This is a genomic window from Natronococcus sp. A-GB1, assembly GCF_029688845.1.
Classification (GTDB): Archaea; Halobacteriota; Halobacteria; order Halobacteriales; family Natrialbaceae; genus Natronococcus.
Genome location: NZ_JARUKW010000001.1, coordinates 57,368 through 113,272, shown reverse-complemented (window position 1 = coordinate 113,272; position 55,905 = coordinate 57,368). Strand labels below are relative to the sequence as shown.

54 protein-coding genes and 3 tRNA genes (1 of these 57 running past the window's edge) are annotated in these 55,905 nt (G+C 62.8%); 32 read left to right on the top strand and 25 right to left on the bottom strand.

The genetic code is table 11. The features are described from left to right. Nucleotides 1-554 precede the first annotated feature (554 nt). Nucleotides 555-627 (bottom strand) — tRNA-Pro (locus QA600_RS00535). Between the two features lie 83 nt (nt 628-710). Between QA600_RS00535 and QA600_RS00530 the strand changes: the two genes are divergently transcribed. Continuing rightward, nucleotides 711-968 carry a pro-sigmaK processing inhibitor BofA family protein gene (locus QA600_RS00530; RefSeq protein WP_278290028.1) on the top strand — a complete coding sequence of 86 codons (258 nt, stop codon included), beginning with the start codon at nt 711-713 and terminating at the stop codon, nt 966-968. Between the two features lie 58 nt (nt 969-1,026). Here the strand turns inward: QA600_RS00530 and QA600_RS00525 are convergent, their stop codons facing one another. From QA600_RS00525 to QA600_RS00515, 3 genes are all read right to left on the bottom strand, one after another. Beyond that, nucleotides 1,027-3,093 carry a DEAD/DEAH box helicase gene (locus QA600_RS00525; protein ID WP_278290027.1) on the bottom strand — a complete coding sequence of 689 codons (2,067 nt, stop codon included), beginning with the start codon at nt 3,091-3,093 and terminating at the stop codon, nt 1,027-1,029. A gap of 77 nt (nt 3,094-3,170) precedes the next feature. Beyond that, a complete protein-coding gene (locus QA600_RS00520; RefSeq protein WP_278290026.1) occupies nt 3,171-4,688 on the bottom strand; it encodes an NAD(P)H-dependent oxidoreductase in 1,518 nt (505 codons plus the stop codon). 48 nt (nt 4,689-4,736) lie between these two features. Continuing rightward, nucleotides 4,737-5,102, bottom strand: a complete 366-nt coding sequence (locus QA600_RS00515; RefSeq protein WP_278290025.1) for a cupin domain-containing protein — start codon at nt 5,100-5,102, stop codon at nt 4,737-4,739. Between the two features lie 316 nt (nt 5,103-5,418). Here QA600_RS00515 and QA600_RS00510 point away from each other — a divergent pair, with 316 nt between their 5' ends. Genes QA600_RS00510 through QA600_RS00495 form a run of 4 tightly spaced genes read left to right on the top strand, consistent with a single transcriptional unit; the run spans nt 5,419 to nt 8,965 of the window. Then, complete coding sequence (locus QA600_RS00510; protein WP_278290024.1) at nt 5,419-6,516, top strand: ABC transporter substrate-binding protein; 1,098 nt, start codon at nt 5,419-5,421, stop codon at nt 6,514-6,516. Next, on the top strand, nt 6,513-7,343 hold the full coding sequence (locus QA600_RS00505) for an ABC transporter permease (protein WP_278290023.1): 831 nt from the start codon (nt 6,513-6,515) through the stop codon (nt 7,341-7,343). Before QA600_RS00510 ends, QA600_RS00505 begins: the two co-directional genes overlap by 4 nt. An 18-nt stretch (nt 7,344-7,361) precedes the next feature. After that, nucleotides 7,362-8,210 carry an ABC transporter ATP-binding protein gene (locus QA600_RS00500; protein ID WP_278290022.1) on the top strand — a complete coding sequence of 283 codons (849 nt, stop codon included), beginning with the start codon at nt 7,362-7,364 and terminating at the stop codon, nt 8,208-8,210. Next, nucleotides 8,210-8,965 (top strand): ABC transporter permease, encoded by a 756-nt coding sequence (locus tag QA600_RS00495; protein WP_278290021.1) that lies wholly within the window; start codon nt 8,210-8,212, stop codon nt 8,963-8,965. The genes QA600_RS00500 and QA600_RS00495 overlap by 1 nt, the downstream gene beginning before the upstream one ends. Nucleotides 8,966-9,060: 95 nt before the next feature. Here QA600_RS00495 and QA600_RS00490 read toward each other — a convergent pair whose 3' ends face one another. Continuing rightward, nucleotides 9,061-9,255, bottom strand: a complete 195-nt coding sequence (locus tag QA600_RS00490; protein WP_005554588.1) for a cold-shock protein — start codon at nt 9,253-9,255, stop codon at nt 9,061-9,063. 234 nt (nt 9,256-9,489) lie between these two features. On the opposite strand from QA600_RS00490, the gene QA600_RS00485 reads away from it, so the two are divergent. The 3 genes from QA600_RS00485 to QA600_RS00475 all read left to right on the top strand — a co-directional run bounded on the left by QA600_RS00485 (nt 9,490) and on the right by QA600_RS00475 (nt 14,299). Next, a complete protein-coding gene (locus QA600_RS00485) occupies nt 9,490-9,954 on the top strand; it encodes a winged helix-turn-helix transcriptional regulator (protein ID WP_278290020.1) in 465 nt (154 codons plus the stop codon). Nucleotides 9,955-10,377: 423 nt separating this feature from the next. Then, a complete protein-coding gene (locus tag QA600_RS00480; protein ID WP_278290019.1) occupies nt 10,378-11,880 on the top strand; it encodes a proton-conducting transporter membrane subunit in 1,503 nt (500 codons plus the stop codon). Then, a complete protein-coding gene (locus tag QA600_RS00475; protein ID WP_278290018.1) occupies nt 11,870-14,299 on the top strand; it encodes a DUF2309 domain-containing protein in 2,430 nt (809 codons plus the stop codon). The genes QA600_RS00480 and QA600_RS00475 overlap by 11 nt, the downstream gene beginning before the upstream one ends. Before the next feature lie 61 nt (nt 14,300-14,360). Here the strand turns inward: QA600_RS00475 and QA600_RS00470 are convergent, their stop codons facing one another. Further along, nucleotides 14,361-14,579, bottom strand: coding sequence for a hypothetical protein (locus QA600_RS00470; RefSeq protein WP_278290017.1), 219 nt, complete (start codon nt 14,577-14,579; stop codon nt 14,361-14,363). A 78-nt stretch (nt 14,580-14,657) separates the two neighbouring features. After that, the gene (locus QA600_RS00465) at nt 14,658-15,359 is read right to left on the bottom strand and encodes a carbonic anhydrase (protein WP_278290016.1); all 702 of its coding nucleotides are present in this window, start codon (nt 15,357-15,359) and stop codon (nt 14,658-14,660) included. A gap of 157 nt (nt 15,360-15,516) precedes the next feature. Between QA600_RS00465 and QA600_RS00460 the strand changes: the two genes are divergently transcribed. Then, on the top strand, nt 15,517-16,533 hold the full coding sequence (locus tag QA600_RS00460) for an NADP-dependent oxidoreductase (RefSeq protein WP_278290015.1): 1,017 nt from the start codon (nt 15,517-15,519) through the stop codon (nt 16,531-16,533). Nucleotides 16,534-16,541: 8 nt separating this feature from the next. On the opposite strand, the gene QA600_RS00455 is transcribed toward QA600_RS00460, so the two are convergent. From QA600_RS00455 to QA600_RS00445, 3 genes are read right to left on the bottom strand one after another with little or no spacing between them, the layout of a single operon-like run. Further along, complete coding sequence (locus tag QA600_RS00455) at nt 16,542-17,339, bottom strand: ABC transporter permease (RefSeq protein ID WP_278290014.1); 798 nt, start codon at nt 17,337-17,339, stop codon at nt 16,542-16,544. Beyond that, entirely contained in the window at nt 17,339-18,349 is a 1,011-nt protein-coding gene (locus tag QA600_RS00450; protein ID WP_278290013.1) for an ABC transporter ATP-binding protein, read from the bottom strand. Before QA600_RS00450 ends, QA600_RS00455 begins: the two co-directional genes overlap by 1 nt. A gap of 58 nt (nt 18,350-18,407) precedes the next feature. Next, a complete protein-coding gene (locus QA600_RS00445; RefSeq protein ID WP_278290012.1) occupies nt 18,408-19,640 on the bottom strand; it encodes a CBS domain-containing protein in 1,233 nt (410 codons plus the stop codon). A gap of 436 nt (nt 19,641-20,076) precedes the next feature. Between QA600_RS00445 and QA600_RS00440 the strand changes: the two genes are divergently transcribed. From QA600_RS00440 to QA600_RS00430, 3 genes are all read left to right on the top strand, one after another. After that, nucleotides 20,077-20,307, top strand: coding sequence for a MarR family transcriptional regulator (locus QA600_RS00440; protein WP_278290011.1), 231 nt, complete (start codon nt 20,077-20,079; stop codon nt 20,305-20,307). Nucleotides 20,308-20,437: 130 nt separating this feature from the next. Beyond that, on the top strand, nt 20,438-20,968 hold the full coding sequence (locus QA600_RS00435; protein ID WP_278290010.1) for a 50S ribosomal protein L16: 531 nt from the start codon (nt 20,438-20,440) through the stop codon (nt 20,966-20,968). Nucleotides 20,969-21,277: 309 nt separating this feature from the next. Continuing rightward, the gene (locus tag QA600_RS00430; protein WP_278290009.1) at nt 21,278-22,162 is read left to right on the top strand and encodes a RimK family alpha-L-glutamate ligase; all 885 of its coding nucleotides are present in this window, start codon (nt 21,278-21,280) and stop codon (nt 22,160-22,162) included. A gap of 63 nt (nt 22,163-22,225) precedes the next feature. Here the strand turns inward: QA600_RS00430 and QA600_RS00425 are convergent, their stop codons facing one another. Both QA600_RS00425 and QA600_RS00420 read right to left on the bottom strand, forming a co-directional pair. Beyond that, nucleotides 22,226-22,621: an Hsp20/alpha crystallin family protein gene (locus QA600_RS00425; protein ID WP_005554564.1), complete on the bottom strand. Its 396-nt coding sequence runs from the start codon at nt 22,619-22,621 to the stop codon at nt 22,226-22,228. A gap of 44 nt (nt 22,622-22,665) precedes the next feature. Next, nucleotides 22,666-23,733 carry a type II glyceraldehyde-3-phosphate dehydrogenase gene (locus QA600_RS00420; protein WP_278290008.1) on the bottom strand — a complete coding sequence of 356 codons (1,068 nt, stop codon included), beginning with the start codon at nt 23,731-23,733 and terminating at the stop codon, nt 22,666-22,668. Between the two features lie 268 nt (nt 23,734-24,001). On the opposite strand from QA600_RS00420, the gene gap reads away from it, so the two are divergent. The 6 genes from gap (at nt 24,002) to QA600_RS00390 (ending at nt 29,833) form a co-directional block, all read left to right on the top strand. Beyond that, nucleotides 24,002-25,078 carry a type I glyceraldehyde-3-phosphate dehydrogenase gene (gap, locus tag QA600_RS00415; protein WP_278290007.1) on the top strand — a complete coding sequence of 359 codons (1,077 nt, stop codon included), beginning with the start codon at nt 24,002-24,004 and terminating at the stop codon, nt 25,076-25,078. 47 nt (nt 25,079-25,125) lie between these two features. Further along, nucleotides 25,126-26,334, top strand: a complete 1,209-nt coding sequence (locus QA600_RS00410) for a phosphoglycerate kinase (RefSeq protein WP_278290006.1) — start codon at nt 25,126-25,128, stop codon at nt 26,332-26,334. Nucleotides 26,335-26,387: 53 nt separating this feature from the next. Further along, on the top strand, nt 26,388-27,350 hold the full coding sequence (locus QA600_RS00405) for an aminopeptidase (RefSeq protein WP_278290005.1): 963 nt from the start codon (nt 26,388-26,390) through the stop codon (nt 27,348-27,350). A 249-nt stretch (nt 27,351-27,599) separates the two neighbouring features. Further along, nucleotides 27,600-28,253, top strand: coding sequence for an HVO_0476 family zinc finger protein (locus QA600_RS00400; RefSeq protein ID WP_278290004.1), 654 nt, complete (start codon nt 27,600-27,602; stop codon nt 28,251-28,253). 111 nt (nt 28,254-28,364) lie between these two features. Beyond that, entirely contained in the window at nt 28,365-29,033 is a 669-nt protein-coding gene (locus tag QA600_RS00395; RefSeq protein ID WP_278290003.1) for a protein-L-isoaspartate(D-aspartate) O-methyltransferase, read from the top strand. Between the two features lie 56 nt (nt 29,034-29,089). Next, nucleotides 29,090-29,833 (top strand): protein-L-isoaspartate O-methyltransferase, encoded by a 744-nt coding sequence (locus tag QA600_RS00390; protein WP_278290002.1) that lies wholly within the window; start codon nt 29,090-29,092, stop codon nt 29,831-29,833. Nucleotides 29,834-30,004: 171 nt separating this feature from the next. Here the strand turns inward: QA600_RS00390 and QA600_RS00385 are convergent, their stop codons facing one another. From QA600_RS00385 to QA600_RS00375, 3 genes are all read right to left on the bottom strand, one after another. Then, nucleotides 30,005-30,418, bottom strand: a complete 414-nt coding sequence (locus QA600_RS00385) for a group I intron-associated PD-(D/E)XK endonuclease (RefSeq protein ID WP_278290001.1) — start codon at nt 30,416-30,418, stop codon at nt 30,005-30,007. A 183-nt stretch (nt 30,419-30,601) separates the two neighbouring features. Continuing rightward, nucleotides 30,602-30,674: transfer RNA gene (locus tag QA600_RS00380), tRNA-Asp, on the bottom strand. 18 nt (nt 30,675-30,692) lie between these two features. After that, nucleotides 30,693-30,765, bottom strand: a tRNA-Asp gene (locus QA600_RS00375). A 305-nt stretch (nt 30,766-31,070) separates the two neighbouring features. Here QA600_RS00375 and QA600_RS00370 point away from each other — a divergent pair. The 8 genes from QA600_RS00370 (at nt 31,071) to QA600_RS00335 (ending at nt 40,446) form a co-directional block, all read left to right on the top strand. Continuing rightward, nucleotides 31,071-31,298, top strand: a complete 228-nt coding sequence (locus tag QA600_RS00370; RefSeq protein ID WP_278290000.1) for a DNA-directed RNA polymerase subunit H — start codon at nt 31,071-31,073, stop codon at nt 31,296-31,298. Continuing rightward, the gene (locus tag QA600_RS00365) at nt 31,299-32,873 is read left to right on the top strand and encodes a DNA-directed RNA polymerase subunit B'' (protein ID WP_278289999.1); all 1,575 of its coding nucleotides are present in this window, start codon (nt 31,299-31,301) and stop codon (nt 32,871-32,873) included. Between the two features lie 6 nt (nt 32,874-32,879). Continuing rightward, complete coding sequence (gene rpoB / locus QA600_RS00360) at nt 32,880-34,709, top strand: DNA-directed RNA polymerase subunit B (RefSeq protein ID WP_005554552.1); 1,830 nt, start codon at nt 32,880-32,882, stop codon at nt 34,707-34,709. 6 nt (nt 34,710-34,715) lie between these two features. After that, nucleotides 34,716-37,643 carry a DNA-directed RNA polymerase subunit A' gene (locus tag QA600_RS00355; protein ID WP_278289998.1) on the top strand — a complete coding sequence of 976 codons (2,928 nt, stop codon included), beginning with the start codon at nt 34,716-34,718 and terminating at the stop codon, nt 37,641-37,643. Further along, a complete protein-coding gene (gene rpoA2 / locus QA600_RS00350; RefSeq protein ID WP_278289997.1) occupies nt 37,636-38,835 on the top strand; it encodes a DNA-directed RNA polymerase subunit A'' in 1,200 nt (399 codons plus the stop codon). Before QA600_RS00355 ends, rpoA2 begins: the two co-directional genes overlap by 8 nt. Nucleotides 38,836-38,838: 3 nt before the next feature. Further along, entirely contained in the window at nt 38,839-39,270 is a 432-nt protein-coding gene (locus QA600_RS00345; protein ID WP_278289996.1) for a NusA-like transcription termination signal-binding factor, read from the top strand. 136 nt (nt 39,271-39,406) lie between these two features. Then, nucleotides 39,407-39,835: a 30S ribosomal protein S12 gene (locus tag QA600_RS00340; RefSeq protein WP_005554545.1), complete on the top strand. Its 429-nt coding sequence runs from the start codon at nt 39,407-39,409 to the stop codon at nt 39,833-39,835. Nucleotides 39,836-39,837: 2 nt separating this feature from the next. Then, nucleotides 39,838-40,446, top strand: coding sequence for a 30S ribosomal protein S7 (locus QA600_RS00335; protein WP_005554544.1), 609 nt, complete (start codon nt 39,838-39,840; stop codon nt 40,444-40,446). Nucleotides 40,447-40,492: 46 nt separating this feature from the next. Here the strand turns inward: QA600_RS00335 and QA600_RS00330 are convergent, their stop codons facing one another. Further along, on the bottom strand, nt 40,493-42,520 hold the full coding sequence (locus QA600_RS00330; protein WP_278289995.1) for a hypothetical protein: 2,028 nt from the start codon (nt 42,518-42,520) through the stop codon (nt 40,493-40,495). Nucleotides 42,521-42,720: 200 nt separating this feature from the next. On the opposite strand from QA600_RS00330, the gene QA600_RS00325 reads away from it, so the two are divergent. Beyond that, entirely contained in the window at nt 42,721-42,846 is a 126-nt protein-coding gene (locus QA600_RS00325; RefSeq protein ID WP_278289994.1) for a hypothetical protein, read from the top strand. Here QA600_RS00325 and QA600_RS00320 read toward each other — a convergent pair whose 3' ends face one another. The 3 genes from QA600_RS00320 to QA600_RS00310 all read right to left on the bottom strand — a co-directional run bounded on the left by QA600_RS00320 (nt 42,847) and on the right by QA600_RS00310 (nt 46,506). After that, nucleotides 42,847-44,907: a hypothetical protein gene (locus QA600_RS00320; RefSeq protein ID WP_278289993.1), complete on the bottom strand. Its 2,061-nt coding sequence runs from the start codon at nt 44,905-44,907 to the stop codon at nt 42,847-42,849. Nucleotides 44,908-44,982: 75 nt separating this feature from the next. Next, entirely contained in the window at nt 44,983-45,684 is a 702-nt protein-coding gene (locus QA600_RS00315; protein WP_278289992.1) for a hypothetical protein, read from the bottom strand. A 63-nt stretch (nt 45,685-45,747) separates the two neighbouring features. After that, a complete protein-coding gene (locus QA600_RS00310) occupies nt 45,748-46,506 on the bottom strand; it encodes a DUF5781 family protein (protein ID WP_278289991.1) in 759 nt (252 codons plus the stop codon). A 191-nt stretch (nt 46,507-46,697) separates the two neighbouring features. Between QA600_RS00310 and QA600_RS00305 the strand changes: the two genes are divergently transcribed. Continuing rightward, on the top strand, nt 46,698-48,884 hold the full coding sequence (locus QA600_RS00305; RefSeq protein WP_278289990.1) for an elongation factor EF-2: 2,187 nt from the start codon (nt 46,698-46,700) through the stop codon (nt 48,882-48,884). A gap of 260 nt (nt 48,885-49,144) precedes the next feature. Here QA600_RS00305 and serS read toward each other — a convergent pair whose 3' ends face one another. Next, nucleotides 49,145-50,524, bottom strand: coding sequence for a serine--tRNA ligase (gene serS / locus QA600_RS00300; RefSeq protein ID WP_278289989.1), 1,380 nt, complete (start codon nt 50,522-50,524; stop codon nt 49,145-49,147). Between the two features lie 111 nt (nt 50,525-50,635). On the opposite strand from serS, the gene QA600_RS00295 reads away from it, so the two are divergent. Next, nucleotides 50,636-51,850 carry a TrkA C-terminal domain-containing protein gene (locus QA600_RS00295; protein WP_278289988.1) on the top strand — a complete coding sequence of 405 codons (1,215 nt, stop codon included), beginning with the start codon at nt 50,636-50,638 and terminating at the stop codon, nt 51,848-51,850. A gap of 22 nt (nt 51,851-51,872) precedes the next feature. Here the strand turns inward: QA600_RS00295 and QA600_RS00290 are convergent, their stop codons facing one another. The 3 genes from QA600_RS00290 to QA600_RS00280 form a co-directional block, all read right to left on the bottom strand. Beyond that, entirely contained in the window at nt 51,873-52,013 is a 141-nt protein-coding gene (locus QA600_RS00290) for a hypothetical protein (protein WP_005554523.1), read from the bottom strand. Between the two features lie 205 nt (nt 52,014-52,218). Further along, nucleotides 52,219-52,797, bottom strand: coding sequence for a magnesium transporter (locus QA600_RS00285; protein WP_278289987.1), 579 nt, complete (start codon nt 52,795-52,797; stop codon nt 52,219-52,221). Then, nucleotides 52,797-53,366 (bottom strand): magnesium transporter, encoded by a 570-nt coding sequence (locus QA600_RS00280; RefSeq protein ID WP_278289986.1) that lies wholly within the window; start codon nt 53,364-53,366, stop codon nt 52,797-52,799. The genes QA600_RS00285 and QA600_RS00280 overlap by 1 nt, the downstream gene beginning before the upstream one ends. 204 nt (nt 53,367-53,570) lie before the next feature. Between QA600_RS00280 and QA600_RS00275 the strand changes: the two genes are divergently transcribed. Genes QA600_RS00275 through QA600_RS00265 form a run of 3 tightly spaced genes read left to right on the top strand, consistent with a single transcriptional unit; the run spans nt 53,571 to nt 55,271 of the window. After that, nucleotides 53,571-53,738 (top strand): hypothetical protein, encoded by a 168-nt coding sequence (locus tag QA600_RS00275; RefSeq protein ID WP_278289985.1) that lies wholly within the window; start codon nt 53,571-53,573, stop codon nt 53,736-53,738. Beyond that, entirely contained in the window at nt 53,725-54,780 is a 1,056-nt protein-coding gene (gene mgtE, locus QA600_RS00270) for a magnesium transporter (protein ID WP_278289984.1), read from the top strand. The genes QA600_RS00275 and mgtE overlap by 14 nt, the downstream gene beginning before the upstream one ends. Nucleotides 54,781-54,833: 53 nt before the next feature. After that, on the top strand, nt 54,834-55,271 hold the full coding sequence (locus tag QA600_RS00265; protein ID WP_278289983.1) for a universal stress protein: 438 nt from the start codon (nt 54,834-54,836) through the stop codon (nt 55,269-55,271). Here the strand turns inward: QA600_RS00265 and crcB are convergent. Both crcB and QA600_RS00255 read right to left on the bottom strand, forming a co-directional pair. Next, nucleotides 55,268-55,639: a fluoride efflux transporter CrcB gene (gene crcB / locus QA600_RS00260; protein WP_278290406.1), complete on the bottom strand. Its 372-nt coding sequence runs from the start codon at nt 55,637-55,639 to the stop codon at nt 55,268-55,270. The genes QA600_RS00265 and crcB overlap by 4 nt on opposite strands. 56 nt (nt 55,640-55,695) lie before the next feature. Then, on the bottom strand, nt 55,696-55,905 hold the 3' portion of the coding sequence (locus QA600_RS00255) for a CrcB family protein (RefSeq protein WP_278289982.1). 201 nt of this gene lie beyond the right edge of the window; 210 of the gene's 411 nt are visible here — the last part of the coding sequence; the start codon falls outside the window, past its right edge — the gene reads right to left on this strand; it ends in the stop codon at nt 55,696-55,698.

Sequence of the window (55,905 nt, the reverse complement as noted above, 5' to 3'; positions counted from 1 at the left end):
CAGCCGGCTCGCGTCCGAGTGAGAGACCGAAGTGTTCGGCGTCGAGGAGTGACGCGATTCGGCCGCCGGCGACCGATAGCGTCGGTCGCGCGTTTTTCCAAGATGTGTCGTCGAAGGGAATGCCTCGAGGAGTTCCTGGTGTGTGTCGGAATCGGGATCGTCCGAATCTGAACTATACTCGAGAACCTGCGTTCGCGCAGAACCTCGGCTCCTACAACCCCGATCGCTCGTCACGAGCTCGCCGCTCGCGACAACGGGGGCGCTGGGTTTAAACCACGGTCGGAGCAGGGCAGCTCCCTGATTCGAATCTCCGCTCTTCGTATCATGCCACTCACAAGCTCGTTCGCACCGGGAGTATGGGATCGCCCGGATTCTGAACCACGCGAACGGCTCGCGATGCTCGCCGTTCTCTATAGTAGCCACTGAAAGTCAGTGCGCATCCGATCGCACGACGGCTGTGCGATCGGTGTGCAAACAGTTTCAGTTGTTACTATAATTCAAATCCGCGCTCTGTCAGATTGCTGCTACTCGCGGAGTTGCTCGCAGCAGAAGTATGGGATCGCCCGGATTTGAACCGGGGTCACGGGCACCCAAGGCCCGAAGTATACCAAGCTAACCCACGATCCCGTATCATCCTTTCCGGGTGGATCGTTTAAAGGGTTTCGTTCCGTACCGAACGCCTTTCCTCGCTTCGCTCGCTACGCTCGAATATGGTCACAGGACTCGAGATTCTCCTACTGGTGCTCGTTCTCGCTGCCGTCCTCGGCGCAACGACGATCATCCAAACCGTCCGTCCGTTCATCGTCAACGCAGTCGTCGGCCTGCTCGTGTTGTTTCTGGCGCAGGCCGTCTTCGGTGTCTCGGTCGCGATCACGCCGATCGCGCTCCTGATCGTCGCCATCGGCGGGCTGCCCGGTTCGCTGTTGGTGTTGCTGCTCTCGCTGTTCGGCGTCGCCTTCGTCCCCTGACTCGAGAAGTAGTCCGTTTCGTCCACCGTCTCCGTTCTCACGTCTCTTCACCGAACTCCTACAGATCGTCGTCCCGAAGCTCGATATCGGCGATCAGGTCGTACGGGTGGGCCTCCTTCCGAATTCCGTCGACCAGCGAGAACGCCTCGCCGGGCGAGAGGAAGTGTTGGGTGACGACCTGACCGAGCGGTGTCGGCTCGAAGCCGTCGATGAAGCCGTACTCGAGGAGCTTTCCGATCGCGTGTTTGGTCGGCACCTCCCCGAGCATCCGACCGTTGAGGCGCTTGGCGGCCTTGCCGCCGACCACGATGTTCGCCAGCGTCTCCTCGACGGCGGCGTCTTCGTCGTAGTGGGTCATTACGGACTCCATCTCCCCCTTGAGGAGCTTGAACGCGACCTCGTCTTCGGTCATCTCCATCGAGCCGTGGTACGAGCAGTCGGGTTCGACCAGCACGTACACCTTCCCCTCGTCGTGGTAGTCGGGACGACCGGCTCGCCCGAGCATCTGGTGGAACTCCTGGACCGAGAGCCACTCGATACCCATCGCCAGCGAGTCGAAGATCACCTGCGAGGCGGGGAAGTCGACGCCAGCCGCGAGGGCGGCAGTCGTCACCACGGCGGACAGTTCTTGCTCGCCGAACTGGCGCTCGACCTGCTTGCGGCGGCCGTAGTCGAGCCCGGCGTGGTACGGCGCGGCGGAGTACTCGAGCTTGCGCGAGATCTCGTGACACCGCCTGCGGGAGTTGGTGAAGATGATCGTCTGGCCGCGGTACCCCTTCGAGGACTCGGTGTCGAACTCCCGCTTGACGAGTTTGTTCTCGATGCGAACCTTCTCCTGGCCGTCGGCGAAGGTGACGTGACGCTCGATCGGCACGGGTCGCTCCTCGAACTCGATCAGCGTCGACTCGAGGACCTCGGCGAGCTGTTCGGTGTTGCCGACGGTTGCCGAGAGGTAGACCCACTGAGCGCCCCCGTAGTCGTCCCGTCGGGCCGCGCGCTGCTCGGTGGTGTGTTTGAGCCGCGAGATCAGCCCGTCGAGTCGGTGGCCTCGCTCTTCCTCTTTGAGGGTGTGAACCTCGTCGATGACGACGGTCCCGATGTCGCCGAGGTCCTTGCCCGTCCGCAGCGCGTGGTCGATCCCCTCGTAGGTGCCGACGATGACGTCGGCGTTGGGGTCGAACCGGTTGCCGTTATCCGTGACCCGACTCGCACCCACCCGGAGGGAGACGTCGACGAGGTGGCCGTACTCGTCCTCGAAGTCCTCGTGTTTCTGGTTGGCGAGCGCGACGAGGGGGACGAGAAACAGCATCTTCCCCTTGCCGTTCAGAACCCGGTTGAGCCCGGCCATCTCGCCGACGAGCGTCTTCCCGGTCGCGGTCGCGGAGACGACGAGCTGGTCCTCTCCATCGAAAAGGCCGTTCTCGACGGAGAGGCTCTGGACCGGGAGCAGGGTCTCGAATCGGTCCTCGAGCAGTCCTTGCAGCCCGGGATGGAGGCTCAGCGAGTCGGTCCGGACGGGGTCGACCTCGTCGGTCGTCGCCGAAATGGTGTCGAACTGGGTGAGGTCTGGGTCGAGCTGTCCCTGCAGCAGGTTGACGATCCGCTGGAGGTCCTGGACCTCGAGCATCAACTCCTCGAGTCGTTCCTTCGCGGCCCCGGTGACCGCCCCGCCGCCGGAAAAGGAGAGCTGACGCTCGAGCTCCTGGCGGGCGCAGTCCCGGCAGATCCAGTCGGTGTCGTCTTTGACCGCGGTCTCGGTCGTCACCGGCGAGTACCGTCCCGCGGAGGCGCAGTAGCGACAGGTCCGGACGGCCTTGACCTTGTCCTCGAGCTGGTAGCCGGCGAACATCTCGGTGAGCTCGCGACGCTTCTCGGACGGAGTCTGCTCGGAGATGCGGATGCGCTTCGCTCGACGGGCGAGCTCGACGAACTCGTCGGGCTGTCGGGGTTCTTCACTCGAGCCGTCCTTCAACCGGAACTTCGCGGGCCGGGGACCCGCGGAGGTCTCGGAGAGTCCGAGCTTCGCCCGGAACAGCCGCTTGCCGTCCCGCTGGACGACGACGAGGTAGTCGCCGCCCGTCTCGTGACAAAAGATCGTTTCGACGTCCTGGACCTGCTGCGACACGGGATAGTATAGTCGGCTGGCGTACTTGAGCGGTTCGGACTCGTGCTCGTCTCGGTGTAATCGAATCCTTGCTCGAGTCACAGCAGCCCGACCAGCGGAACGACGCCGAACCAGGTGATGTAGCTCAGCGAGACCATCATCAGGAGGTCGATACGCTGGGCGCCCGCGTCGGGCTCGAGTCGGCTCCGAAGCAGCCAGCCGATCGCGGCTGCGTGGACGAGCCCGAGGTAGATCGCGGGACCGTAGCCGGGAACGAGATCCAGCAACTGCCAGAGCGCGCCCGTCAGGGCGGCGAGGACGGCCGTCGTCGCGGCGACCGCCGCGGCGGCGCCGACGCCGAACCGGGCCGCGATCGTCCGCTTGCCCGCGAGCCGGTCGGCGTCGACGTCGGGCACGCCCGCGAGGGTAATGGAGGGCAGCACCGACAGCAGGAAGGGCAGTCCCAGCAGCCACGGCAGCGGATCGTGCCACGCGCCGCCGAGGACGACGAACCCGAGTACCAGGACGCCGACGCTGTGGGTGACCGCGACATCCAGTTCGCCCAGCGTGCGGTAGGCGAGTTTCAGCGGCGAGAGCGTGTATCCGAGCGCCAGTGCCACGAGGGCCCCCATCGTCCCCGCGGTCGCCGCCGTCGATCCCGCTCCGGCGAGGAGCGTGGCCCCGGCGAACGCGGCAGTCACCGTCAGGAAAGTAGCGATCCCGGCTCGGATCTGCCCGAACGACAGTTCGCCGTCGACCAGCACCCGGGAGCCTCCGGTGAACGGCCCGGCGAAGGTGTTCCGTCGATCGGTCTCGTAGTCGGCGTACTCGTTGGAAAACACCGTCGCGGCCTCGAGGAAGAACAGAAATCCGAGTCCGAGCCAGTACGCCCCGGTCGAAAATGCGCCCGAGCCGACCGCCGCCAGCGCACCGATCGTGTAGGCGATCCAGGCCATCGGGTAGAACTGCAACCGGAGCGCCTTCAGCCAGCTCGTCGCCGCCCGTTTCGTCCGCCCCAGCCGCGACTCCGGCCCCGTCTCCAGGCTTCGACCCAGTTCCCGTACGTCCTCGAGCCAGCCCTCGCGCTCCTCGAGATCCGAGCTTTCGATCGGACCCAGGTTGGTCACCCGCGTCGTCCGAACGCCCGCGTAGCCGAGCGTCGCGCGCTTGAGGGCGTGGTTGCCGGGCTGGCGAAGGAGCCAACGGTAGATCCGCGGCGGGACGTCCATCGTGACGATCAGCTCGGCGGTCTTGTCGTCGAGCAGCTCCTCCTTACCTGCGCCCTCGCCCTCCTCATAAAAGGAGAAGGCGAAGCCGGGCCGAAAGAGGCGGTCGAAGAAGCCCTTGAGCCGGGCGGGCATCGTCCCCCACCAGTTTGGGTAGACGAAGACGAGGTGGTCGGCCCACTCGAGGTCCCGCTCGGCGGCCTGCAGGTCGGGCTCGAGGGACTGGTTCTCCGGTGACTCGACGCGAACGTCGGGATCGAACTCGAGATCGGCGACGGCGAGTTCGCGCACGTCGACGTCGGCCTCGCGGGCACCCTCGCAGTAGGCGTCGGCCAGTGCGCCACAGAAGCTATCCGTCCGAGGGTGACCCAGTACGAGAAGGACGTTCACGACTGTTCGGCCGGTTCGGCCGTCGGAAGTATATAACCGGGCGGTCGCTCACTCGAGCAGTTCGATCTCGTCGTCGCCGTTGGGCACTGCACAGAGGAACGCGCCGGGCTTGTCGCCTTCGTTGCGGTACCAGTGGACGGTGCCGGCGGGGATCAACAGCGAGTCGCCGGCCTCAACCTCGTACTCTTCGTCTCCGATGCCGACGACGTACCGTCCTTCGAGGACGTACTGCTCGTGTTCGACTTCGTTCGTGTGTTCGGGTACCTCGGCCCCCGCTGCGAGCGTAAACCGTCGGATCGCGAAGTTCGGCGCGCCGTGGCTCTCGTCGATCAGGACACCCTTCTCGAGGCCGTCGGCCGCGTCGACTGGCTCGTACTCGACGTCGTCGCTGCGACGGAGCAGTGGTTTGGACATGTCTACGGGTCGGCGTCGCACGTACAAAATCGTCCGGGTCTCCACGGTCGGAATCGGGCACCGACGTCCGTCTCGCTCGGCGTTGGGGACGGCGGCGATCGAATCGTGTTGCCACGTCGTGCACCGCTCGACAGGTCTAGTAGGGCTGCGTGTGCAGGCCGGCGGCTTCTCACTAATAACCTTTAATGATTGATACCGGAGTGACAGTATCCGTCGAATCCAGAACGAGATATCCTGCGGAAAATCGGAGTGATCCATGAATTCGAAACGTCGAGATACACACGGTCGGGCGAGGGAGACGAACGACGAAAGGGGAGTGAGCAGACGGCGGTTACTCCAGACCTCCAGTGTACTCGGCGCGAGCGCACTCGCCGGCTGCGCCGAGAGCGAAATCCTCGGCGGTGCGCTCGCAGGATTCGACGATCAGTCGTTCATCGTCGGCTATCAACCGTTTTACACCGAATCCTGGTCGGCGCTCGTGATCCGTCACGCCGACCTCGCCGAGAAACACCTGCCCGAGGGGTACTCGGTCGCGAGCTGGGAAGTCGCCCTGCAGGGCGCCGTGATCGGGAACAAGATGATCTCGGAACAGAACGATATCGGATACACGGGCGACATGCCGACGATCACGGCGATCGCGAACGAGGAGACGGCGATCGACATGGTCGGAATCGCCGGCTTCTCCGAAGGACAGCAGTGTAACCTCGGCTTCGTCGCCGAGGACAGCGGTATCGAGGACGCACAAGACCTCGACGGCCGCGAGGTTGGGGTTACGACCGGAACCTGCACCCACCGGTTCCTCCTCGAGGCGGTTCAGGAAGAGGGGATCGACATCGAGATTTCCGACATGGGGATGGAGACGATCGCGACGAACATCCGGGAAGGGAACCTCGATGCCGGGGCCGGTTTCGAACCCACAGTGTCGCGCTCGGTCGTACAGGCCGACGCGGCGGAGTTTCTGTTCTCGGGTGCCGACTACGGCATGCACGACGCCGCCGGCATCCTGATGCTCGACTCGCTGGTCGCGGAGCACCCGGAGGCCGCGGTCGGCTGGATGAAAGCCGAACTCGAGGCGAAACACATCATGGCGAACGATCCCGAGCGGACACTGGATCTCATCCAGGAGGAAGGCCAGCTGCGAGATTACGAGCGCGAGACGCTGCGCGCGACGCTGTACGAGACGCCGGATGCCAGCCCGGACGTCGAACGGATGCTGTTTTACACCGACTTCGAGGCGGTCGACGAGGCCGAGGAGCTGATGAAGCGGGAGGCCCCGGAGTTTCTCTACGAGGACCAGGAGGTCATCTCGCACGTGCCGCCGGAGGAACGGTACCAGACCGACCCCCTCCAGACCGCCGTCGACGACCTCGAGGACGACGCCGACTGGGACCCGCTTCGGGGGGCCGAACGATGAGCACGACCACCATCGAACGGATTCAGCGGCGGTTCGAGGGGGGAACGGTTCCGATGCTCACCAAGCGCGTTCGGCAGCTGCTGTCGATCGTCCTGTTTCTCGGCCTCTGGTCAGCGTTAGTCCGCTTCGGCGTGCTCGGGTTCGACACGTTCGTCGGCCCGGAGACGACGCTCGCGGCACTGCTCGAGGCACTTTCGGGCACGGCGATGACCGAAGGCGGAGAGACGATCTACGAACACGCGGCGTTCTCGGCGTTTCGCGTCCTCGTCGCGGTTACCATCGCGGTGCTCGTCGCCATCCCGCTCGGACTGACGATCGGGACGAGCCGCCGCTGGGAGGACGCGCTGTTCCCGGCGCTCGAGGTGTTCCGACCCGTTCCGCCGGTCGCCTGGGTCCCGATCGCACTGCTCCTGTTGCCGACGTTCCGCAGCGGCGTGATATTCGTGGTGTTCGTCGGCGCGTTCTTCCCGATCCTCATCAACACCATCGAGGGCGTCAAGACCGTCGAGGCAGAGTACGTCCAGGCGGCAGCGAGCCTGGGTGCCGGATCACGCGACATCTTCCGACACGTGATCGTCCCCGCGACGCTGCCGTCGATCGTCACCGGGGTCTCGCTGGGCGTCGGGCTGGCGTGGATCACGGTCGTCGCTGCCGAGATGATCGCCGGCGGCGTCGGCATCGGCTACATCATCTTCCAGGCCTACCGGCTGCTCCAGACCGAGGTCATCGCGGTCGGCATGATCGCGATCGGCTTTCTGGGGTACGTCTCGGCTGCGGCGGTCCACCGGACCGGCCACTACCTCACCCGCTGGCAGGAGACCAACTGACGACCGTTTCACCCAACTATGAGCAAACACGACGACCCCACCGACGATGCCTCGACCGCTGAACCGGCTCCAGATACGACGGGCAAGACCGGCGCAATTGCGCTCGATAACCTGAACAAGACGTACGATCCCGAGGGCGAACACGTCGTCGCCGTCGAGGATATGGACCTCGACGTGGCCGCCGAGGAGTTCGTCGCGTTACTCGGCCCGTCCGGCTGCGGAAAGAGTACCGTCCTCGAGTGCATCGCCGGCTACCTCGAGCCCACCGAGGGCGAGGTCGTCGTCGACGGCACGCCAGTCACGGACCCGGATCCGAAACGCGGCGTGGTCTTCCAGGAGAACCGGCTGTTCCCCTGGAAGACGATCAAGGAAAACGTCGAGTTCGGCCCGCGGATGCACGAGGGCGTCGAAGAGGGACGCGCGGAGTCGATACTCGACGAGATGGGTCTCGACGGCTTCGAGGATGCCTACCCCTCGGAACTCTCCGGTGGAATGCAACAGCGGGCCGAACTCGCCCGCCTGCTCGCGAACGACCCTGCGATTATGCTAATGGACGAGCCCTTCAGTGCGCTCGACGCGCTGACGAAAGAGATCATGCAGAAGAAGCTCCTCGAGGTGTGGGAACGCGACAACCGCACGGTGTTGTTCATCACTCACGACGTCGAGGAAGCGATCCTGTTGGCCGACCGCGTCGCGATCATGACCGCCCGTCCGGGCCAGATCAAAGACGTTATTGACGTCGATATCGACCGGCCGCGCGATCCCGAGGTCGTTACTACCGACCGGTTCACCGAACTACGCGAACGGGCGCTCTCGGTCATCCGCGAGGAAGCCGAGCGCGCGCTCGAACAGGAGGACGGTGCCTGATGGAGTCGCGTCGCCGACTCGTCCGGTTGGGGTCGATCCTCGCGGTGCCGGTGCTCTGGTTCGTCGCCAGCCGGTTCGGGCTGATCGCCGGACTGCCGACCCCCGTCGAGGTAGCCGACGCGTACGTGGCCGAGCTGTACCGGGACGACTTCTGGATCTCGACGATACAGAGCACGATCCGCGTGCTCGCCTCGTTCGTCGTCGCAGCGGCGGTTGCGGTCCCGCTGGGGCTGCTGATCGGACGGTACACGATCTTCGCCGATCTCACGTTCCCCGCGCTCGAGATGCTGCGACCGATTCCGCCGATCGCGTGGATCCCCTTCACGATCCTCGTGTTGCCGGCGGCCGAACTCTCGATCATGTTCATCACGTTCCTCGGCGCGTTCTTCCCGATCCTGTTGAACACGGTCCAGGGGGCACGCGGCGTCGAGGTCGAGTATCCGCGCGCCGCCCAGTCGCTCGGGGCGAACTCCTATCAGACGTTCCGTCACGTTATCTTTCCCGGCGCGTTGCCCGCGATTCACGCCGGCATGATCGTCGGGATGGGACTCGCGTGGGTCAACCTCATCGCCGCCGAGATGGTCGCCGGCGGCACCGGGCTCGGATTCCTGACCTGGTCGGCCTACACGAGCGGCTCGTACCCCACGATCATCGTTGGGGTCATCACGATCGGGCTCCTCGGAGCGATATCCTCTGCGCTGGTGCGGCTACTCGGCGACTGGCAGATCGGCTGGACCGAGCCACGACCGAACTGAACCGTCGACGTTTTCGACCGACGAGGTCGACGGCGCCGTCGCTCAAAAGTGTGAAAATACTGCAGTCAAGAGCCGATACCGTTACGAATTCTGCCTTACAGGCGCTCGACGTTCGTCGCGCGCGGGCCCTTGGGGGCCTGCTCGATGTCGAACTCGAGCTCCTGACCTTCTTCCAGGTCCGGGCCGCCGATGTCTTCCATGTGGAAGAACACGTCGTCGTCCGCGTCCTCAGTCTCGATGAATCCGTAGCCGCCAGTGTCGTTGAAGAAATCAACGGTTCCTTTCGCCATTGCTTCTGAACGGAGACGTGCGGGACGTATAAAGCCTGCGACTCGTGTCCCGACGTGTGTTCCGTTCACACGCTCATCGGACAACAGCGACGCGGCTACCGGGCGATTTACCGCTTTGTGACTTCCCCCTACGACTAAAGTCGTGGGCTTCCGCTATCCTTATGTCATTTCCATCAGTGTCTCGGGAGTTCTGGGGGGCGAAGTCCCTTATATTTCCCGTGGAAAACCCTACGTATGACCGAGTACGATCTCGACGCGACCGACCGGGAGATCTTGTATGCGCTTCAGAAAGAAGCCCGAAACCTCTCCTCGAGCGAGATGGCCGAGCGGACCGACGCTTCCTCAAGTACGGTCCGAAAGCGCATCCAGCGCCTGGAGTCGGAGGGGATAATCAAGGGGTACAGCGCCGACATCGACTACACGAAGTCCGGCTACCCGATCCGGATGCTGTTGTTTTGCACGGCGCCGATCCCCGATCGCGGAGAGTACATCGAAGAGATACTCGACATTCCGGCGGTCATCTCGGTCCAGGAACTCGTCACCGGCGAGGAGAACCTCCTCGTCACGGCCGTCGGGGAGACCGACCAGGACATCACGCCGGTCGCACAGGAGCTGTCGGACATCGGCTTAACGATCACGGACGAGGTACTCGTCCGCAGTCACGAATCGACATCGTTCGACGAGTTTTCCGGGGAGTGAGGTTCTCTGTGACGTGAACATCGGTCGTTCCTCACTCTTCGAAGCGGTATCGGTGTGTTCGTTTTCCGTCCGACCGTGGCAGCGTACGGACGGTTGTTGCGAATCGTTCGCTTCGCACCTCATATCTGGACAGATCGTTCGTGATCGGATGAATTATACAGGGTCGACTCGTATCGGTAGCCGGGTGCGAACGGTGCCGCCGATCCCGTTCGACCGTTCTCGACGAGCGGTCCCCAGAAGCGAGACTCCCCAGACGATCGGACTGGTCTGTGGAACCTGTTGTCACGAACGATTTGTTCGAACCAGAGGTTATAATAACCGCCATGTTCAAACAACTCTGAATACGACCGGCCCGGTAAGTATTGCCTGTGATCGTGGTGCGGTGTCCGGGATGTCCGAGCTGGTCGGAGGATACATCGAAGAATGTCTAAGGACACGCGACCATCCGATGCTGGAACACTCGCCGAAACGACGACCCAACGGACACCCACGATTCCGCGAGCGTCGACCTGGGCGGTCTGGACGCTCTTTCTGTGTAGCGTTGGCGTTCTCGTACTGACCGCCCTGCGTGGGTACGAGTGGGGGCTCCCCGACCTCGTCGTCGTCGACGGGTTGACCGCGGTCATGTGGGTCGTGGTCACTTTCTTCAGTGGGATCGTCCACAGCTACTCGCGCCGGTATATGGCCGGCGACAGCGGCGTTGACCGATTCTTCGGCCAGATACTGGCCTTCACACTCGTGGTCATGACGCTGACCGCGGCGGATCACGTTGTGCTGTTCGCGACGATGTGGCTGGCGATGGGTCTGTTGATGGCGTCATTGATCGGTCACGACCGCGACTGGAAACAGGCCCGCGCTGCTGGCGTGCTCGCCGTCAAGTACTTCCTCGCCAGCAGCGCGCTGCTTTCGACCGGGCTCGTCGCTCTCGTCTGGACGACGGGTGCTACCTCCGTTTCGGGAATTGTCGCCAACGTCGACGGGATTTCGCCGACCGTTGCGATCGTCGCCGTCGCCGCTATCTTCCTCGCAGCGATCGTCCAGTCGGCACTGTTCCCGTTTCACGGCTGGCTGCTATCGTCGATGACCGCGCCAACGCCGGCCTCCGCGCTGATGCACGCCGGGTTCGTCAACGCGGGCGGCATCCTGCTGACCAGGTTCGCTCCGCTGGTCGGCGAGTACCTGTACGTCATGTCAGTCGTCGTCCTCGTCGGTGCGTTCAGCGCCCTTCTGGGACAGGCCATGCTGCTCGTCCAGACCGACGTGAAACGCGAACTTGGCAGTTCGACGATCGCCCAGATGGGCTTTATGATCATGCAGTGTGGCCTCGGTTTCTTCGGGGCTGCGATCGCCCACCTCATCTTGCACGGCTGCTACAAGGCCTACCTTTTCCTCTCGTCCGGGGCTCCCGTCGAGCACACGGTTCCAGCGGACGAAGACCGCACCCATCTGGGCTTCTCCGGCGTCGCGGTCAGCCTCCTCACGGCCGTCGGCGGCGGCGTGATCTTCATGCTGCTCACCGGAAAGCTGTCGGGACTGAGCGTGACCCTCAACAGCGGCATCGTGTTAACCCTCGTCGTGGTGTTGACGACGCTCACCGCCGCACGGGATATCCTCCACCGGACGACGCTCCCGTCGTCGATCAGACTCGTTAGCGTCCCGCTGGTCGTGCTGACCGCCATCAGCGCATATGCGGTGACATTCAACGCCGTCTCGACGATGCTCGCAGCGGACGTCCCGATGACCTACGCACCGACCGAACTAACCGTCGTTCACTACTTCGTCGTCGCTGGCTTCGTCGGCGCCTATCTCGCGACGGAGTTCGGCTGGCACCGCTCCAGTGAGCGGCTCTACGTTGCCTTACTGAACGTCTCGCAACCGGCCCCCTCGACCGTGCTCACCAGCAAGGAGGACTACGATGACGCCTAAGGAAACTCAAACCCAGACCCGAACCGCAACCCAGAACCGCATCGTCGAGCGTATCGACAGTGTCGCCGACCGAATCGGATCGGTCTGGCCGCTCCACTCCTTCGTCACTGCGAACCCCCTCTCGGGGTTCGAAGACCGGCCGTTTCACGAAGCCGTCGCCGAAGGAGAGCGGCTGTTCGGCGGCCGCGGCTACCCGCGTCCCGAAATCTTTCGTCGGGCCTGGGAGGACGGTCGGATCAATCCCGAGATACTGCGCGCGGAACTTGCTGCCCACGAACTCGACGACGATCCCGAGACGCTCCTCGAGACGTTGGCCGAGCGCGAAACAGAGCGGGACAACGAGACCGACGACGCGACGGAAACCGTCGACCGCGTGCTCGCAAAGTGGCTCGCTGCATTTCTCGACCAGGACCACGCGAACTGGTCGATGCCCAACCGCGAGAAGGGATTCTACGCCGCTTGGCGTGAACTCGCTCCCTACGACGGCGACGTCCCCGGCTGCGACGAGCCCGATGACCTCCCAGAGACGGCGATGGCGGTGCTGGAGGACGCGCTCGGCGAGACCCCCGACCCGCGCTGGGATGACGTTCTCGAGTTCCACCTCGCCGCGCTGTCCGGCTGGACGGGGTTTATCAAGCAACGTACCGCGGACGATTCGGACCCGTGGCAGTCGGAGTACCCGATCACGCTGCCCGAGTACCTGGCCGTGCGGCTGGCACTTTGTGACCTGCTGGATGCCCCGATCGAGCCCGCCGATGCGGGCGGCGACGATCCCGCTTCGACCGCCGACGAGGACGTCCCCCTCGAGGAGATCTGGCTGTCGGCCTGGGAGCAGAGCTACCGTCGTCGTCTCCTCGAAGACGTCGACGACTCCGTCACCGAGTCGTCCCACGGCGGCGACGAACGCCCGGACGCACAGCTCGTCTTCTGTATCGACACGCGCTCGGAGATCATCCGCCGCCACATCGAAGCGCAGGGCAGCTACGAGACGCACGGCTACGCAGGGTTTTTTGGCATCCCGATGCAGTACAAAGAGCACGATTCGAAGGTCGTCGCCGATGCCTGCCCGCCGATCGTCGAGCCACAACACCTGATCGCCGACGAACCCGAGACCGACCACGGTGAGAAGACGACGACCCACGACCAGTGGCACGGGCTGGTGAGCGCGACTCGAAAACACTTCAAGCGTCTCAAGACCAACGTCGTCGCCGCCTTCCCGTTCGTCGAAGGCGGCGGCGGCGCCTACGGGTCGGTGATGGCGGCACGGACGCTCGCCCCGTCGGCCCTCTACAAACTCGATACCGCCGTCGACGAGCGCGTCCCGAGCACCCACGAGTTCTGCTCTCCGACGCTCGAGTACCCGCGGATGAGCGACGACGAGAAGGTCGAGTACGCACAGACTGCCTTCGAATTCATGGGCTGGACGGAGTTTTCCCGTCTGGTGGTCTTCGCAGGTCACGCGAGCCACACGACGAACAACCCGTTCGACTCGAGTCTCGACTGTGGGGCCTGTGCCGGCAACCCCGGCGGCCCGAACGCGCGTACACTCGCGAAGATCTGCAACGACGAAAGCGTCAAAGCCGAGCTCCGCCAGCGCGGCTTCTCGATTCCGGAGGACACGGTGTTCGTCGGGGCCGAACACAACACGACGACCGACGAGATCACCCTCTTCGACGGCGACGTTCCCGAGAGCCACCACGAGGAGATAGAGAAGTTGCGCGACGACCTCGAGCAAGCACGTCGCGCTGCAGCCGCCGAGCGCAGCGAATCGCTGACGAACGCCGACCCCAGCGATCCCATCCGCGAGACGGCACGCCGCGCGGTCGACTGGGGCGAAACCCGACCCGAGTGGGGGCTGGCCGGCAACGCCTCGTTCGTCATCGGGCCGCGCGGACTGACCGATGACGAGGACCTCGACGGCCGCGCGTTCCTCCACTCCTACGACTGGTCGACCGACCCCGACGGTGACGCGCTCGAGTTGATCATGGCGGGACCGCTTGTCGTGACGCAATGGATCAACAACCAATACTACTTTGCGACCGTCGACAACGACGTCTATGGCAGCGGCTCGAAGGTCACGCAAAACCCGGTTGGTAACGTCGGTGTCGTCCAGGGCAACGGCGGCGATCTGATGACCGGCCTCCCGCTACAGTCGCTGAAGGCCGCCGACGACGAGCCCTACCACCAGCCGCTCCGCCTGACCGCGGTGATCCACGCGCCAGTCGACCGCGTCACCGAGATTCTCCGCGAACACGAGACCGTCGAACGGCTGGTGGCAAACGGCTGGATCGCCAACCTGACCGTCGTCGATCCTACCCAGGACAACCGGGTCTTCCACTACCAGGGCGGCCTCGAGTGGGAACGCCCGGCGCCAGAACCGACCCCACAGCAGGCTGGCGCACCCGCAAGTTCGGACTGACCCACCGAAACGGGCCCGCATCGAGCGGAGCGCGGAACGTCTCGGCGGTCCACCCGCGAGTTCACAGCTCTTCTAGGTCCTCGAGCTGGTGTACCGTCACGGAGACGAAGTACACCACCATGAACAGCGCGAAGCCGACCACGAGACCGCCGAGTTCCCGGGTACCGATACCGGCCGGTGTGATCACGGCGAGTGCCCCTAGGGCGACGACGAAGACTGCGATCGTGAAGGCTCCCACGGTGTAGTAGAAGCCGATGTCGGACTCGAGATGTGCCCGCATGACCGATCGTTTCACTACGAGTGACAAAACGGTACCGACCGTAGGGGCCGTGGGCTGTCGTCGGACAGATCCGTCGAATCAGTACAGCAAACTCTGGGTCGACGTCGCGAACTCCTCGGGGATTAGCTCGGTGATCCGTCCGGAGTCGGTCTCGCCGTTGACGTTGACCAGGTACGCCCGTCCGTATTCGTTGCCGTAGACGCCTTGAAAGTCGTAGACGAAGCCGTAGACGCCGACGTCATCGGGAACGTCGTCGGACTCCCGGAGAAACCCCGCCTGGTAGTCGACGTTGTACTCGACGAGCTGGTTTATCACCGTCGACTCGTTCGTCTCGCGGTCGATCAGGTCGCTCTCGAGACCCTCCTCGATAACCGGTACCAGCATCTCGACCCACTTATCGACGCCTTTCGGCCCGGGAAAGTCGCCGCCGGTCGCGACCTGATACGCGGCGGTGATGGCCCCACAGCCGGTGTGGCCAACGACGACGGCGACATCGGTGTCCGTGTGGTGAATCGGATAAAGCACTCCGCCGTCGACGATCCGATCGCCGTCGTCTTCATCCCAGACCTGGTTCCCGATGTTGCTCGGCGTAAAGACCACTCCCGGATGGTCGAACCCCCACATGTGCTCCTGTGGCACCCGTGAATCGGAACAGCAGATCGCGACAGTATCGGGATGCTGGTCCGTCTGAACCTCGGCGAAGTAGTTCTCCGGGAGCGACTCGACGTGGCGCTGGTTGCCGGCGAGCAGTTCCTCGAGAAACTTTCGAGTCGATCCCATAGCACAACTCACACAGACAGGGTCAAAAAGGTTCGATGGGGTCTCAAGGACTGTGGGCGTCGGTCCGTGACCGTTCGGCCGAGCCGAAGCGCAGTCTTGCGGACGAGCGGGCTGCCGCGAAGCGAATCTTCACTTTTCGGCGCGTACACGGGTCGGTATGGCAGAGACACGGCAGTGGCGACTCGCCAGCCGGCCCGTCGGCGAACCGACCCGCGAGAACTTCGAGCTCGTCACCGTCGCCCGACCCGCACCCGAGTCGGGCGAAGTGCTCGTCCGAACCCTCTACCAGTCGGTCGACCCGTACATGCGCGGACGGATGCGCGACGCCGAGTCCTACGCGGAGCCGTGGGACGTCGGCGATCCCATGCGAGCGGGAGTCGTCGGCGAGGTCATCGAGTCGAACTACGATGGGCTCGAGCCGGGCGATATCGTGGCGGGCGAACTGCTGTGGGCCGAACACGCAGTCGCGGACGGGAACGACCTGCGTCGGGTCGATCCCGACCACGGGCCGATCTCGACCGCGCTGGGCGTCCTCGGGATGCCCGGCGTGACGGCGTACTTCGGAACGACGGACGTCGCCGAGCCGAAACCGGGCGACACGGTCGTCGTCTCGGCCGCGGCCGGCGCGGTCGGCTCGGTCGTCGGCCAGCTCGCCCGACTGAGCGGCGCTCGAGTGGTCGGAACGGCCGGCAGCGACGAGAAGACGGCGTGGCTCACCGACGAGCTCGGGTTCGACGCCGCGATCAACTACGAGACGACCGACGACCTGCCCGGCGCGGTAGCCGAGGCCTGTCCTAACGGCGTCGACGTCTACTTCGACAACGTCGGCGGACCGATCACCGATGCCGTCTGGCCGCTGCTCAACGTTCGATCGCGGGTTGCCGTCTGCGGACAGATCGCGCTGTACAACGCGACGGAGATTCCGACCGGACCCCGAAAGCTCGGCAAACTTATCGAGTCTCGCGCCCGCGTGGAGGGACTGCTCGTTTACGACTACGAGAACCGCTGGGGCGAGGCCCTGTCGCGACTCTCGAGGTTCATCGCCGACGACGAACTTCGCTACCGCGAGGACGTCGTCGAGGGGTTCGAGAACGCGCCCGACGCGTTCATGGGGCTGTTCGAGGGTGAGAACATCGGCAAGCAGCTGGTGCAGGTCGCCGATCGGAACGACTGAGCCGAGGGTCAGTCGGTCAGACCGTAGCCGATCTTGAACAGGTAGACGTCGACCGCGATGACGCCGATCGTGAGCAGCGTGAGCACGCCCAGCGAGGCGTACGGCGCGAACTCGGCGTAGGCCGCCGGCGCGATCTCGAGCATATCGGAGTAGCCAAGCAGCCCGTATCGGACGCTGTCGACCATGTAGACCATCGGGTTCAGCAGGGAGACGGTCTGCCAGGTCGAGGGCAGCATCGTCAGCGAGTAGAAGACGGCCCCGAAGAACACCAACGGCCGCAGGATGAACTGGTTCATCACGGTGAGGTCGTCGAAGTCCCGCGCCACGAGCCCGCCGATGATCCCGAAGCCGGCGAAGAGCGCGGCGATGACGACCATCGTCGCTACCAGAAAGAGGCCGTTCTCGATCGAGATCGGGACGAACAGCCGGCCGATGACGGCGATGATGACGCCGACGATCAGCCCGCGAACCGCGCTGGCGCCGACGTAGGCGACGACCATCTCGACGTAGGAAAGCGGCGAGGTCAGTGTCTCGTGGATGTACTCGTTCCACCGGCCGTGGAAGATCGAGAAGGAGGCGTTCTCGAAGGCGTTCGAGATCGTCCCGAGGACGACCAGCCCCGGAACGAGAAAGAGGATGTAACCGATCCCCGCGACGGGTTCGTCGATGCGTCCGCCCAGGATGATCCCGAAGACGGCGAAGTAGAGGACGTTCGTGATCGCCGGCGGCATGAACGTGTTCTTGGGACGACGGACGAACCGAAGTAGCTCGCGCCGAAAGAGCGCCCGGAAACCGACCGACAGCATCAGGCGAGTCCCTCCTGCTCGCGCGCTGGCGTCTCCGCCCCTTCGTCGCCCGCCGCCTCCTCGTTCGTCGGCGCGTCGGACCGGGTCGTCGTCCGGTCGTCCTGTCTCGTCAGATCGACGAAGATCTCCTCGAGCGACGTGCGAGTGATCTCGAGGTCGGCGATCTCGTGGCCCGCCGCCTCGAGGTCGTTCAACAGCTGCGGCGCGGTCGAGCCGCCGTCGTCGACCCGGACCTCGAGCCGGTCGCCCTCGAGGGTCGCCTCGTGGGCGTAGCCGCCGACCGAGGGAGTGACCGACGGGGCGTCCTCGAGGCGAACCGAGATCGTGTCCGTCCCTCGCGTCTTGAGGTCGTCCGGCGTCGCGACGGTCACCTTCCGGCCCTCGTTCATGATCGCCACGCGGTCACAGAGGCGTTCGGCTTCCTCGATGTAGTGGGTCGTCAGCAGGACCGTCGTTCCTTCCTCGTTGAGCTCGGTCACCAGCTCCCAGAGATCGTGGCGCAGCTGGACGTCGACGCCGGCGGTCGGCTCGTCGAGAATCAGGAGGTTCGGCTCGGTGACGAGCGCTCGAGCCAGCAGCAGCCGGCGCTTCATCCCTCCGGAGAGCCAATCGAAACGCTCGTTTCGCTTGTCGTAGATCCCGACCCGCTTGAGCACCTCGTCGGCCCGCTCCCCGGCTTCCTCCTCGGGGATCCCGTGGTAGCCGGCCTTGTGCATCAGGACCTCGCGGATGGGAAAGAAGCGGTCGACGTTGAACTCCTGGGGGGCGAGCCCGATCGCGTCCCGGGCCTGCCGGTAGTCGTCCTCGACGTCGTGACCGAAGACGCGAGCCTCGCCGCCCGTCTTGCGGACGAGTCCGACCAGCGTGTTGATGAACGTCGTCTTCCCGGCCCCATTAGGACCGAGCAGCCCGAAGAACTCGCCCTCCTCGACGGTGAGCGAAAGCTCCTGTAGCGCGCGCAGGTCGCCGTACTCCTTCACGAGGTCCGTCGTCTCGATGGCCGGTGGCATCGCTGACACCTCGGCCACGCCCGCGGTTAAGAATGTTGAATCCGGTACCCGGCCGGCCTCAGTCGCCGGCTCGAGGCCGGCTCGAGGGGTTGACGCTGCCGCTCTTCTGGACGATATCGAACGCCGTCATCACGTCGGACCGCGAGATCAGACCGACCAGGTCGCCGTCGGTCCGTGGGGCCGGGTCGCCGAACGCGCCCTCGGAACCCCACTCGTCTTGGCCTTCGACGACGAGGAGCCGCCCGATGCCGTGTTCGCGCATCCGTTCGATAGCCGTCATCGCGTCCGAGTCCGGATCGATCGTCTTCAGATCGGTCGTCATCACGTCCGAGACCGTGTACGCGTCGCGCTCGACGGGTTTGATGTCGCGGGCGTCCGACAGCGTCACCAGTCCCACGAGCCGCTCGCCGCCGAACCCGTCGGTCTCGACGACCGGGTAGCCGGTGTGTCGCTCGGTGAACATCCGCTGGATCAGCTCCGCGACGGACGCGTCCGGCTCGACGGTGTGGAGTTCGCCCGCCGACGTCATGATATCCCGGACGGTAACGTCCTGGAACGCAGCCTTCATCGTCACCTGCTGGGCCTCGCTCGAGGCGGCGATGTAGACGAAGAAGGCGACGCCGATGAGGATAATGTTGACCGCGAACAGTCCGAACAGCCCCATCGCGATCGCGAACATCTTGCCGATGCTCGCGGCCTGCTGGGTCGCTTGAGCGTACGAGCGGCCGCGAGCGAGCAGTGCCCGAAGGATACGGCCCCCGTCCATCGGGAACGCGGGGATCATGTTGAAGATCGCGAGCGCGACGTTGAGTACGGCGAGGTAGCCGAGGACGAACCGCGCGCCGCCGAACGCCTCGGGAGTAACGAGAAAGAGCACGTAGGAGGCGACGCCGACGAGCACGGAGACGATCGGTCCGGCGATGGCGATGGTGAACTCCTGTCGCCAGTCCTCGGGCATCTCCGAGAGCGCGGCGATGCCGCCGAACAGCCAGAGCGTGATCGAGTCGATCGGAAAACCGTACCGCTGGGCCGTCAGCGAGTGGCCAAGTTCGTGGAGCACGACGCCGACGAACAGTCCGACCGCCGCGGCGAAGCCGAGTATCCACGGCAGCGCGCCGCCGGTTACGGCGCCGACGTCGATGCCTGCGCCGAGCACGTCGTTGAGAATGACGGTGACGGGTTCGATCTGGACGCCGATGAGGTACGCAAATAGCGGGAGCACCAGCAAGAACGTCAGATCGAGCTTGATCGGGATTCCGAACAGGGAGCCGATCCGAAAGCTCTTCAGCATACTGGGTGTTTCCGGAGGCAGACCCTTAAACACGCCGCCGTCGTGGTGAGGCGGCGACGAGTTCCGATCCGCTCGATCAAGGCCGGAGCTCGGAACATCCACCGTCATCGGTTCGAGATAATATACCTTATACAGTGAGCCGGCCGGGATAGGTAACGATCATTGATGGCTGGATGGTGACTACTAGCTGAAGCTATCCAACGACTGAAAGCGGCTATCGGGGTTCGTTTACCGATAGTAACTGATTTGATACCCTCATCTCCCTCTCGAAGGAGACTCTCCGAGAGCGTCCAAAATGCTCGATACGCCTCTCTAGATGAGCGTTATCTACTGGCATGGATTGACTATATTAGTATTAGGTCGATTATATCCATTGCACTATATTGCTCGGGTGTACCATAGACTTATATGGAGCCTCGGTGTGGGTTGTACTACGATGATGGAACAGCAACTCACCACCACGCAACTCGAGCCGCTCCCGACCGAAATCGACTCCCCACAGGCGAAACTCGTCTACCTCTACCTCGAGGCCAGCGGCGGTGCGACGGCGTCGGATCTGAACGAGGTCCTGGCAATGAAGAAGATCGGTGTCCTCTCGGTGCTGAACTGTCTCACCGAGGAGGAGCTCGTCGAAAAGAACGGCGCCGAGTACGTTACCTGCAACTGAGCGACGATTTTTGACGTGCTGTCGGTTAACTCGCCGAGCAGTTCCGTCTGAAGCCGCCGCTGGCGCGGACGTGACGGTTCGAAGGCTTTATCCCCACGGTAGGCTTCGGTTTTCGTAAGTAACCACAACCATGTCGGACAAACCCGCCTCAATGTACCGGGAGATCAGTAAGCCGGCCTACACGCGCCGCGAGTACATTACTGGAATCCCCGGATCGAAGATTGCACAGCACAAGATGGGCAACGTCAGCGCCGGCCCCGAGGACTACCCCGTTCAGATCAGCCTCATCACCGAGGAAGAGGTCCAGATTCGCCACGGGAGCCTCGAGGCCTCGCGCCTGTCGGCCAACCGGCACATGCTGAAAAACGCCGGCGAGAACAACTACAAGATGATCCTCCGGAAGTTCCCCCACCACGTCATCCGGGAGAACAAACAGGCGACGGGTGCGGGTGCGGACCGTGTCTCCGACGGGATGCGCCAGTCGTTCGGGAAGATCGTCGGCACCGCCGCGCGAATCGACGCCGGCGATCGCATCTTCACGGTCTGGTGTGACTTGGACGACGCCGAGCACGCCAAGGAGGCGTTCCGCCGCGCGTACAACAAGATCTCGCCGCCGTGTCGTATCGTCGTCGAGAAGGGCGAAGAGCAGCTGGTCTCGTAACCCCACCTTTTACTCCGCGACGGCGTTCCCGTTCTGTCCCTACACGGCGCGGTGCAAACGCCGTTCTCACGGATGTTACTGGAGCCGTTCGTCGCGGTTCCGGTTCGTGAACCGGTCTTAGTAACAACTGAAACGGTTTGCACACCGATCGCACAGCCGTCGTGCGATCGGATGTGTACTGACGTTCAGTGGCTACTATAGCCGACCGTTTACGCTCGAGGAGTCCACCTCGTCGATTGCGAGTCGAGGACGGCGAATCCCCGGGTGCGGGTACGCAGACTTTTGGGCCTCTACTCCCGACTCTCGAGCATGATCGATCTCGCGGTCGCGAACGCCGAGGAGACGTTCGATCGGATGCGCGAGCCCCTGGCCGAGCGCGGTATCCGCGCCCACCACGTTCCCGTAAGCGAACGGATCGTCCCCCTGGGAACGGACGCGCCGTGGTCGCCCGGCGAGTACGACGTGGGGTTCGTCTACCCCGGTCGGCCCATGGAGGGCGGTGTTGCCGACGCGCTCCTCGAGGTTCCGTGGCTCAACGACCGCGAGGCGATTCTCACCTCGCGGAACAAAGCCGAGGTGCTCGCCCGCCTCGAGCGCGCCGACCTGCCCGTGCCGCGGTCGGTGTACGTCTCGAACGAGGTCGGCGAGAGCGAACTGATCGAGGCGTTCGATCGACTCGAGTCGCCGGTCGTGGTAAAACCCAACTCGACGACTCGCGGAGTCGGGGTCGCGAAGGCCCACGATCTCGACTCCTTCCTGGGGATCTGTGACTACCTCTCGCTGGTCCACGACTACCGGGCGACCGGGGATCGGTCCTTCCTGATCCAGGAGTACCTCCCGGACGCCACCGACTATCGGGTGATGATCCTCGATGGGGAGTACGTCGGCGCCGTCGAGCGCCGACTGCCCGACGACGCGGTCCGCGAGGGCCAGTGGAAACACAACGTCCATCGCGGCGCGAGGGCACGGGGGGTCGACCTCCCGAGCGAGTGGCGTCGACTGGCCGAGTCAGTCGCCGAGGTTCTCGAGGTTCCCTTTCTCGGGGTGGACTTGCTCGAGACGGGCGAGCGGGTAGTGGTCAACGAGACGAACGCCCGGCCGACGATCGACGAGGCGACGAAGTACGAACCGGGATTTTACGACCGGTTGGCGGGAGCAATCGCCGATCGTGCCGGCGTCTCGGGGACCGGTTAACGACGTGCTATTCCGAAACGAAACTCGAGAACGAAAACCGGTGTCGACCGCGAGTCGACCTGCTTACTCGAGGCTGATTCCCGAAGAGTGTTCGGCCGACTCGAAGACAACCTCGAGGACGCCGTTGTTGTACGTCGCCGAGGCGCTGTGTTCGTTGACCCGCTGGGGGAGCGAGACGCGCTCGTCGTACTGACGGTGGTCGCTCTGGGCCGAGATCGTGAGCGTCTTGCCGTCACACTCGAGGTCGATGTTGTCCTTCTCGACGCCCGGAAGGTCGGCGACGACGCGGATCTCGTCGTCGGTCTCGTGGATGTCGACGTGGGTGTCCATCCCGAATCCGCTGTCGACGGCACTCGAGGAGTCGAAATCGACATCGGCACCGCTCATCATCTCGTTCATCATCCGCTCGATTTCCCGAAAGAGATCGTCGAAGGGTTCGTCGCGGTCGTCTCGTCGCATAGCTGGTGGTAAGGAAGGGACGGCCAAAAGCTTTCCCCGACGACTCAGTCGGCGGTCTGTCGATCGACGGCGCGTTCCTCGGCGTTGTCCAGTCGGCTGAGGCCGATCCCCAGCGTCTCGTTCGTCAGTGCCCGACTCTCGGGACCGTCGAGCAGTCCCGTTACCGAGCGGATCGCGTCGATGTTCTCGGGAACGACATCTGACTCCTGGTGGATCGCCTGCATGCAGTAGAGGTCGCGCCCCTCGAGTGTGATCGACTCCTCCCAGATACAGTTCTCCCAGATGTCGCCGCGGGGGCGGCCGGCGTCGAGCGCGAGGTCCTTGAGCGTACCGGCGCCGTCGATCCCGGCGTAGTCGGGGATCATGAGCAGTCGGTCCTCCTTCCGGAGGCGATCGCGGATCTCCGCGACGTCGTCGGGTGCCTCCTCGAGGGTGATGTTGACCGCGTGGACGTGCATCATCGTTGTCGGGACCTTGAGCCCGATCGTGTCGATGTCGAGTTCGGGGAAGACGGTCTGGACGTCCGGACCGTGGTGGGAGGGGATGGAGACGGGGTCCGGCAGGGCGTCGTTGATCGGGCCGCGACCGGTCTGGTCCGGGTCGCCGCCGCGTCGAACCAGCGTCGTCCGGACCTTCTCGATGCCGTAGTCCTCGTGAATCGGCGAGACGAGCCGCGAGAGACCGGTCGTGTTACAGGAGACGACGCGAACGTAGTCGGCGTCGGTCGCTTCGTCGTAGTTCGCGCGGGCGTTGAAACTGACTTCGGCGATGGTCGCGTCCTCACCGCCCTGGAAGAGTGCGGGGGTGTCGTGGCGCTCGTACAGCGGGCGATTCTGCGCACCGATTCCGGACGGTGTCGCGTCGACGACGATGTCGCTGTCGGCGACGAGGTCGTCGACGGTGCCGGCGAGGTCGATGCCGGCCTCGTGGAACCCATCGGTGCGGTCCTCGTCAACCGCGTAGAGCGGGTACTCCGCCTCGGCCGCCCCGAGTGCGACGTAGTCAGGACTGACCTTGGCGACGCCGGCGACCTCCATATCTGGCTGAGCTCGAACGGCGTCTGCGACGCGCTTTCCGATGGTTCCATAACCGTTGATTCCGACCCGGAGCATACGCATCGACATCCACCGCCAACCGGCATAACTGTTTTGCAAGAATCTGATAGATGTTAACTCGAAATTGAGTTGTCCAGCGCAGATCGTCCGGAGAACACGTGCTAACGTGTACACACACCAAAATATAAAAAATGCAGACCTTTCTATGATATGTGGTACCACAACGAGTGTCCTCGTCGAACGATAGATCGGAATCCTTCCCTAACGTCGATCAACGTTTTGAAAGGGGCAAGTGATTTAATCGTGGCCCGCGTAGTACTCAGATATGAGTGAACATTCGTACACGGAGAACGAGTTCGAGGGGACGCTCCGTATCGGACTCAACGGGTTCGGGCGGATCGGACGAAACGTCCTTCGCGCGTCGCTTGCGTACGATGACGTCGAGATCGTCGCGATCAACGACGTCATGGACGACGACGACATGCGTTACCTCCTGCAGTACGACTCGGTTCACGGCCGACTCGATGACGTCTCCCTCGAGGACGGCACCCTCACCGTCGAGGGCCAGGAGATCCGGCTGACCTCCGAGCGCGATCCGACCCAGCTGCCGTGGGACGAACTCGACGTCGACGTCGCCTTCGAGGCGACGGGGATCTTCCGTACGTACGACGAGGCCGCCCAACATCTTGAAGCCGGCGCCGAGAAAGTACTGATTTCGGCCCCGCCGAAGGGCGAGAAGGAGGTTCAGACGATCGTCTACGGCGTCAACCACGACGAGTACGACGGCGAGGACGTACTCTCAAACGCCTCCTGTACGACGAACTCGGTCGCGCCGGTCGTGCAGGTCTTAGACGAGGAGTTCGGGATCGAGTCCGGACTGCTGACCACGGTCCACGCCTACACCGGGAGCCAGAACCTGATCGACGGCCCGCTCGACAAGCGCCGTCGCGGCCGTTCTGCCGCCGAGAACATCATTCCGACCTCGACAGGCGCCGCCATCGCCACCACCGAAGTGCTGCCCCAGCTCGAGGGGAAGCTCGACGGGATGGCGATGCGCGTCCCCGTTCCGAACGGCTCGATCACCGACCTCACCGTCGACCTCGAGGAGGACGTCACCGAGGAAGAGCTCGCCGACGCCTTCCGCGACGCGGCCGACAACGAGCTCGCCGGCGTGCTCGGCTACACCGACGAGGAGATCGTCTCCCGGGATATCGTCGGCCTTCCGTTCTCGTCGTACGTCGACCTCGAGTCGACGATGTCCCTCGAAGACGGCCTCGTCAAGGTGTTGACCTGGTACGACAACGAGTACGGCTTCTCGAACCGGATGCTCGATCTCGCGACGTACGTCGCCGCCGAGGCCGAGGCCGAGGATCAGGAGGCCGACGAAGCCGTCGCCCGCTGAGCAGTTTCCACTTTAAATTTTAAGCGCGTTCGACACGCCCACTCCGTATGTTCAACACGATCGACGATCTCGAGCCCGGACAGCGACTGTTGGTTCGTTTCGACCTCAACGCCCCCGTCGAGGACGGCACGGTTCAGGACAACCGCCGATTTGCCCGCCACGCTGAAACCCTGCGGGAGCTGCTCGAGGACGGCCACGCCGTCGCCGTGCTGGCCCACCAGGGTCGGCCCGGCCGCGACACGTTCGTCTCGCTCGAACAACACGCCGGGATCCTCGGAGATCACCTCGATCGGGACGTCGACTTCGTCGCGGATACCTTCGGCGAAGACGCCCTCGCGGCGATCGACGGCCTCGAGGGCGGCGAGGTTCTGGTCCTCGAGAACACCCGGATGTGCGACGAGGAGCTTCCCGAGGAGGAGCCCGAGGTCAAGGCCGAGACGGAGTTCGTCCAAACGCTCGCCCCGGAGTTCGACGCCTACGTCAACGATGCTTACTCGGCGGCCCATCGTTCTCACGCCTCGCTGGTCGGCTTCCCACGTGTGATGGACGCCTACGCAGGGCGCGTGATGGAACAGGAGTACACAGCGAACTCGTCGATCCAGGAGCGGGAGTTCGACGGCACCGTTACGATGGCGCTTGGCGGCACCAAGGCCGAAGATCTGATCCCGGTTATCGAGGGCGTCGACGACACCGTCGATCGGTTCTGTCTGGGTGGGATCGTCGGCGAACTCTTCCTGCGAGCCGCGGGCCACGACGTCGGTTACGACGTCGATGGAACCGACTTCTTCGACGAGCAGTGGGACGCCCAACGGGAGACGATCGAGCGCATCCTCGAGGAGTACGAGGACTCCCTGTACCTCGCGAACGACCTCGCCTACGAGGGCGAGGACGGCGAGCGCGCCGAGGTCGACGTCGAGGGCCTCGAGAAAGAGACCTCCTACCTCGACGTCGGCTCCGAGACCGCGGAGACGTACGCCGATCTCGTTCGCGAGTCCGAGGCCGTCTTCGTCAAGGGCGCGCTGGGGGTCTTCGAGGACGACCGCTTCGCCGACGGCACCGTTTCTGTGCTCGAGGCGATCGACGAAACGGACTGCTTCTCGGTCGTCGGCGGCGGCGACACCTCCCGTGCCATCGAGATGTACGGTCTCGACGAGGACGACTTCGGCCACGTCTCGATCGCCGGTGGCGCCTACGTCCGCGCGCTCACCGGCGAACCCCTGGTCGCGGTCGAGGTCCTCGAGGACGCCGCCAAGTAAGTCCTCGATAGCCGATAGCAAGACCTTTCGGCTCGCTGATCCCACTATCGAGTATGTCAGACCTTCGCGCGGCCGCCGAGACGGCCGTTCGGCAGTGTCTCGCCCTCGAGTCCTCGGAGAGCTGTGCCGTCGTCACCGACGACGAGCGCGAACCGATCGGCGAGGCGATCTACGAGGTCGCGAGCGAGATTACCGACGACGCCGTGATCGTTCGCTACCCGCCGGGCGAGACCCACGGCGGCGAACCCCCCGAGCCGGTGGCGTCGGCGATGGCCGGCGCCGACGTCGTGCTCGCGCCGACGACCAAGAGCCTGAGCCACACCCGCGCCCGCGGGAACGCGAACGAGGCCGGCGCCCGCGTCGCGACGCTACCCGGGATCACCGAGGAGGTCTTTACCACCGGACTGGACGCCGACTACGAGACGATCGCCGACCACTCCGCCGACGTCCTCGAGCAGGTCGCCGACGCCCAGGAGATCCAAGTCACCGCCCCCGCGGGGACCGACATCACGTTCGATATCGGGGACCGGGAGTTCCTCTCCGATACCGGAATCGTCCACGAGCCCGGCCAGATGTCGAACCTCCCCGCGGGTGAGGTGTTCGTCAGTCCTGAGACCGCCGACGGGACGTTCGTCGTCGACGGCACGATGCGTCCCCACGGGCTGCTCGAGGACGGTCAGGAGCTGCGCTTCGAGGTCGAGGACGGCCTCGTCACCGAGATTTCGGACGACGAGATCCGCAAGACGGTCGAGACCGCCGCGGAGGAGGTCGGCGACGCCGCCTACAACCTCGCCGAACTCGGCATCGGCACGAACGTCGCGGTCACCGACCTCGTCGGCTCCGTCCTGCTCGACGAGAAAGCGGGCGGGACGGTTCACATCGCGATCGGCGACGACGCGGGAATCGGCGGCGACGTCGATGCGCCAATCCACCTCGACGGGATCCTCCGGGAGCCGACGGTGTGGGCGGATGGGGAGATCGTAGACCTCCCGATGGCGAACGGCGACGAGCCGTGAGCAGGCGTGGAAGTGGAACTTCCACGTAGTGAGTGAGCGGCGACAGCCGCGAACGCGGGGAGGTCGTAGACCTCCCAACAAGCGAGCGGTGAAACCGCGAGCGGGTACCGAAATCGACCCGTCGAGCGCCGAGTAGGCTCGGGACCTCGAGCGGGCGTTCGAACCGACTCGAACGACGACAGTGCGAGCCAGTGACGGGCTCGTGTGCGGTCCAATCGGCTTTTACGGTCGTGGCGTCTACGGCGTGCTATGAACGACGTTCCAGACCGGATCCCGACGCCCTGTCCGTCGTGCTCGCCGGACCTCGAGACGGTCCACGAGGTACTGACGGCGGGCGGCGGGGCGCTTACGGTTCGCTGCAGCGAGTGCGGTCACGTCCACAAGGTACAGCCCGATCCCGAACGCGAAGTTACCCTCGACGTCGTTGTCTCCCAGGAGGGCGAGTCGTTCACCGCGAACGTCACCGCGCCCGAGGACGAGACCGTCGAGGTCGGCGACGAGTTCATCCTCGAGACCGACGAGGTGCTCTCGACGGTTCGCGTGACCAGCATCGAGCTCGACGGCCACCGCCGCGTCGAGGAGGCCGACGCCGACGACGTCGAGACCGTCTGGACCCGCGAGGTCGACAACGTGGCGGTCAACGTCACCGTGCATCCCCAGGACGGCTCCCGGGACGATAGCCGAAGCATCACCGTCTACGTCCCCGGCGACTACGAGTTCGAGGTCGGTTCGATCGAGGAGTTCGGCGACGACGAGTTCGAGATCGACGCCTTCGTCGTCCGCAAGGATGCCTCGGAGTACGACCGCGATCGCTACGATATGGAGGGCGATACGGGCGTCGCGAAGGACCTCAAGCGGGTCTACGCCTACGACGAACAGACCAGCGCCTGGTCGGCCTGGTAGTCGACTCGATTCACTTCTCGGGACGCAACCGAGAGAGGACTCCCCCGGACCAACAAACTGGCACGCAGTTACGTCCCATAGGCTATTGCTCGCGAGTCCGTAGACTCCACCATGTTCGATCGGTTCAGCTCCGACGACGGGGACGACCGGACCAACGAGTACGACACCGCTCGCGAACGGATGGTCCGGTCGCTATCGGATCGGGTCGACGACGACCGGGTCCTCGAGGCGCTCCGGACGGTCCCCCGCCACGAGTTCGTCCCGTCCGATCGTCGCGGCGACGCCTACCAGGATCGACCGCTCCCGATCGGGGACGGCCAGACGATCAGTGCGCCGCATATGGTCGCAATCATGGCCGATCGGCTCGAACTCGAGCCCGGTGTGGACGTTCTCGAGATCGGTACCGGCTGTGGCTACCATGCCGCCGTCACGGCTGAACTCGTCGGTCCCGAAGGCGTCTACAGCGTCGAGTACGGCGAGGAACTCGCCGAACAGGCGCGGGACCGTCTCGCCGAAACGGGGTACGGCGACGTCTCGATTCGCGTCGGCGACGGCCGCGAGGGGTGGGCCGAGCACGCACCGTACGACGCGGCGTACTTCACTTGCGCGACGCCAGAGCTGCCCGACCCCGTCGTCGAACAGGTCCGGACCGGTGGTCGGCTACTCGCGCCGATCGGGACCGGGTTCCAGACGCTCGTCATGGCCGAAAAGCGTGAGGACGGAAGCCTCGAGCGAAGCGAACACGGCGGCGTTCGGTTCGTTCGAATGCGAGGGAGGTAGTCCGTGGTTGCGCGAGCGGGCGCGTAGTTGATAACGCCTCGTCCGCTACCCCGGGTATGGACCCTGCGGTACTCCGAGAGGACATGGTCGACGGCCTCGAATCCCCCGCCAAGGGGGTCCTGACGGACGAGACCGTCGCCATCGCGATGCGGGACGTTCCTCGCCACGAGTTCCTCGAGGACGATCGCTCGGCTTACGCCGACCGCGAGCACGAGGTCCTCGAAACGCGCGTCCTCTCGCCGAGTACGGTCGCCCGGCTGTTCGAGGCGCTCGCCCTCGAGGACGGCGACGACGTGTTAATCGTCGGCGCCGGTGTCGGCTACACGGCGGCGGTCGCGGCCGAGATCGTCGGCGAGCACGGCGTCCACGCCGTCGACATCTCGCGGCCGCTCGTCTTCGAGGCACGAGCCAATCTCGAGCGGGCGGGATACGAGGGCGTCCTCGTCGACCGTCGCGACGGCGCCAGCGGACTCCCGGAGTACGCCCCTTTCGATCGGATCCTGCTCGAGGCGGCCGCGGTCGACCCGCCCCGCCCGCTGCTCGATCAGCTCGCCGACGACGGCCGGCTCGTCCTCCCTCGGGGTACCCAGCCCCAGCGCCTCGCGGCCGTGGACGCCGACGGCTCGAGCGAGCTGTTCGAGGCGGTCTCGTTCGATCCGCTCCTGCTCGAAGGCGAGCAGTCCGGTGCGGTCGAACGGAATCGGACGAACCGTGAGGACCTCGAGTACGCCCGCCAGCGGGCGGAGTCGCGAACGGGCTGGGAGCAGGAGTGGATCGAGTGGGAGGATCGGATCCGCTGACCGGGGCTTTCGTCGTGTCGATTCTCAGCGCTGAGCGCCGACGTTCTCGAGCGGGGCTTCGGAGAACGGATCGAAGTGGATACTGGAGATGCTGGAAATGACAGAATTCAAACTGACCTACAAGGAGTGAATCGAGTTGGACGAACGCAATAGAAACAGCCAATAGCACGATCAGGGACAGTTCTCGCTGAACTCGTAGTCGACCGCCCAGTTAATCGAGGGATGGTCGATAGCAGCATCGAATCGTAGCTCCATTTTTTGCGCTGTTGCCTCATCAATGGGTATCCAGTAGAGCTGATCCGTTTTCGGATACCGAACACAGAACGCATCGATTTTGTCCCGATAGGTCTGTTCGTGGTAATTTCCGTCTTTGGTCGTCTGTGAATGCGTATTAAATCGAATCGTCTGTGACTTATTCTGCCATGCGGTTTTGCACTGAACTCGATACAACGTCGTACCATCATCGACTACGAGATCGTACTTGTCGTTGTCACCGAACGGAATTGAAACGCTGTATCCGGTTTCTATGAGACGTGAGGCGACCTTGATCTCGGTTTCGTCACCCCTTTGTTTTGAGTTCCGCATTGTATCTGTAAGTAACAGGTGATACTACTAATGGTATCCGAGAACGCTACGACTGCCGGTACGGTAGAGTATCGTGCGCTTGCGGATAGAAGGGAACGCTCGCTCCACTCCTCGGTTCTGGACCGCTTCTTTCAGGAGCTTTGCTCGTGGAGGAGAAACGGGTTACTCACGATATTGAGAAAGCGCCCGGAGCGGGATTTGAACCCGCGTCACAACCGTGACAGGGTTGTATGATGGGCCACTACACCATCCGGGCAGACAAGTCGCAAGAAAGCGCCCGGAGCGGGATTTGAACCCGCGTCACAACCGTGACAGGGTTGTATGATGGGCCACTACACCATCCGGGCTTGCTTGCGGCGTCTTGCGACGCATTTCTCAGTTTCCCGGTGAGAGTATTAAGGCTTTCCAATCGTGGAACGTGTGGTAGGACGAACCGGGACACGTCCGCTCCAAAGACGTCCACTTTCACTCCCCACAAGGAATATAACCGAGAACGGGCTACGTACGAACGTGACAGATAGTTCCGGTCAAGTTTGCCAGGCCGGATAGCCGTGCTTCTGGGTCAAGTTAGTAACCGTTAAATGCGTCCCACCGTTACGTGCCTGTAGTATCTCGTGACAGCCGCTTCTCTCCCGATAGCCCGCACCAACACATGGTAGACGTAAGCCAACACGAACTCGTTCCGGAGCACACCGTTCTCGAGGAGGACGTCCTCGAGGAGGTTCTTTCGGAGTACGACATCGACCGCACAGACCTGCCGAAAATCAAGCGCAACGACTCCGCTCTCCCGGACGAGGCGGACGTCGGCGACGTCATCAAGATCGTTCGGAACTCACGCACAACCGACCAGGCAGTCGTATACCGACTTGTGGTGGAATAAATGGCAATGGAACTCGACCGATCGAAACGACGGGACATCTCGCGCGAATACTTCTCGAAGGAACGGCTCGCCGAACACCACTACCGATCGTTCAACGCCTTCCTCAACCGGGGGATGCAGGAGGTCGTCGACGAGAAGGAGACGATCGATACGGACATCGGCGACAAGGAGGGCGAGGAACCAGTCTACGTCGAGCTGGGCGACGTCCGCGTCGTCACGCCCCGCGTTCGGGAGGCAGACGGCTCCGAGGAGCTGCTGTACCCCCAGGAGGCTCGACTCAGAAACATCACCTACTCCGCGCCCGTCTTCATGGAGATGTCGATCGTCAAGGGCGAAGAGGGCGACGAGCGGGTCGTCGACTCGACGGAGACGAAGATCGGCCGGATGCCGATCATGGTCGGCTCCGACAAATGTAACATCGCCGGCTTCAGCGACGAGGAACTGATCGAGATCGGCGAAGATCCCGCCGACCCCGGCGGTTACTTCATCGTCAACGGCTCCGAGCGCGTGCTGATGACCAGCGAGGACCTCGCGCCGAACAAGATTCTCGCGGAGTACGACACCAAGTACGGCGACGAAATTCAGGTCGCCAAGACGTTCTCACAGCGCCGTGGCTACCGCGCGCTCGTGCTCTGTGAACGGACCCGGAACGGGCTGCTCGAGGTCTCGTTCCCCTCGGTGTCGGGATCGATAAACTTCGTCACGCTTGTTCGGGCACTCGGCCTCGAGAGCGACGAGGAGATCGTCCACAAGGTCTCGAACGACCCCGAGGTCGTCAAGTACATGCTCGAGAACTTAGAGGAAGCGGAGGTCCAGACCGAGGAGGGTGCGATCGAAGAGCTCGGGAAACGCGTCGCCTCCGGCCAGGGGAAAAACTACCAGCTCAAGCGGGCCAACTACGTCATCGACCGCTACCTCCTGCCACACCTCCACGAGGAGGGTGTCGACGAGGAGGACGTCCGGATCAACAAAGCTCACTACCTCTGTCGGATGGCCGAGGCCTGCTTCGAACTCGCGCTCGGTCGCCGCGAGGCCGACGACAAGGACCACTACGCGAACAAACGACTGAAGGTCAGCGGCGACCTGATGCGAGACCTGTTCCGGACCGCGCTGAACAAGCTGGCCCGTGACGTGAAGTACCAGCTCGAGCGCGCCAACATGCGTAACCGAAACCTCTCGGTGAACACCGTCGTTCGCTCCGACGTGCTAACCGAACGCCTCGAGCACCCGATCGCGACGGGGAACTGGGTCGGCGGCCGCTCGGGCGTGAGCCAGCTGGTCGATCGCACCGACTTCATGGGGGTTCTCAGCCACCTGCGCCGGCTTCGCAGTCCGCTAAGCCGCTCGCAGCCCCACTTCGAGGCGCGGGACCTGCACGCGACCCAGTGGGGTCGCATCTGTCCCTCCGAGACGCCCGAGGGTCCGAACTGTGGGCTGGTGAAGAACTTCGCGCAGGCGATGGAGCTCTCCCAGAACGTCGAGGACGAACAGGAACTCAAACGCGAGCTCGCCTCGATGGGGGTCGAGGGGATCCCCGGCCTCGAGGGTATCGAGCGATCGACCGCAGACGACTGATCAATCATGAGCAGCCAACAACGAGAAGCGAAAGTCTACGTCAACGGGTCGCTGGTGGGGACCCATCCCGATCCGCACGAACTGGCCGAACAGATCCGCGAAGCGCGACGCATCGGCGACGTCAGCGAGATGGTCAACGTCTCGGTCAAGGATCGCACCCGAGAAGTGATCGTCAACGCCGACGCCGGCCGCGCGCGTCGACCGCTGTTGGTCGTCGAGGACGGCGAGCCCCGAATCTCCGACCAGGAACTCGAGGCGCTCCAGGACGGCGACCTCGAGTTCGAGGATCTCGTCGAGCACGGCTACATCGAGTTCATCGACGCCGAGGAGGAAGAGGACATCTACGTCGCCGTCGACGAGGACGATCTCAACGAGGACCACACCCATCTCGAGATCGACCCGCAGCTGATCTTCGGGATCGGTGCGGGGATGATCCCCTACCCCGAGCACAACGCCTCGCCCCGAATTACGATGGGTGCAGGGATGATCAAGCAGTCGCTCGGACTCCCGAGCGCGAACTACCGGATCCGACCGGACACGCGCCAGCACCTGCTGCACTACCCGCAGCTCTCGATGGTCAAGACCCAGACGACCGAGCAGATCGGCTTCGACGAGCGTCCCGCGGCCCAGAACTTCGTCGTCGCCGTCATGAGCTACGAGGGGTTCAACATCGAGGACGCGCTGGTTATGAACAAAGCGAGCGTCGAGCGCGCACTCGCCCGCTCGCATTTCTTCCGAACGTACGAGGGTGAGGAACGACGCTACCCTGGCGGCCAGGAGGACCGCTTCGAGATCCCGAGCCAGGACGTCCGCGGCGCCCGCGGCGAGGAAGCCTACACCCACCTCGACGAGGACGGCCTCGTCAACCCCGAGACGAAGGTCGACGAGAACTCCGTTCTACTGGGGAAAACGAGTCCGCCGCGGTTCCTCGAGGAGCCCGACGACATGGGCGGGCTCTCGCCACAGAAGCGCCGCGAAACGTCGGTAACGATGCGCTCGGGCGAATCGGGCGTCGTCGACACCGTCACGCTGATGGAGGGCGAGGACGGCTCGAAGCTCTCGAAGGTCTCCGTCCGCGACGAGCGGATCCCCGAACTCGGGGACAAGTTCGCGAGCCGCCACGGCCAGAAGGGGGTCGTCGGCCACCTCGCGCCGCAGGAAGACATGCCGTTTACCGAGGAGGGCGTCGTGCCCGACCTCGTCCTGAACCCCCACGCCCTGCCGTCGCGGATGACGGTCGGTCACATCCTCGAGATGATCGGCGGGAAACTCGGCGCGATGGAGGGGCGTCGCGTCGACGGGACGCCGTTTTTGGGCGAGGACGAGGACGAACTCCGCGAGGGGCTCGAGCAAAACGGGTTCGACTCCGCCGGCAAGGAGACGATGTACTCCGGGATCTCCGGCGAGAAGATCGAAGCCGAGATCTTCGTCGGGATCATCTTCTACCAGAAGCTCTACCACATGGTCTCGAACAAGCTCCACGCCCGCTCGCGCGGTCCCGTGCAGGTGCTGACCCGCCAGCCCACCGAGGGGCGCGCCCGCGAGGGTGGACTTCGTATCGGGGAGATGGAGCGTGACGTCTTCATCGGCCACGGCGCCGCGATGACGCTGAAGGAGCGACTGCTCGACGAGTCCGACCGCGAGTTCATCCACATCTGCGGACAGTGCGGAATGAGCGCGGTCGAGAACGTCGAACAGCGCCGCGTGTACTGTCCGAACTGCGACGAGGAGACGGACATCCACGAGATCGAGATGAGCTACGCGTTCAAGCTTCTCCTCGACGAGATGAAGGCCCTGGGTATCGCGCCGCGACTGGAACTGGAGGACGCCGTCTAACCCATCATGCAAAACAGCACACCAAAAGATATCGGATCGATTAACTTCGGGCTCATGGAGCCCGAGGAGTACCGCGAGATGAGCGCGACGAAGATCATCACGGCCGACACCTACGACGACGACGGCTTCCCCATCGACATGGGGCTGATGGATCCCCGACTCGGCGTCATCGACCCCGGACTCGAGTGCAAGACCTGTGGCAAACACTCGGGATCGTGTAACGGTCACTTCGGTCACATCGAACTGGCCGCACCCGTCATCCACGTCGGTTTCACGAAGCTCATCCGTCGACTCCTCCGTGGGACCTGCCGGGAATGCTCGCGGCTCCTGCTGACCGAGGACGAGCGCGGCGAGTTCTACGACCAGATCGACGAGTCACGAAAGCTCGGCCGCGACCTGAACGACGTTACGAAGGCGGCGATCCGGCAGGCCCGCAAGAAGGATCGCTGTCCACACTGCGGCGAGGTCCAGTACGACATCGACCACGAGAAGCCCACAACCTATTACGAGGTCCAGCAGGTGCTCACGAGCGAGTACTCCCAGCGCATCGCCGGCGCGATGCAGGGCGACGAGGAAGCCGGCGTCGAGCGAACGACGCCGGACGAACTCGCCGAAAAGACCGAGATCGACATCGGCCGGATCAATGAGATCCTCTCAGGCTCGTTCCGACCGCGCGAGAGTCAGCGCAAGGCCATCGAGAAGGCCCTGGACATCGACCTCACGGAGGAGGACACGAACAAGCTGATGCCAAGCGACATCCGGGACTGGTTCGAGGCCATCCCGGACGAGGACATGGAGGTGCTCGGCATCAATCCGGAACGATCACGTCCCGAGTGGATGATCCTGACCGTCCTCCCCGTACCGCCCGTAACCGCGCGGCCGTCGATCACGCTCGATAACGGCCAGCGTAGCGAGGACGACCTCACCCACAAGCTGGTCGACATCATCCGGATCAACCAGCGGTTCATGGAGAACCGCGAGGCCGGGGCTCCCCAGCTGATCATCGAGGACCTCTGGGAGCTGCTTCAGTACCACGTCACCACCTTCATGGACAACGAGATCTCGGGGACGCCGCCGGCCCGACACCGTTCCGGCCGGCCGCTCAAGACCCTCTCCCAGCGACTCAAGGGCAAGGAGGGTCGGTTCCGGGGATCGCTGTCCGGGAAACGTGTGAACTTCTCGGCCCGAACCGTCATCTCGCCGGACCCGACCCTCTCACTGAACGAGGTCGGCGTTCCCGACCGCGTCGCAAGCGAGATGACCCAGACGATGAACGTCACCGATCGCAACGTCGATGAAGCCCGTCGATACGTCTCGAACGGCCCGGAGGCCCACCCCGGCGCCAACTACGTTCGGCGTCCTGACGGTCGCCGACTGAAGGTGACCGAGAAGAACTGCGAACAGCTCGCCGAGAAGGTCGACGCCGGCTGGGAGGTCAACCGCCACCTCGTCGACGGCGACATCGTCATCTTCAACCGCCAGCCGTCGCTGCACCGGATGTCGATCATGGCCCACGAGGTCGTGGTCATGCCGTACAAGACCTTCAGACTCAACACCGTCGTCTGTCCCCCGTACAACGCCGACTTCGACGGCGACGAGATGAACATGCACGCGCTACAAAACGAGGAGGCCCGCGCGGAGGCGCGCGTCCTCATGCGCGTTCAAGAACAGATCCTCTCGCCCCGATTCGGCGAGAACATTATCGGCGCGATCCAGGACCACATCTCGGGGATGTACCTGCTGACCCACGACAACCCTCGATTCAACGAGACCCAGGCGCTGGACCTGCTTCGTGCGACCCGGATCGACGAACTGCCCGAACCCAGCGGTATCGACGACGAGGAAGAGCCGTTCTGGACCGGGTACGACGTCTTTTCGGAGCTTCTACCCGACGATCTCGACCTCGAGTTCACCGGTACTGTCGGCGACGACGTCGTCGTCGAGAACGGCCAGCTGATCGAAGGGACGATCGCCGAGGACGAGGTCGGCGAGTTCGGCGGCGAGATCGTCGACACGATCACGAAGGTCTACGGCAACACCCGCGCCCGGATCTTCATCAACGAGGTCTCGACGCTCGCGATGCGGGCGATCATGCACTTCGGGTTCTCGATCGGGATCGACGATGAGACGATCCCGGAGGAGGCCCAGGCCCGGATCGACGAGACGATCGATGACGCCAACGACCGCGTCGAGGAGCTCATCGAGGCCTACGAGCGGGGCGAACTCGAAAGTCTGCCCGGCCGAACGATCGACGAAACGCTCGAGATGAAGATCATGCAGACGCTCTCGCGTGCGCGTGACAACGCCGGGAACATCGCCGACGAACACTTCACCGACGAGAACCCGGCCGTCGTCATGGCCGAATCCGGCGCCCGTGGCTCTATGCTCAACCTGACCCAGATGGCCGGCTGCGTCGGTCAACAGGCGGTTCGGGGCGAGCGGATCAACCGCGGCTACGAGGACCGTACCCTGAGCCACTACAAGCCAAACGACCTCTCCGCGGAGGCCCACGGCTTCGTCGAGAACTCCTACACCAGCGGGCTCACCCCGCGGGAGTTCTTCTTCCACGCAATGGGTGGTCGCGAGGGGCTGGTCGACACCGCCGTCCGTACCTCGAAGTCGGGGTACCTCCAGCGGCGGCTGATCAACGCCCTCTCCGAGCTCGAGGCGCAGTACGACGGCACTGTCCGGGACACCTCGGACACGATCGTCCAGTTCGAGTTCGGCGAGGACGGTACCTCGCCGGTCAAGGTCTCTTCCGGCGACGACAACGACATCGACGTCGAGCGAATCGCAGACCGGGTGCTCGACTCGGAGTTCGAGTCCGACGCAGAACGCCGAGACTTCCTCGGCATCAAGACTGAGCCGACGAACCTCTCGGAGTACGCTGACGACCGACTCGTCGAGGGAGCGGAGGTGACCTCCGATGACTGAGGTCGACTACGCCGTCGACGACGACACCGTCGCCGTCGTCGAGGACACCGACCTTCCCCGACGACTCAAGGACAAGGTCTACGTGACTCTCGAAAATCGGAGCGACGCCACCGTCGAGGACGCCGACGAGCTCGCGAAAGCGGTCGAGGCGCGGTACCTCGATACGCGCGTCGACCCCCTCGATCCCGTTGGCACCGTCAGCGCACAGTCGATCGGCGAACCCGGAACGCAGCTGACGATGAACACGTTCCACTACGCGGGCGTCGCGGAAATCGACGTCACGCAGGGACTACCCCGGCTGATCGAGCTGGTCGACGCCCGGAAGACCCCGGACACGCCGATGATGACGATCCATCTCGAGGACGAGTACGCCACCGAGCGAGAAAAGGCCCACGAGGTCGTCTGGAAGATCGAGGCAACGAAGATCCTCGCGCTGGGTGACGTTTCGACGAACGTCGCCGATATGCGGGTTCAGATCTCGCTCAACGAGGACACCCTCGAAGAGCGGATGATCACGCCCGAGGAGGTCGCCGAGATCATCCAGGACAACCTCGGCGTCGAGGCGATCCAGCAGGGGACCCAGATCGAGTTCGGCCCCGAGGAACCGTCCTACCGTGATCTACTCCAGCTCGTCGAGGAGCTGCGTGAGATTACGTTCAAGGGGATCGAGGACATCTCTCGAGTCGTTATTCGGCGGGAGGAACTCGACGACGGCACCGAGGAGTTCGTCCTCTACACCGAGGGGTCGGCCTTTGGCGACGCGCTCGAGATCGAGGGCGTCGACGCCTCCCGCTCGACGTGTAACAACATCCACGAGATCCACCGCAACCTCGGGATCGAGGCCGCCCGTGAGGCGATCATCGAGGAGACGAACAACACGCTCGCCGAGCAGGGCCTCGACGACGTGAACGTTCGACACCTGATGCTGGTCGCGGACATGATGACGAACCGCGGCGAGATAGAATCGATCGGTCGCCACGGGATCTCGGGCTCGAAGGATTCGGTATTGGCCCGTGCGGCGTTCGAGGTGACGGTCAACCACCTGCTCAACGCCGCGATCCACGGCGAGGTCGACGACCTCGACGGCGTCACGGAGAACGTCATCGTCGGCAAGCCGATCAAGCTCGGTACCGGTGACGTCGATCTGCGAATGGGATCGACAACCTCCAGCGGCGGTGGCCAGGCGGACTGATCGATGGCGGTAACCCTCGACGACGACGCTCGCCAGTACCTCGCCCGTTTCGAGGACGTGACGGATGTCGCCGGCCAGGACTGCCTCGTCGACGAACACGACGGCGAGGAACGGTTGATCCTCGTCGTCGAAAGCGGTCGGATGGGCGATGCGATCGGTCCCGGTGGTCGGACCATCCGTCGCTTCGAGGAGGAAGTCGGTAGCTCGGCCCGGCTCGTCGAAAACGCCGACGACTCCGAGACGTTCGTCGCGAACACGCTCGCTCCGGCGGTGGTCTACAACGTCACGATCAGCGAAAACGACGACACCGTCGCCTACGTCGAAGTCGCTGACGAGGACCGAGGCGTCGCGATCGGTGCCGACGGCCGCACGATCGACGCCGCTCGGCGTCTCGCCGCCAGACACTTCGACATCGACGACGTCCAGCTGCTTTAGCTCCCACTCTTCGAGAGGTTTTCTCGTCCGGTGAAACGTCCTCAGATCCCTTCGTTGCCCCCAATCGAGCGTTCTCGTGGCGTAATCGCGTCTCCAAACAGGGATGCTTAAGTGTCTCCGACCGATAGCGACGAGCATGGCAAACGGCAAGTACGCCGCGCGCAAGCTCAAGAAGGACCGCCAGAACCAGCGGTGGTCCGACTCGGACTACGCGCGCCGCGCCCGTGGACTTCGCGAGAAGTCCGACCCCCTCGAGGGGGCCCCTCAGGCTCGAGGTATCGTACTCGAAAAGGTCGGCATCGAAGCGAAACAGCCCAACTCGGCGATCCGAAAGTGTGTTCGCGTCCAGCTGATCAAGAACGGCAAGCAGGTCACCGCGTTCTGTCCCGGTGACGGCGCAATTTCGTTCATCGACGAACACGACGAAGTGACCATCGCCGGTATCGGCGGGGCGAAGGGTCGTGCGATGGGTGACCTCTCGGGTGTCAACTACAAGGTCGAGAAGGTCAACGGCGTCTCGCTCATCGAACTGGTTCGCGGAAACGCAGAGAAACCGGTGCGATAACGATGGCTGCAGAAGACCAACCCGATCCCGACGCACCCGCTGGCGACGCTGACGTCTCCGCGAAGCTGTTCGGAACGTGGGAGATGGGCGAGATCGAGTACGCCGATCCCTCGACCGAGCGCTACATTCAGGTGACGCCGGTCGCCCACACCGCTGGCCGTCACGCCAGCAAGCAGTTCAAGAAGTCCCAGATCTCGATCGTCGAACGCTTCATCAACCGCTTGATGCAGACCGAGGATAACACGGGCAAGAAACAGCAGTCCCTGAACTTCGTCCGCGACGCGTTCGAACTCATCCACGAGCGCACCGAGGAGAACCCGGTGCAGGTACTCGTGACGGCCGTCGAGAACGCCGCGCCTCGCGAGGAGACGGTTCGACTGAAGTACGGCGGGATCTCGGTGCCGAAGGCGGTCGACGTCGCACCGCAGCGTCGCGTCGACCAGGCGCTGATGATGCTCGCCGAGGGCGTCTACAAGGATTCGTTCAAGACCTCTACGTCGGTTCCGGAAGCGATCGCGAACCAGCTCGTCGGTGCAGCTAACTACGACGTGCAGACGTACGCGATCAGCCAGAAAGAAGAGAAAGAACGCGTCGCGGCTGCCGCGCGCTAAGACGTTTTCACTTTTCGATCTTCGAGGCAGATCTGCATAGTCGCTACTATCGATCGAATAGGTCTATCTCTTTGAATTTGATCTCGTCGCCCATCCTGATACCATCCTCCAAAAGAACAGCAGCCTCGCTCATATCGGTGATCTTTGGGAGGTCCGCCCTCACGATTTGGACAGGCCCGATCTCCTTCGGGATCAGATGGTAGGCGTCCGTTGAACTGAGATGTGGTTGATACGTACTACCAATCTGGAACGTACCCTTCGTGTACACCTTCAAGCGGAGTTGATGACACTCTCCATCGCGGGAGATCGAAAACCGTATCGGTAGACCCGCTCTGGACTGAGAGACAGCCGTAGCTCCCTTACCGATGATTTGATAGCTTTCTCCAGCGGTACACTCCTCACGCACGATATTAGCTGCTGCGTAGAGTGGAAAGCCTTGATTCAGTAGCTGAGCAATCGTGCTTCCAGTATGTATCGCATCGATATTGTCGATATCGTCTAGTGTTACGATCCCTCCGATGCTTCCCTTTTCAAGAAGTGCTACACCCTGGTCATACGATTGGCAGGAATTGAGCAAAAATGCATCCATGCCGGCGGTTTCAAGCGACCAGGCGTCTAGGTGTCCGTCAGTACATCTAAACCCCTCTCTCTCCGTGTGGCCGATGTAGTGAACAAAGTCACTTGTTTGTTCAAAAAGTGCTGCTAATTCAGATACCGTAAGTTCACGATGTGTCCTGACTTCGAACGGAAGATCCTCGCGACTGCCGTATGTACTATAGAGGGCTACGAGTTCATCGCCCATTCCCGGGTCGTTACATACCACCTGAATTTCGATTGGATCTGCTCGAACCGTTCTATTGATGTCATTGTAAAACGCCGAAAGTGGTACCTTGGCCGTAATCTGTGGGAGTCGTCCATCGGTCCAACGCTGTTCGATGCTTTGATCCAGAACTTCGGCAGATGTGGTCATGTTCGTTCGAACCTTCCCTGTTACTGGGTTGTTTTCGGTGTCTCTGGACTGGGCTGATTGGGTTTTGACGACTGTCAGGTCCTGAGCCAAAAACGGGAGATACGGAATCTTGTCCTCGGTCGGCTGCAGCACAGATGTACGCCAGTCCGGAAGGTACGATTCGATCATCTCAAAGGGAACGTCAAGATACGTCCGAAGTCTCTCGGTCGATGACTGGTTGTATACCTCCGTCATATTGAACGGTAGCACCGACTTAAGTTCGTGTCGTTCCTGAAGAGGATTTGATGAGGGACCGGCAACTCTAACGAGAGAATCCAGAAAGAGAGTCTGCTTTAACAGTCGTTCGACAGTAGATTCAAACTCACGGCTTCCAGCTAAGGGGAACGATTGATCTGAATCCATTATCAGGCGCGGAACGGACCCATGTTTGACTTTTGCCCCGAGATAGTACGCAAGCGGCGTAACGACGAATATCGACTGGAGATCGGCCGGTACTTCGATGCTGATTCCTGTATCCGGCGACTCGAACTGGAAAGGGATGTCTAACCTTTGACCAACTTCTATTGTTGGGGGATGACCACGAAGCGTCGGGTAGGAGCGTTCGGGCTTCGTTGTTTTGAGTGCTGAGCCAAACGCCGATACGACTTGCATTACGTCCGCGGGCTCGACCGTTGTTGTGATCGACCCTGCTGGCTGGGTATGATATGACCGTGCACCGAGAACCACCTCAGTAGGATCCCCGAAGTCGATATGTGTCTGATTCGAGTGTAAACCAATCTCGACACTGCTGTCGACGTTCGCGTACAATTTCACCGGTCCAGAAATATCGAGTGAATATTTGTTTTGTGGAAGAACAGTTTTGCCATGCGGATCCGACTCCGCGATCATCGATCCCGTTCTATCGTAAACATACACTGCGCTTTTTGTTGGAAGTGTAATCGAATCAGTCATAATCTCAGCCGCGTTGTCGACTGGGTATGGTGTTGGTGTTACCTCAACCTCGTTCGTTCGGACTTGGTTGTCAGTGATGAGTCGATACCGTCTCCGCTCGGTCATATCGATGATTTCTATCCCATCTTCAGTAGGTTCGAAAATCGGATTCATTGGAGTTAGAGAGTGCCGATCTCGGCAGTTACCTTGTTGTATATCCAACACGGCATTATATATTATACATCCTGCACTCGACTCTTATTTATATTGATTTGACTTTTTAGAACTTCAAAATACAGAATGGATCTATGATTTCCCTGTATGTTATATTAAAATAAATTCATTACGTGTCGGCACAATGGTCTACGTGTACCATGACGGACCTGACCCACTACCTGAAGAAGCACCCACGAATGATCGGCGTCCTGTTTACGATGCTACTGGCCATCTCACAGGCAGGAACCGCGGCAGCGAACGGCGGTTCGTTCGCAGGGCCATAGTCACGGAGAATCGAGTTCGTCGCTCCAGTAAACCGTTCCGTTGATTACTACTGGAAATTTTCCCTCGTTCAAGAAATCCCGTAGATTCTTCTCATCGACTCGTATCTGCCCTGTACTTCCAGGGACTATGTAGTAGGAATCGACAGATTCTAAATGTGGGGTGAAGACAGCTCCTTTTTCTGCCGGAACCGAATCGTACATTTTGATTTCGACAATGGTATTGTCGTCTTCCTGTTGCATGAAACAAACATTTGGAACGACCGTTTCTGCTTGTGCGATAGTCGTTCGACCGTCACCAACCATCCGATACTGTTCACTCATAATGCTTTCTTCTTGAGCAACATCTAACGCACCATAGAGTGGGAATCCTCGATTCAGCAGTTGTGCGATTATACTCCCGATCTTGACCGCCCCACTGTTCACGACGTTTCCGAAGGTAACAATCCCCCCTAAACTACCAGCCTTGATCAAATGTAACCCCTGGTCATGAGATTGGCAGGCGTTTAACAGGAACGCCTTTGCATTGGAGGATTTGATTGTTGTCCCGTCTAGCCTTCCATCCGAACATTCAAATCCTTCTTTATCTATATGGCCAATATAATGTAGAAAATCACTCTCGGCTTCCAGTATTTGTTCTAATTCTCGAGTAGAAGTGTTGTAATACAGTGTAACATCAAAGGGTAGTTCTTCTCTGTTTCCGTACGTCCTATCCACAGATTTAGCTTCTTCATTCATATCTACATCATTACAAACTACTTTAATTTCGATCGGTTTATCCCGGGGATTTCGACCGATGTTGTTTTTGAAGGCAGAAAGAGGTGCCGTACTCATGATATTTGAACCGTCCTTTCCTTTCCAACGTTGCTCAACTGACGTAGGTCGATCGTGGAGATCCGACGTCGGCTCGTTGCTTCTGGTGATCTCAGGATTTCGGGTAGGAGTACTTCGTGTAAAATCCGAAATGGCATCCGCTTCGTCTCCGAGACCAGGGGGGTCCTGCTGATCGCCGTCTTGGACGTGTATCGGCGCAAGATAATTGGATACGAAGGGCAAAAACTCAATGGTTTCTGGACTGGGATTTAATCGTATTTCGAGTTGCCAGTCTGGCATATAAGGGTCAATAGTAGAAAACGGAGTTTCGAGATAGGTTTGCACCTGTTCACCGATCGATTGTTCATATATCGTCGGAATATCGTATTCAAGTGCCGATTCAATCAAATCCCGATTATGAAGAGGTAGGGGTGAGGACCCTTCTGTTCGAGATACACAATCGAGAAAGAAAACTTGCTGTAGGACCCGCTTGACTGTTGACTCAAACCCTTTCTGGCTGCTAAGAGAATAGGAATAACCAGTACCGGTTGTAAGTCTCGGCTGTGAACCCGGAACGACCTCTGCTCCGAGATAGTAGGCAAGTGGTCCAACGATGAAGACGTGACGATGTGTGGGTGGTATTTCGATCTCGATACCGGTTTTCCACTGTTCCAATCCTTCAGGTATAACGAGCTCGTTCCCTTTCTCAATAGCGGGTGGATGTCCACGTAATGTCGGATACGATCGATCAGGTGTTGTTGTTTTGAGTGCCGATCCAAAGGTCGAAACGGCTCGCATGATGTCGATCGGATCCGCCGTCGTTGTAATCGTTCTTGCTGGGCGGGTGTGATACGAACGAGCACCAAGAATTACTGGAACTCGGCTATTGAAGCCTATGTGGGTCTGGTGAGGGTCTGAGTACACCTGAACGGAGCTGTTAACACAAGCATAGAGTTTCAATGGTCCAGATAGATCAAGCGTATACTCTCCATTCAGCAGGAAGGTCTGTTCGTCGGGTTTTACTTCGGCGACCATCGCCCCGGTCTCGTCACGGACGTAGACGTAGTGCGTCGTCGGTAGCGTGAGCGTATCGGTCGTGATTCGAACCGCCGAATCCACCGGATACTGAATCTCGTCGGTATCGGCGGGGTCGATCGACACCGGATCGTGGGTCGTCAGTCGGTACCGGTGTCGTTCGATCCGATCGATGATCTCGAGTCCGTCGTCGGTCGGCTCGAACGTCGGTTTCATCCGAGAACCTGCCCCGCCACTTCGCCTCGAGCATCGGCCATCGGGGACAGTGCGTCTCCAGCCGACATACTCTCGTTACAGCTGTCGCGTCGAAATCCAGCCCGAGCACAGCGATTCGTCCTTGAGCGACCACCGTTCTTGGCAGACCCCGTTGTGTGTCCGAAGCTCGACGACAACGTCGAAAAGGGGCGTGAGTACCGGGACGACCTCGTTCTGCCGATCGACCGGGAGCCGGTAGTGAATCATACCGTCGGCTCTTCTTACCCGTCCGTTAGTGAGGTGGATAAACCGGAACACGCGTTCCGTGCCGTATGTCTCGAGCAGCGGGAGCAGCGAGTCGACGCCGATCCGTAGCTCGGAGGGTTCGAGCCCGTCCGCGGCGGTTTCGAACGACTCGATCGCGCTCGAGATCTCGATCCCGAGGTCGGCGAGCGTCTCGGTGGTCGTTACGGGGACGTCGATCGACGGCGCCGGTCCGTGGGCGCTCGAGGCGGCGCTGGCGCTTCGGACGTCGATCTCGTGGCGGACGATTCGGTGGCTGTCCAGGGGAGTCTCGTCGACGAGCGACTCGATCGGTGCGCTCTCGCCGGTCGTCGAAACCAGAACGCGTCGCCGCGGACGGTCCGTGGCGTGTCCGAGTAGCCGGCGGCAGGTCTCGGCCTGCTGGCTCGCCCGGGCCGACCCGACGACGAGGACGCTCGCTCCGCGGCGTTTCAGTCGCGATAGTTCCTCGATAAACGCGTCGCCCGGTCCGCGGGGTTCTGTCTCGGAGAGCATTGCCAGTATGTTCCATACTAATGAGGTGTAAAACATTAAACGTTCGGGTCGCTGACGACGACGTCACGCCTCGGTCGAGGAGCCCCCCTCACCGACGTACGCCCGAGTCGCGTCGACGAGGACCTGCCGATAGCTGCTCGAGTCTGGGTCCCTGGTTAGTTCCCTAAACCGACGCTTGAACGCGTGGAACGGCACGTCGGGAGCATCCACCGCGGCGACGTGGGCGAGGTCGTACAGACGGTGATCCGACTCGACGAGGTCGTGTCGTTCCGCAAGCGCCAGGGCAAACGCCGCGTTGACGGCCGTAATTTCGGGATCGGCGCTCGCCGAGAGCCTCGTTCGGCCGGTCCGTGGCGTGGTTTGAGGCCTGTCGACGACTGCCGCCGCGAGGCTCGACTCGAGAAACGAGAGGAGCTTCTCGCCGGGACCGACCGAGAGCGTGATGTCGTCGGCATAGATATCCTTCATGTGGTTTGCGATCTGGTAGCAATGAGAGAGCTTGCGCCGCTCGACGCTTTTCCCGGCCAGTGCGAGGTACAGCACCTCCTCGGTCGACTGGGTGTGGGAGGGATGGCTCTGTTCGTATCTGGCCATATGGGCGAACTCGTGGAGGGCGAGCTCACGAGCCATCGCGCTCGAGGCGGCCTGTCGGGAGATGTTCAGGACGTGTCGGTCGTCGTAGTGACCGGCCCAGGTGCGGACGTCGGGGTCGTCGCGAAGCTCGACGTCGACCGGGAGGGAGAGGTCGTACTCAGTCTCGAACAGGTCTCGGGCACCGAGAAAAGGGGCTGTCGGACCCGAGCCGGTAACGCGAATATCCATGTGTGGCCGTATCACGGGCCGTGACTGTATGGCTCTTACGCCCGTCGTCGGTTCCCGACTGAACGGGAGATTGCTGTGTGCCATTCACTCACGTAAATTAGTCTTTCGTCGCTCCAGAGCGGGATACGCGCCGAATCCCGCCGACGACGAAACACTACCCTTTTGACCCCGCTACCGGTATTGGGGGGTATATGGGCCGACGCAAGAAGATCGTCCAAGAGTGTGAACGGCTGATGGACGAACCGGAGCATATCCGGAATATCGCCATCGCCGCTCACGTCGATCACGGGAAAACGACCCTTTCGGACAACCTCCTCGCGGGAGCCGGCATGATCTCCGACGAGACCGCCGGCGAACAGCTCGCGATGGACACGGAGGAAGACGAGCAGGAGCGTGGGATCACCATCGACGCGGCTAACGTTTCGATGACCCACGAGTACGAGGACACGAACCACCTCATCAACCTCATCGACACGCCGGGCCACGTCGACTTCGGCGGCGACGTCACCCGCGCAATGCGCGCCGTCGACGGTGCGCTGGTCGTCGTAGACGCCGTCGAAGGGGCCATGCCCCAGACCGAGACGGTTCTGCGGCAGGCGCTTCGCGAGGGCGTCAAGCCGACCCTGTTCATCAACAAGGTCGACCGCCTGATCTCCGAGCTCCAGGAGGGTCCCGAGGAGATGCAGCGTCGACTCGTCTCGGTCATCAACGACGTCAACGAGCTGATCCGCGGAATGACCGAGGACATGGACGACATCGAGGACTGGACGGTCTCCGTCGAGGACGGCACCGTCGGTTTCGGCTCCGCCCTGTACAAGTGGGGCGTCTCGATGCCGTCGATGCAGGCAACCGGTATGGACTTCGGGGACATCATGGAGCTCGAGCGCAACGACCAGCGCCAGGAGCTCCACGAGCGGACGCCGCTGTCGGACGTCGTCCTCGACATGGTCTGTGAGCACTTCCCGAACCCCGTCAAGGCCCAGCCACGACGTATTCCGCGCATCTGGCGCGGTGACGACGAGACCGAGCTCGCGGAAGGGATGCGTCTCGTCGACGAGACCGGCGAGGTCGTCTTCATGGTCACCGACATCGGGATGGACCCCCACGCGGGCGAGATCGCCTCCGGTCGCGTCTTCTCGGGCTCCCTCGAGAAGGGCCAGGAGCTGTACGTCTCCGGAACTGCGGGTAAGAACCGCGTCCAGTCCGTCGGCATCTACATGGGTGGCGAGCGCGAGGAAGTCGAACGCGTCCCCGCCGGTAACATCGCGGCCGTCACCGGCCTCCGCGACGCCATCGCCGGCTCGACCGTCTCGAGCGTCGAGATGACGCCCTTCGAGTCGATCGAGCACATCTCCGAGCCGGTCATTACGAAGTCCGTCGAGGCGAAAAGTATGGACGACCTGCCAAAGCTGATCGAAACCCTTCGACAGGTCTCCAAAGAGGATCCGACGATCCAGATCGAGATCAACGAGGAGACCGGCGAGCACCTGATCTCCGGACAGGGAGAACTTCATCTCGAAGTGATCACCCAGCGTATCGAAAAGAATCAGGGTATTCCAGTCAACACTGGTGAACCGATCGTCGTCTACCGCGAGCAGCCCCAGGAACCCAGCGACGAGATCGAGGGCATCTCACCGAACCGCCACAACCGCTTCTACGTCTCCATCGAACCGATGTCGGACGAACTCGTCGAGGCGATCCAGCTCGGCGAGGCGTCGATGGATATGCCCGAGCAGGAGCGCCGCGAAGCCCTGCAGAACGCTGGCATGGAGAAGGACGACTCTCAGGAGGTCGAGCACATCCACGGGACGAACATCCTCATCGACGACACGAAAGGTATCCAGCACCTGAACGAGACGATGGAACTCGTGATCGAGGGATTCGAGGACGCCCTCAACAACGGCCCCCTCGCAAACGAGCCGGTTCAGGGGACGCTCATCCGGCTGCACGACGCCAGGCTCCACGAGGACACGATCCACCGCGGTCCGGCACAGGTCATCCCGGCAACTCGAAACGCGCTCCACAACGCCCTGATCGACGGCCGCATCAAGATGCTCGAGCCGATGCAGGACGTTCGTATCGACGTCCCCAACGACCACATGGGCGCCGCCTCCGGGGAGATTCAGGGTCGACGTGGCCGCGTCGACGACATGTACCAGGAAGGCGACCTGATGGTCGTCGAGGGGATCGCACCCGTCGGCGAGATGATCGGCTTCGCGAGCGACATTCGTAGCGCGACCGAGGGCCGCGCCTCCTGGAACACGGAGAACGCCGGCTTCGAGGTCATGTCCGACTCCCTCCAGCGCGAGAAGATCATGGAGATCCGCGAGCGCAAGGGCATGAAGCTCGAACTGCCCGAGATCATCCAGTACATCTAAACCGCCGCCCTTCTCTCTCGATTCGTTTCTTCTTTCGCGTCCGCTTTCGTAGCGGAGCCAACGCCCGCTCGTGTTCTGAACCGCCGGGAACGGTTCGGGAACTTCCACCGCTTCACTCGCCGAGCCGATAGTGACTGTGCTGACGGCTCGGGAACTGGTGCGAAATCAGCGGTCAGAACTCGACTCGGAAACGAGAGGAGAGCGTCGAACCGGCCCAACGCGGTATCGGGCCGCTGTCGACGACTACCGCTCGCCGCGACTCACTCCTGCTCGCCGGCACCCAGCGCGCTCTCGCCGACCTTTTCGTGGCCCTCGATGACCTCCTGTCCGCCCATGTACGGCTGCAGCGCCTCGGGGATCGTCACGGTGCCGTCCTCGTTCTGGTGGTACTCGAGGATCGCCACCATAACCCGCGGAAGGGCGAGTCCCGAGGCGTTGAGCGTGTGGAGGTACTCGGCCGACTCGTGGCGCTCGGGTCGGTAGCGAAGTCCGGCGCGGCGGGCCTGAAAGTCCTCGAAGTTCGAGGCGCTCGAGACCTCGAGCCAGCGCCCGCCTTCCTCGGGGCCGTCGTCCATGTCGTCGCCGGGCGCCCAGACCTCGATGTCGTACGTTTTCGCCGAAGCGAAGGTCAGGTCGCCCGTACATAGCTCGAGGATGCGGTAGGGGAGCTCGAGTTGGCGCAGGACCTCCTCGGCCTCGTCGAGCAGCGACTCGAGGCGGTCGTAGCTGTCCTCGGGCTCGACGAAGTTGACGAGCTCGACCTTGTTGAACTGGTGGACGCGAACGATGCCACGGGTTTCGGTGCCGTGTTCGCCAGCCTCGCGCCGGAAGTTGGGCGTGTACGCCTGGTGTTTGAGTGGGAGGTCGTCCGTGAGCAGGATCTCGTCGGCGTACATGTTCGTGACCGGGACCTCGGCGGTCGGGCAGAGCCAGAGGTCGTCGTCTTCGTACTCCTCGTCGTTGCTCCCGCCCAGTCGGTAGGCGTCGTCGGCGAACTTCGGCAGCTGACCGGTGCCACGCATCGACTTGCTCGTGACGGGAACCGGCGGGAAGAGGTCGACGTACCCCTGCTCGCGGTGGATATCCATCATGAACTGGATCAGCGCGTGCTCGAGGCGAGCGCCGTCACCCTTGAGGAAGTAAAAGCCCGATCCGGTCGTTTTGGCGCCGCGTTCCTCGTCGATGATGTCCAATTCCTCGCCGAGTTCGTAGTGGGGAGTGATCTCGTCGGCGTCGACGCGCAGGTCGTCGAACCCCCAGCGTCGATCCTCGACGTTGTGTCGCTCGTCGAGGCCCAGCGGCACGCTCTCGTCGGGAATCTGTGGAACCTCGAGCATCCGTTCGCGGAGCTCGTCGCCGAGTTCGGTCGCCTCGGCTTCGACGTCTTCGATCTCGGCTTTGAGCTCCTTCGACTCCTCGATGGCCTCGTCCTTCTCGTCCTGTTTGCCCTTTGCGACCAGCGAGCCGATCCGCTCGGTCACCTGGTTTCGCTCATGGCGAAGCTCGTCGCCGCGGGCCTTCAGCTCTCGCCAGTGCTCGTCGATCTCGATCAGCTCGTCGAGGTCGACGTCGGCACCGCGGTTGTCGAGCGCCTCGCGGACGGCCTCGGGGTCCTCACGCAGGAGGCTCCGGTCGATCATTGGTCGTGGATTCTCCGTGCCGGTCCAAAACCGTGTCGGAAGGCGTCGTTTCGCGAATCCGCGACTCGGCGGCGGGAAACGTTTTTTTGACCCGGGTTGGTGGATTAGGACATGGATCCGTTCGAGGACGAGCCGTCGCCGGTGTCGATCGAGTACGAGCCCGTCAGCGTCAAGGACGTACTCGTCGAAATGAAAGATACCGCGGAACTGTTGATCGATCTCTCCTACTCCGCCGTCCTCCACCGCAACGAGGACCTCGCTCGGGAGGTGCTCCGCCTCGAGCGTCAGATGGACGTCCTCGAGATGCGCGCCCGAATGGGGCTGTTGATGGCCTCGCGGAACCCCTCGGACGCCGAACAGCTGGCGCCGGTGCTGGGGATCGTCGCCGCGACGGGGACGATAAGCGATGCGGCCGGCGACATCGCGAAGATCGTCTTAGAGGAGATGGGACTGCCCGAGGCGATGCGTGCGGCGCTCCCCGAGGCCGCCGGCGTGTTGGTCCGGGGCGTCGTCGACGCGAACTCCGCGTACGCCGATCGAACGCTCGAGGATATCGACCTCGAGTCCGAAACCGGCGTCCGCGTGATCGCGCTCCGGCGCGGCGAGGAGTGGCTGCTCAACCCCGGTCCGACGACGACGGTCGCGGCCGACGACGTCGCCTTCCTCCGCGGCCCGGACGCGGCGATCGAGGAGGTGTACGAGACGTTGACCGGGACGGCCTACGAGGTTCCCACCGTCGAGACATCGGACATCGACGACCTCGAGCGGGCCGTGGACACGATCATCCACATGAAGAACCTCTCGGAGCTGGCGATCGACCTGGCCTACAGCAGCGTCCTGTTCGACAGCGAGGCCCTCGCGGAGGAGGTCCGGAATCTCGAGGTCGAGGTCGACGCGATGCAGTCCCGGTTCGAGGCCTGGACGCTCCGGGCAGCCGCAGACGCCCACGATCCCGTCTCGCTTCGAGGACTGATTCGACTCGGCACGAGCACGGAGGTCATCAGCGACGCCGCGATCGATCTCAGCGAGGGCGTGTTCCGGGACATCGAGGTTCATCCGGTCGTCGGCATGGCCGTCGAGGAGAGCGACGAGATCATCACCCGGATCGAGGTCGAGCCGGGAAGCGACCTCGACGGAGCGGGGGTCGACGCCGGCGTCCCGGAGACGGAGCCGACGATGTCGGTGATCGCCATCCGTCGCCCCGAGGAGGGGTGGCTGCTGATCGGTGACGCCGACGCGGAGATCAACGGCGGCGACGTGCTCATCGCGAAGGGGACCCGGACGGCCGCCGAGGCGTTCGGGGAGCTCTCTCGAGGGCCGGAGTAGTTCGGCGTTCCGGTAGTTCCGGTCAGCCGGCGTGCTCGAGCAACACCGTGACGAGCTCGAGGTACAGCAGGGCGCCGAGCACGGCGACGATAACCGCCAGCGCCAGTGGAACGGTCGCGTGTCGTCGCTCCCGCGTTCGGAACGCGCGGACGAGCCAGCTCATCGGCCCGTTCGCCCCGGTCCGGACACGTTTCGGGGGGAGTCTCGTGGCGTTCGTTCGATGCGAATCGATTCGACTTCCATGCACACAACCCCCACACGATGACACTTGAAGTTCAGTCAGACGCCCGACGGACGGACGGCACACGTCGTCCGATCTCGTCGAAATCGCCCGATTCGGCGGATCGTCTCGAGCTCGATAGGGGAGCTCAGAATCCCAGCACGAGCGCCGAGACGCCGATGAAGATAACCATGCCGAAGACGTCGACGACGTTCGTGACGACCGGGATCGTCGTGTCGTCGGGGTCAACGCCCAGCCGGTAGGAGGCATACGTCGTCGCGAAGCTGAACAGGACCGCGATGACGGCGACGGACATTCCGCTGACCAGCGAGATCGTCAGCAGCGTCGTGAGCGGAAGCGTCGAGCCGATGAGCGCGCCGAGCAGGTAGGCGCCGAACGCCAGCGCAGTAAAGATCGTCGCCGCGAGCGCGAGCACCGCACCGACGTTCGCCCACAGCTCCCGGTCCCGAGGATCGAACTCGGTCGTCCCCAGGTGGAGTCGCGTCGAGAGCCGCGAGCTCAGGATCGCGCCGAGGTTGCCGCCCATGTCGACCATCGTCGGCACCATGATCGCGAGGATGCCGTACTGCTCGAGCATCTCCTCGGCTTCCTCGAGGGTGATCCCCGCCCAGAGGACGATCACACAGAGGACGATCAACAGCGGGAACATGTTGCCGACGATGCTGCGAACCTCCCAGCTCCCGAGCGAGCCCTGCGGAACGACCATCAGACGAGCACCTCCACGAGGCCGATCGCGAACAGCATGAACAGCATCCCGAAGATATCACCGAGCGTCGTCACGATTGGGCCGACGAGGTTGTCGGGGTCGTAGCCGTACTTGAAGCCCGCGAAGATCAGCGCCAGCAGGCCGAAGATGAGCACGACGGACGTGAGGATGCCGGCGATCAGCATGATCCCGACCAGCTCGTACAGCGCGGCGACCTCCCAGCCCAGAATCAGCAGCGCGATCCAGGTGATGACGCCGATCACGAGCGAGATCCCGATTCCGTTGATGAACGACGCCACGATCGCGTTGATCAGTCGCTGGTTGTATTCGAACCGCGGCTCGATCAGCCCCTGATGGAGCCCGCTCGAGATCCGTCCGCCCAGCGCGCCGTAGACGTTGCCCCGTGTGGCCAGGAAGACCGGGATCATCACGAGTAGGCCGGGGAATCGTTCGACGCTCTCGACCATCCCCTCGAGCACCAGCCCGGCGAAGAGTCCGCCACCGAGGGCGATCAGTAGGATGGGCAGCGCCTCGCGGTAGATCGACCAGAACTCCTCCCGTACGCTCATAGCAGTATCTTTCGTAGTCGACTGTTAAACGTATCGGGAAGGAATAGCAAGCCGTCGGCCGTTCGGCGGTGATCCCCTATCCGACGTGTAGGTGTGGCGAACGACCGTACAGGGTTTCTGTGTGTTCGGATATCGTGGGAATATATTTCACCCTTAGACCTAGTCCGAAACCTCTTTTAGCCGTCTCTAACGATCGAGTAGCGTATGCTGAACACCAACCACAGCAATCCGTTCGGCGCCGAGACGACTATCAATGACACACACCACGAGCGCGGTCGTACGCTCGAGGAGCTAATTCTCGACCTGCTCGAAGGCGAGTTTTCGGGGGCCATGGGCTCGCACGTCCGGGGTGAGGTGTATGGAGGACGCTGAGCGCACTCGCGCCGCCGACGGCGGTACCGAGTTCCACGCCGACCGCGTCGCCGACGTCACGGAGGCCGATTTCGTCGCGGTCACCCAGGAGACGTTCGTCGGACACGCGATCGAGCAGTTCCGCGATTTCGAACCCGTTTCCGACGAAACCACCGTTTATTACCTGTACGTTACCGATAATTCGGGCCGACTCGTCGGCGTCATGTCCCTTCGGGAGCTTCTCAACGCGCCCGAAGACGACGTCGTCGAGACCCACATGCACACCGACCTCGTCACGATTGATGCGGACGCCGATCCCGAGCACGCGGCCGACGAGATCGCAGAGCGGGACTTTCCCGCCCTGCCGGTCATCGACGACGAGGGCATGCTCGTCGGCGTCCTCCGCACCGAGGACATGATCGAGGTCGTCGAGGAGGAGGCGACCGAGGACATCCTGAAGAGCGCGGGCTTTTCCTTTACCGACGTCGAGACCGCCCGTAGCTCCGCGATCCTCGAGTCCTCGATCACGCGTATTCTCAAACTCCGGCTGCCGTGGCTGATCATCGCCCTCGCGGGCGGTCTGATGGCCGGCGGCGTCATCGAACAGTTCGAGGAGACGCTCGAGGCGGTCGTCGCACTGGCCTTTTTCGTTCCCGTCATCATGGACATGGGCGGCAACGTCGGTACGCAGGCATCGACGATCTTCGTCCGCGGCCTCGCGCTCGGTCACATCGACGACCGAAACGCGATGCGCCACTTCGCCCGCGAGGGGCTAGTCGGCCTCCTGATCGGCCTCATCATCGGTGGCATCGGCGCCGCAGCGGCCTACGTCTGGCAGATCAACGAGCCCTACGCCCTCGAGCTGGCGACGGTCGTCTTCGTCGGCCTCGTGTCGGTCTGTGTCGTCGCGTCGGTCGTCGGCTACGTGATCCCCTGGATCATGAACAAGCTCGGTTTCGACCCCGCCGCGGCGTCGGACCCGCTGATCACGACGGTCAAGGACATCACCGCGCTCCTGATCTACTTCGGGCTCGCGGCGGTCCTGCTGGCCGAGCTGATCTAAACGCGGCTTCGTTTTCGCGGTAATTTTTATTCGTCGCCGTCGATGACTCTGCTATGACAGCGCACGTTCTCGTCCCCGTCGACGGCTCCCGTCCGTCCCGTGCAGCGCTCGAGTACGCTCTCGAGCAGTTCCCCGACGCCGAGCTAACCCTGCTGTACGTCGTCGATCCGATGACCGACTACAGCCGCCAGCGCGCCTACCCGGGCTACACGACCGAGGACGAGTACACATCCGAACGCGAGAAGGGCGAGGCCGTCCTCGAGTCCCTCGAGGAGACGCTGCCGGACGACGTCTCGGTCGGAACGGTCGTCGAGGCGGGCGATCCGGCTCGGACCATCGTGCGCTACGCCGACGACCACGGCGCCGACAGGATCGTTCTCGGCAGTCACGGACGCGAGGGCGTCGCGAGATACCTTTTGGGAAGCGTGGCCGAAACGGTCGTTCGGCGCGCGGCCGTCCCGGTTACGGTGATCAACGACCGCGAGGCCTAAAGTGCGGAAACGAGCACCCAGGCCAACCCGATCGCCGCGAGCGAGAGCGCGAGGTTCCCCGCCGCGTTCGCGACCGCGACCTTTCGATCCCCGCGCTCGTAGAGCTGGACCGTCTCGACCGAGAACGACGAGAACGTGGTGAACGCGCCGCAGATGCCGATCCCGACCAGCTGAATCACCGACTCGCCCGCACCCGCGAACGTCGCCGCACCGAAGACGAAGCTCCCGACGACGTTGACGACCAGCGTCGGCCACGGGTAGCGCTCGTCAGAGAGCTGCTCGTAGACGGCGTAGCGCAACAGGGCACCGATCGCACCGCCGATACCGACGAGGTGGGCGGCCTCGAACTCGAGGGCGCCGTCCTCGATGACGGGCTCGAGAACGAGGACGACGGCGAGGGCCGACGCCGGCGACTCGAGCGCGATCACGCCGTCTCACCGCCGGCTGCCGCCGGCCGCCAGTCGCGGACCTTGCGGGCGAGCTCCCGTCCCGCGAGCACGCCGGTGAAGCCGAGTCCGTAGTTGGCGACGACGATGCCGACGAGCAGCCACGGCTCGGCGGCGATGGCGGTCTGGACCGCGAACGTGCTGTAGGTCGTCAGCGAGGAGAGAAAGCCGGTGGTAAACACCAGCTT

Coding starts and splice junctions, on each gene's coding strand:
- QA600_RS00530 (WP_278290028.1), top strand. CDS start 711: ATGGTCACAGGACTCGAGATTCTCCTACTGGTGCTCGTTCTCGCTGCC.
- QA600_RS00515 (WP_278290025.1), bottom strand. CDS start 5,102: ATGTCCAAACCACTGCTCCGTCGCAGCGACGACGTCGAGTACGAGCCA.
- QA600_RS00505 (WP_278290023.1), top strand. CDS start 6,513: ATGAGCACGACCACCATCGAACGGATTCAGCGGCGGTTCGAGGGGGGA.
- QA600_RS00500 (WP_278290022.1), top strand. CDS start 7,362: ATGAGCAAACACGACGACCCCACCGACGATGCCTCGACCGCTGAACCG.
- QA600_RS00495 (WP_278290021.1), top strand. CDS start 8,210: ATGGAGTCGCGTCGCCGACTCGTCCGGTTGGGGTCGATCCTCGCGGTG.
- QA600_RS00490 (WP_005554588.1), bottom strand. CDS start 9,255: ATGGCGAAAGGAACCGTTGATTTCTTCAACGACACTGGCGGCTACGGA.
- QA600_RS00485 (WP_278290020.1), top strand. CDS start 9,490: ATGACCGAGTACGATCTCGACGCGACCGACCGGGAGATCTTGTATGCG.
- QA600_RS00480 (WP_278290019.1), top strand. CDS start 10,378: ATGTCTAAGGACACGCGACCATCCGATGCTGGAACACTCGCCGAAACG.
- QA600_RS00475 (WP_278290018.1), top strand. CDS start 11,870: ATGACGCCTAAGGAAACTCAAACCCAGACCCGAACCGCAACCCAGAAC.
- QA600_RS00470 (WP_278290017.1), bottom strand. CDS start 14,579: ATGCGGGCACATCTCGAGTCCGACATCGGCTTCTACTACACCGTGGGA.
- QA600_RS00465 (WP_278290016.1), bottom strand. CDS start 15,359: ATGGGATCGACTCGAAAGTTTCTCGAGGAACTGCTCGCCGGCAACCAG.
- QA600_RS00460 (WP_278290015.1), top strand. CDS start 15,517: ATGGCAGAGACACGGCAGTGGCGACTCGCCAGCCGGCCCGTCGGCGAA.
- QA600_RS00455 (WP_278290014.1), bottom strand. CDS start 17,339: ATGCTGTCGGTCGGTTTCCGGGCGCTCTTTCGGCGCGAGCTACTTCGG.
- QA600_RS00450 (WP_278290013.1), bottom strand. CDS start 18,349: ATGCCACCGGCCATCGAGACGACGGACCTCGTGAAGGAGTACGGCGAC.
- QA600_RS00445 (WP_278290012.1), bottom strand. CDS start 19,640: ATGCTGAAGAGCTTTCGGATCGGCTCCCTGTTCGGAATCCCGATCAAG.
- QA600_RS00440 (WP_278290011.1), top strand. CDS start 20,077: ATGATGGAACAGCAACTCACCACCACGCAACTCGAGCCGCTCCCGACC.
- QA600_RS00435 (WP_278290010.1), top strand. CDS start 20,438: ATGTCGGACAAACCCGCCTCAATGTACCGGGAGATCAGTAAGCCGGCC.
- QA600_RS00430 (WP_278290009.1), top strand. CDS start 21,278: ATGATCGATCTCGCGGTCGCGAACGCCGAGGAGACGTTCGATCGGATG.
- QA600_RS00425 (WP_005554564.1), bottom strand. CDS start 22,621: ATGCGACGAGACGACCGCGACGAACCCTTCGACGATCTCTTTCGGGAA.
- QA600_RS00420 (WP_278290008.1), bottom strand. CDS start 23,733: ATGCTCCGGGTCGGAATCAACGGTTATGGAACCATCGGAAAGCGCGTC.
- gap (WP_278290007.1), top strand. CDS start 24,002: ATGAGTGAACATTCGTACACGGAGAACGAGTTCGAGGGGACGCTCCGT.
- QA600_RS00410 (WP_278290006.1), top strand. CDS start 25,126: ATGTTCAACACGATCGACGATCTCGAGCCCGGACAGCGACTGTTGGTT.
- QA600_RS00405 (WP_278290005.1), top strand. CDS start 26,388: ATGTCAGACCTTCGCGCGGCCGCCGAGACGGCCGTTCGGCAGTGTCTC.
- QA600_RS00400 (WP_278290004.1), top strand. CDS start 27,600: ATGAACGACGTTCCAGACCGGATCCCGACGCCCTGTCCGTCGTGCTCG.
- QA600_RS00395 (WP_278290003.1), top strand. CDS start 28,365: ATGTTCGATCGGTTCAGCTCCGACGACGGGGACGACCGGACCAACGAG.
- QA600_RS00390 (WP_278290002.1), top strand. CDS start 29,090: ATGGACCCTGCGGTACTCCGAGAGGACATGGTCGACGGCCTCGAATCC.
- QA600_RS00385 (WP_278290001.1), bottom strand. CDS start 30,418: ATGCGGAACTCAAAACAAAGGGGTGACGAAACCGAGATCAAGGTCGCC.
- QA600_RS00370 (WP_278290000.1), top strand. CDS start 31,071: ATGGTAGACGTAAGCCAACACGAACTCGTTCCGGAGCACACCGTTCTC.
- QA600_RS00365 (WP_278289999.1), top strand. CDS start 31,299: ATGGCAATGGAACTCGACCGATCGAAACGACGGGACATCTCGCGCGAA.
- rpoB (WP_005554552.1), top strand. CDS start 32,880: ATGAGCAGCCAACAACGAGAAGCGAAAGTCTACGTCAACGGGTCGCTG.
- QA600_RS00355 (WP_278289998.1), top strand. CDS start 34,716: ATGCAAAACAGCACACCAAAAGATATCGGATCGATTAACTTCGGGCTC.
- rpoA2 (WP_278289997.1), top strand. CDS start 37,636: ATGACTGAGGTCGACTACGCCGTCGACGACGACACCGTCGCCGTCGTC.
- QA600_RS00345 (WP_278289996.1), top strand. CDS start 38,839: ATGGCGGTAACCCTCGACGACGACGCTCGCCAGTACCTCGCCCGTTTC.
- QA600_RS00340 (WP_005554545.1), top strand. CDS start 39,407: ATGGCAAACGGCAAGTACGCCGCGCGCAAGCTCAAGAAGGACCGCCAG.
- QA600_RS00335 (WP_005554544.1), top strand. CDS start 39,838: ATGGCTGCAGAAGACCAACCCGATCCCGACGCACCCGCTGGCGACGCT.
- QA600_RS00330 (WP_278289995.1), bottom strand. CDS start 42,520: ATGAATCCGATTTTCGAACCTACTGAAGATGGGATAGAAATCATCGAT.
- QA600_RS00325 (WP_278289994.1), top strand. CDS start 42,721: ATGACGGACCTGACCCACTACCTGAAGAAGCACCCACGAATGATCGGC.
- QA600_RS00320 (WP_278289993.1), bottom strand. CDS start 44,907: ATGAAACCGACGTTCGAGCCGACCGACGACGGACTCGAGATCATCGAT.
- QA600_RS00315 (WP_278289992.1), bottom strand. CDS start 45,684: ATGCTCTCCGAGACAGAACCCCGCGGACCGGGCGACGCGTTTATCGAG.
- QA600_RS00310 (WP_278289991.1), bottom strand. CDS start 46,506: ATGGATATTCGCGTTACCGGCTCGGGTCCGACAGCCCCTTTTCTCGGT.
- QA600_RS00305 (WP_278289990.1), top strand. CDS start 46,698: ATGGGCCGACGCAAGAAGATCGTCCAAGAGTGTGAACGGCTGATGGAC.
- serS (WP_278289989.1), bottom strand. CDS start 50,524: ATGATCGACCGGAGCCTCCTGCGTGAGGACCCCGAGGCCGTCCGCGAG.
- QA600_RS00295 (WP_278289988.1), top strand. CDS start 50,636: ATGGATCCGTTCGAGGACGAGCCGTCGCCGGTGTCGATCGAGTACGAG.
- QA600_RS00290 (WP_005554523.1), bottom strand. CDS start 52,013: ATGAGCTGGCTCGTCCGCGCGTTCCGAACGCGGGAGCGACGACACGCG.
- QA600_RS00285 (WP_278289987.1), bottom strand. CDS start 52,797: ATGGTCGTTCCGCAGGGCTCGCTCGGGAGCTGGGAGGTTCGCAGCATC.
- QA600_RS00280 (WP_278289986.1), bottom strand. CDS start 53,366: ATGAGCGTACGGGAGGAGTTCTGGTCGATCTACCGCGAGGCGCTGCCC.
- QA600_RS00275 (WP_278289985.1), top strand. CDS start 53,571: ATGCTGAACACCAACCACAGCAATCCGTTCGGCGCCGAGACGACTATC.
- mgtE (WP_278289984.1), top strand. CDS start 53,725: ATGGAGGACGCTGAGCGCACTCGCGCCGCCGACGGCGGTACCGAGTTC.
- QA600_RS00265 (WP_278289983.1), top strand. CDS start 54,834: ATGACAGCGCACGTTCTCGTCCCCGTCGACGGCTCCCGTCCGTCCCGT.